The organism is Achromobacter sp. 46006 (assembly GCF_059761975.1).
The window spans coordinates 110,972-165,571 of record NZ_JCBANN010000005.1 but is presented as its reverse complement, the minus strand read 5'-3'; the positions used below and the strand labels follow the sequence as shown (position 1 = coordinate 165,571).

54 protein-coding genes and 2 tRNA genes (2 of these 56 only partly in view) are annotated in these 54,600 nt (G+C 67.5%); 32 read left to right on the top strand and 24 right to left on the bottom strand.

Annotated elements, in window-relative coordinates; genetic code table 11:
* The 4 genes from ccoP to AC6LKG_RS04890 form a co-directional block, all read left to right on the top strand.
* A protein-coding gene (gene ccoP / locus AC6LKG_RS04905) for a cytochrome-c oxidase, cbb3-type subunit III (protein WP_498163150.1) crosses the window boundary here: on the top strand, positions 1 to 24 show its 3' portion. The gene continues 927 nt to the left of window position 1, outside the view; the window shows 24 of its 951 coding nt (coding positions 928–951); its start codon lies beyond the left edge, outside the window; the stop codon is at positions 22 to 24.
* A gap of 73 nt (positions 25 to 97) precedes the next feature.
* The gene (gene ccoG, locus AC6LKG_RS04900) at positions 98 to 1,588 is read left to right on the top strand and encodes a cytochrome c oxidase accessory protein CcoG (RefSeq protein WP_498163148.1); all 1,491 of its coding nucleotides are present in this window, start codon (positions 98 to 100) and stop codon (positions 1,586 to 1,588) included.
* 22 nt (positions 1,589 to 1,610) lie between these two features.
* Entirely contained in the window at positions 1,611 to 1,847 is a 237-nt protein-coding gene (locus tag AC6LKG_RS04895) for a FixH family protein (RefSeq protein WP_498163147.1), read from the top strand.
* Between the two features lie 19 nt (positions 1,848 to 1,866).
* Entirely contained in the window at positions 1,867 to 2,103 is a 237-nt protein-coding gene (locus tag AC6LKG_RS04890; protein WP_498163146.1) for a hypothetical protein, read from the top strand.
* A gap of 257 nt (positions 2,104 to 2,360) precedes the next feature.
* Here the strand turns inward: AC6LKG_RS04890 and AC6LKG_RS04885 are convergent, their stop codons facing one another.
* Complete coding sequence (locus AC6LKG_RS04885; protein WP_498163144.1) at positions 2,361 to 3,287, bottom strand: LysR family transcriptional regulator; 927 nt, start codon at positions 3,285 to 3,287, stop codon at positions 2,361 to 2,363.
* Positions 3,288 to 3,407: 120 nt separating this feature from the next.
* Here AC6LKG_RS04885 and AC6LKG_RS04880 point away from each other — a divergent pair, with 120 nt between their 5' ends.
* From AC6LKG_RS04880 to AC6LKG_RS04865, 4 genes are read left to right on the top strand one after another with little or no spacing between them, the layout of a single operon-like run.
* Positions 3,408 to 4,382: a Bug family tripartite tricarboxylate transporter substrate binding protein gene (locus AC6LKG_RS04880; RefSeq protein WP_498163142.1), complete on the top strand. Its 975-nt coding sequence runs from the start codon at positions 3,408 to 3,410 to the stop codon at positions 4,380 to 4,382.
* Between the two features lie 8 nt (positions 4,383 to 4,390).
* Entirely contained in the window at positions 4,391 to 5,431 is a 1,041-nt protein-coding gene (locus AC6LKG_RS04875; protein ID WP_498163141.1) for a 4-hydroxythreonine-4-phosphate dehydrogenase PdxA, read from the top strand.
* 55 nt (positions 5,432 to 5,486) lie between these two features.
* Positions 5,487 to 6,659 carry an L-rhamnonate dehydratase gene (locus tag AC6LKG_RS04870; protein ID WP_070781012.1) on the top strand — a complete coding sequence of 391 codons (1,173 nt, stop codon included), beginning with the start codon at positions 5,487 to 5,489 and terminating at the stop codon, positions 6,657 to 6,659.
* 5 nt (positions 6,660 to 6,664) lie between these two features.
* Positions 6,665 to 7,600: a dihydrodipicolinate synthase family protein gene (locus tag AC6LKG_RS04865; protein WP_498163139.1), complete on the top strand. Its 936-nt coding sequence runs from the start codon at positions 6,665 to 6,667 to the stop codon at positions 7,598 to 7,600.
* A gap of 27 nt (positions 7,601 to 7,627) precedes the next feature.
* Here the strand turns inward: AC6LKG_RS04865 and AC6LKG_RS04860 are convergent, their stop codons facing one another.
* A complete protein-coding gene (locus tag AC6LKG_RS04860; RefSeq protein ID WP_498163137.1) occupies positions 7,628 to 8,911 on the bottom strand; it encodes a phospholipase A in 1,284 nt (427 codons plus the stop codon).
* Between the two features lie 245 nt (positions 8,912 to 9,156).
* Positions 9,157 to 10,659 carry an L-piperidine-6-carboxylate dehydrogenase gene (gene amaB, locus AC6LKG_RS04855; protein ID WP_498163135.1) on the bottom strand — a complete coding sequence of 501 codons (1,503 nt, stop codon included), beginning with the start codon at positions 10,657 to 10,659 and terminating at the stop codon, positions 9,157 to 9,159.
* Positions 10,660 to 10,784: 125 nt separating this feature from the next.
* On the opposite strand from amaB, the gene AC6LKG_RS04850 reads away from it, so the two are divergent.
* From AC6LKG_RS04850 to AC6LKG_RS04805, 10 genes are all read left to right on the top strand, one after another.
* Entirely contained in the window at positions 10,785 to 11,540 is a 756-nt protein-coding gene (locus AC6LKG_RS04850) for an amino acid ABC transporter ATP-binding protein (protein ID WP_498163134.1), read from the top strand.
* A 163-nt stretch (positions 11,541 to 11,703) separates the two neighbouring features.
* The gene (locus AC6LKG_RS04845) at positions 11,704 to 12,495 is read left to right on the top strand and encodes an ABC transporter substrate-binding protein (RefSeq protein WP_498163132.1); all 792 of its coding nucleotides are present in this window, start codon (positions 11,704 to 11,706) and stop codon (positions 12,493 to 12,495) included.
* 37 nt (positions 12,496 to 12,532) lie between these two features.
* A complete protein-coding gene (locus AC6LKG_RS04840; RefSeq protein WP_498163130.1) occupies positions 12,533 to 13,225 on the top strand; it encodes an amino acid ABC transporter permease in 693 nt (230 codons plus the stop codon).
* Between the two features lie 2 nt (positions 13,226 to 13,227).
* The gene (locus AC6LKG_RS04835) at positions 13,228 to 13,917 is read left to right on the top strand and encodes an amino acid ABC transporter permease (RefSeq protein WP_498163128.1); all 690 of its coding nucleotides are present in this window, start codon (positions 13,228 to 13,230) and stop codon (positions 13,915 to 13,917) included.
* 47 nt (positions 13,918 to 13,964) lie between these two features.
* A complete protein-coding gene (locus tag AC6LKG_RS04830; RefSeq protein WP_498163126.1) occupies positions 13,965 to 15,257 on the top strand; it encodes an NAD(P)/FAD-dependent oxidoreductase in 1,293 nt (430 codons plus the stop codon).
* A gap of 12 nt (positions 15,258 to 15,269) precedes the next feature.
* Entirely contained in the window at positions 15,270 to 15,854 is a 585-nt protein-coding gene (locus AC6LKG_RS04825) for a helix-turn-helix domain-containing protein (RefSeq protein WP_498163125.1), read from the top strand.
* 109 nt (positions 15,855 to 15,963) lie between these two features.
* A tRNA-Arg gene (locus AC6LKG_RS04820) sits at positions 15,964 to 16,040 on the top strand.
* Between the two features lie 115 nt (positions 16,041 to 16,155).
* Positions 16,156 to 16,620, top strand: coding sequence for a hypothetical protein (locus AC6LKG_RS04815; RefSeq protein ID WP_498163123.1), 465 nt, complete (start codon positions 16,156 to 16,158; stop codon positions 16,618 to 16,620).
* Between the two features lie 454 nt (positions 16,621 to 17,074).
* Positions 17,075 to 17,248, top strand: coding sequence for a cytochrome b (locus tag AC6LKG_RS04810; protein WP_498163122.1), 174 nt, complete (start codon positions 17,075 to 17,077; stop codon positions 17,246 to 17,248).
* Positions 17,249 to 17,392: 144 nt separating this feature from the next.
* Complete coding sequence (locus AC6LKG_RS04805; RefSeq protein WP_498163120.1) at positions 17,393 to 17,725, top strand: four-helix bundle copper-binding protein; 333 nt, start codon at positions 17,393 to 17,395, stop codon at positions 17,723 to 17,725.
* Positions 17,726 to 17,927: 202 nt separating this feature from the next.
* Here AC6LKG_RS04805 and AC6LKG_RS04800 read toward each other — a convergent pair whose 3' ends face one another.
* Both AC6LKG_RS04800 and AC6LKG_RS04795 read right to left on the bottom strand, forming a co-directional pair.
* The gene (locus AC6LKG_RS04800) at positions 17,928 to 19,040 is read right to left on the bottom strand and encodes a glycosyltransferase family 4 protein (protein ID WP_498163119.1); all 1,113 of its coding nucleotides are present in this window, start codon (positions 19,038 to 19,040) and stop codon (positions 17,928 to 17,930) included.
* Between the two features lie 21 nt (positions 19,041 to 19,061).
* Positions 19,062 to 20,012: a glycosyltransferase family 9 protein gene (locus AC6LKG_RS04795; RefSeq protein ID WP_498163118.1), complete on the bottom strand. Its 951-nt coding sequence runs from the start codon at positions 20,010 to 20,012 to the stop codon at positions 19,062 to 19,064.
* A gap of 321 nt (positions 20,013 to 20,333) precedes the next feature.
* Here AC6LKG_RS04795 and AC6LKG_RS04790 point away from each other — a divergent pair, with 321 nt between their 5' ends.
* Together AC6LKG_RS04790 and AC6LKG_RS04785 are read left to right on the top strand one after the other, a co-directional pair.
* Positions 20,334 to 21,719 carry an aminotransferase-like domain-containing protein gene (locus AC6LKG_RS04790; protein ID WP_498163116.1) on the top strand — a complete coding sequence of 462 codons (1,386 nt, stop codon included), beginning with the start codon at positions 20,334 to 20,336 and terminating at the stop codon, positions 21,717 to 21,719.
* 47 nt (positions 21,720 to 21,766) lie between these two features.
* On the top strand, positions 21,767 to 22,294 hold the full coding sequence (locus AC6LKG_RS04785) for a DedA family protein (RefSeq protein ID WP_498163114.1): 528 nt from the start codon (positions 21,767 to 21,769) through the stop codon (positions 22,292 to 22,294).
* 48 nt (positions 22,295 to 22,342) lie between these two features.
* On the opposite strand, the gene AC6LKG_RS04780 is transcribed toward AC6LKG_RS04785, so the two are convergent.
* From AC6LKG_RS04780 to AC6LKG_RS04755, 6 genes are all read right to left on the bottom strand, one after another.
* Entirely contained in the window at positions 22,343 to 23,170 is an 828-nt protein-coding gene (locus tag AC6LKG_RS04780; protein WP_498163113.1) for a DUF2145 domain-containing protein, read from the bottom strand.
* The gene (locus AC6LKG_RS04775) at positions 23,167 to 23,607 is read right to left on the bottom strand and encodes a hypothetical protein (RefSeq protein ID WP_498163111.1); all 441 of its coding nucleotides are present in this window, start codon (positions 23,605 to 23,607) and stop codon (positions 23,167 to 23,169) included. The genes AC6LKG_RS04780 and AC6LKG_RS04775 overlap by 4 nt, the downstream gene beginning before the upstream one ends.
* Positions 23,608 to 23,994: 387 nt before the next feature.
* Positions 23,995 to 25,257 carry an arsenic transporter gene (locus AC6LKG_RS04770; protein ID WP_498163109.1) on the bottom strand — a complete coding sequence of 421 codons (1,263 nt, stop codon included), beginning with the start codon at positions 25,255 to 25,257 and terminating at the stop codon, positions 23,995 to 23,997.
* A gap of 133 nt (positions 25,258 to 25,390) precedes the next feature.
* The gene (locus AC6LKG_RS04765; protein ID WP_498163107.1) at positions 25,391 to 26,731 is read right to left on the bottom strand and encodes a trypsin-like peptidase domain-containing protein; all 1,341 of its coding nucleotides are present in this window, start codon (positions 26,729 to 26,731) and stop codon (positions 25,391 to 25,393) included.
* Between the two features lie 106 nt (positions 26,732 to 26,837).
* Positions 26,838 to 28,433 carry a gamma-glutamyltransferase gene (gene ggt / locus AC6LKG_RS04760; protein WP_498163105.1) on the bottom strand — a complete coding sequence of 532 codons (1,596 nt, stop codon included), beginning with the start codon at positions 28,431 to 28,433 and terminating at the stop codon, positions 26,838 to 26,840.
* Between the two features lie 25 nt (positions 28,434 to 28,458).
* Complete coding sequence (locus AC6LKG_RS04755) at positions 28,459 to 29,433, bottom strand: Bug family tripartite tricarboxylate transporter substrate binding protein (protein WP_498163103.1); 975 nt, start codon at positions 29,431 to 29,433, stop codon at positions 28,459 to 28,461.
* A 247-nt stretch (positions 29,434 to 29,680) separates the two neighbouring features.
* On the opposite strand from AC6LKG_RS04755, the gene AC6LKG_RS04750 reads away from it, so the two are divergent.
* Complete coding sequence (locus AC6LKG_RS04750) at positions 29,681 to 30,337, top strand: GntR family transcriptional regulator (protein ID WP_498163101.1); 657 nt, start codon at positions 29,681 to 29,683, stop codon at positions 30,335 to 30,337.
* Between the two features lie 28 nt (positions 30,338 to 30,365).
* Here AC6LKG_RS04750 and AC6LKG_RS04745 read toward each other — a convergent pair whose 3' ends face one another.
* Positions 30,366 to 30,503, bottom strand: coding sequence for a hypothetical protein (locus AC6LKG_RS04745; RefSeq protein ID WP_498163100.1), 138 nt, complete (start codon positions 30,501 to 30,503; stop codon positions 30,366 to 30,368).
* A gap of 147 nt (positions 30,504 to 30,650) precedes the next feature.
* Here AC6LKG_RS04745 and AC6LKG_RS04740 point away from each other — a divergent pair, with 147 nt between their 5' ends.
* Positions 30,651 to 31,922, top strand: coding sequence for an MFS transporter (locus tag AC6LKG_RS04740; protein WP_498163098.1), 1,272 nt, complete (start codon positions 30,651 to 30,653; stop codon positions 31,920 to 31,922).
* A 19-nt stretch (positions 31,923 to 31,941) separates the two neighbouring features.
* On the opposite strand, the gene AC6LKG_RS04735 is transcribed toward AC6LKG_RS04740, so the two are convergent.
* From AC6LKG_RS04735 to AC6LKG_RS04725, 3 genes are all read right to left on the bottom strand, one after another.
* Positions 31,942 to 32,814, bottom strand: coding sequence for an NAD(P)-dependent oxidoreductase (locus AC6LKG_RS04735; RefSeq protein ID WP_498163097.1), 873 nt, complete (start codon positions 32,812 to 32,814; stop codon positions 31,942 to 31,944).
* Positions 32,815 to 32,975: 161 nt separating this feature from the next.
* Positions 32,976 to 33,683 (bottom strand): fumarylacetoacetate hydrolase family protein, encoded by a 708-nt coding sequence (locus tag AC6LKG_RS04730; RefSeq protein ID WP_498163096.1) that lies wholly within the window; start codon positions 33,681 to 33,683, stop codon positions 32,976 to 32,978.
* Positions 33,684 to 33,754: 71 nt separating this feature from the next.
* Positions 33,755 to 34,726, bottom strand: coding sequence for a helix-turn-helix transcriptional regulator (locus AC6LKG_RS04725; protein ID WP_498163094.1), 972 nt, complete (start codon positions 34,724 to 34,726; stop codon positions 33,755 to 33,757).
* Between the two features lie 173 nt (positions 34,727 to 34,899).
* Between AC6LKG_RS04725 and AC6LKG_RS04720 the strand changes: the two genes are divergently transcribed.
* The gene (locus AC6LKG_RS04720; RefSeq protein WP_498163092.1) at positions 34,900 to 35,328 is read left to right on the top strand and encodes a PaaI family thioesterase; all 429 of its coding nucleotides are present in this window, start codon (positions 34,900 to 34,902) and stop codon (positions 35,326 to 35,328) included.
* An 84-nt stretch (positions 35,329 to 35,412) separates the two neighbouring features.
* Here AC6LKG_RS04720 and AC6LKG_RS04715 read toward each other — a convergent pair whose 3' ends face one another.
* A complete protein-coding gene (locus tag AC6LKG_RS04715) occupies positions 35,413 to 36,870 on the bottom strand; it encodes a phospholipase D-like domain-containing protein (protein ID WP_498163090.1) in 1,458 nt (485 codons plus the stop codon).
* Between the two features lie 186 nt (positions 36,871 to 37,056).
* On the opposite strand from AC6LKG_RS04715, the gene AC6LKG_RS04710 reads away from it, so the two are divergent.
* Positions 37,057 to 37,132, top strand: a tRNA-His gene (locus AC6LKG_RS04710).
* 330 nt (positions 37,133 to 37,462) lie between these two features.
* On the opposite strand, the gene AC6LKG_RS04705 is transcribed toward AC6LKG_RS04710, so the two are convergent.
* Complete coding sequence (locus tag AC6LKG_RS04705; RefSeq protein WP_498163088.1) at positions 37,463 to 38,230, bottom strand: aldolase; 768 nt, start codon at positions 38,228 to 38,230, stop codon at positions 37,463 to 37,465.
* A 176-nt stretch (positions 38,231 to 38,406) separates the two neighbouring features.
* Here AC6LKG_RS04705 and AC6LKG_RS04700 point away from each other — a divergent pair, with 176 nt between their 5' ends.
* The gene (locus tag AC6LKG_RS04700) at positions 38,407 to 39,399 is read left to right on the top strand and encodes an AraC family transcriptional regulator (protein ID WP_498163086.1); all 993 of its coding nucleotides are present in this window, start codon (positions 38,407 to 38,409) and stop codon (positions 39,397 to 39,399) included.
* Positions 39,400 to 39,420: 21 nt separating this feature from the next.
* On the opposite strand, the gene AC6LKG_RS04695 is transcribed toward AC6LKG_RS04700, so the two are convergent.
* The 3 genes from AC6LKG_RS04695 to AC6LKG_RS04685 form a co-directional block, all read right to left on the bottom strand.
* Complete coding sequence (locus AC6LKG_RS04695; RefSeq protein WP_498163084.1) at positions 39,421 to 40,734, bottom strand: MFS transporter; 1,314 nt, start codon at positions 40,732 to 40,734, stop codon at positions 39,421 to 39,423.
* 40 nt (positions 40,735 to 40,774) lie between these two features.
* Positions 40,775 to 41,401 carry a glutathione S-transferase family protein gene (locus AC6LKG_RS04690; RefSeq protein WP_498163082.1) on the bottom strand — a complete coding sequence of 209 codons (627 nt, stop codon included), beginning with the start codon at positions 41,399 to 41,401 and terminating at the stop codon, positions 40,775 to 40,777.
* Positions 41,402 to 41,689: 288 nt separating this feature from the next.
* Positions 41,690 to 42,019, bottom strand: coding sequence for an ArsR/SmtB family transcription factor (locus AC6LKG_RS04685; protein ID WP_498163080.1), 330 nt, complete (start codon positions 42,017 to 42,019; stop codon positions 41,690 to 41,692).
* A 48-nt stretch (positions 42,020 to 42,067) separates the two neighbouring features.
* On the opposite strand from AC6LKG_RS04685, the gene AC6LKG_RS04680 reads away from it, so the two are divergent.
* The 3 genes from AC6LKG_RS04680 to AC6LKG_RS04670 all read left to right on the top strand — a co-directional run bounded on the left by AC6LKG_RS04680 (position 42,068) and on the right by AC6LKG_RS04670 (position 44,602).
* The gene (locus AC6LKG_RS04680; protein ID WP_498163079.1) at positions 42,068 to 42,886 is read left to right on the top strand and encodes an alpha/beta fold hydrolase; all 819 of its coding nucleotides are present in this window, start codon (positions 42,068 to 42,070) and stop codon (positions 42,884 to 42,886) included.
* Between the two features lie 99 nt (positions 42,887 to 42,985).
* Positions 42,986 to 44,197 carry a diguanylate phosphodiesterase gene (locus AC6LKG_RS04675; protein ID WP_498163078.1) on the top strand — a complete coding sequence of 404 codons (1,212 nt, stop codon included), beginning with the start codon at positions 42,986 to 42,988 and terminating at the stop codon, positions 44,195 to 44,197.
* A 36-nt stretch (positions 44,198 to 44,233) separates the two neighbouring features.
* The gene (locus AC6LKG_RS04670; RefSeq protein ID WP_498163077.1) at positions 44,234 to 44,602 is read left to right on the top strand and encodes a VOC family protein; all 369 of its coding nucleotides are present in this window, start codon (positions 44,234 to 44,236) and stop codon (positions 44,600 to 44,602) included.
* A gap of 66 nt (positions 44,603 to 44,668) precedes the next feature.
* Here AC6LKG_RS04670 and AC6LKG_RS04665 read toward each other — a convergent pair whose 3' ends face one another.
* Positions 44,669 to 45,076, bottom strand: a complete 408-nt coding sequence (locus AC6LKG_RS04665; protein ID WP_498163076.1) for a DUF6157 family protein — start codon at positions 45,074 to 45,076, stop codon at positions 44,669 to 44,671.
* Positions 45,073 to 46,038: a LysR family transcriptional regulator gene (locus AC6LKG_RS04660; RefSeq protein WP_498163074.1), complete on the bottom strand. Its 966-nt coding sequence runs from the start codon at positions 46,036 to 46,038 to the stop codon at positions 45,073 to 45,075. Before AC6LKG_RS04660 ends, AC6LKG_RS04665 begins: the two co-directional genes overlap by 4 nt.
* Positions 46,039 to 46,137: 99 nt before the next feature.
* Between AC6LKG_RS04660 and AC6LKG_RS04655 the strand changes: the two genes are divergently transcribed.
* The gene (locus AC6LKG_RS04655) at positions 46,138 to 47,469 is read left to right on the top strand and encodes an arylsulfatase (protein ID WP_498163073.1); all 1,332 of its coding nucleotides are present in this window, start codon (positions 46,138 to 46,140) and stop codon (positions 47,467 to 47,469) included.
* Between the two features lie 41 nt (positions 47,470 to 47,510).
* Entirely contained in the window at positions 47,511 to 48,485 is a 975-nt protein-coding gene (locus tag AC6LKG_RS04650) for a tripartite tricarboxylate transporter substrate binding protein (protein WP_498163071.1), read from the top strand.
* 14 nt (positions 48,486 to 48,499) lie between these two features.
* On the opposite strand, the gene AC6LKG_RS04645 is transcribed toward AC6LKG_RS04650, so the two are convergent.
* Positions 48,500 to 49,462 carry an N-carbamoyl-D-amino-acid hydrolase gene (locus tag AC6LKG_RS04645; protein ID WP_498163070.1) on the bottom strand — a complete coding sequence of 321 codons (963 nt, stop codon included), beginning with the start codon at positions 49,460 to 49,462 and terminating at the stop codon, positions 48,500 to 48,502.
* Positions 49,463 to 49,898: 436 nt separating this feature from the next.
* On the opposite strand from AC6LKG_RS04645, the gene AC6LKG_RS04640 reads away from it, so the two are divergent.
* Complete coding sequence (locus AC6LKG_RS04640; protein ID WP_498163068.1) at positions 49,899 to 51,494, top strand: methyl-accepting chemotaxis protein; 1,596 nt, start codon at positions 49,899 to 49,901, stop codon at positions 51,492 to 51,494.
* 133 nt (positions 51,495 to 51,627) lie between these two features.
* Positions 51,628 to 53,826, top strand: coding sequence for an autotransporter domain-containing protein (locus tag AC6LKG_RS04635; RefSeq protein WP_498163067.1), 2,199 nt, complete (start codon positions 51,628 to 51,630; stop codon positions 53,824 to 53,826).
* An 11-nt stretch (positions 53,827 to 53,837) separates the two neighbouring features.
* Here AC6LKG_RS04635 and AC6LKG_RS04630 read toward each other — a convergent pair whose 3' ends face one another.
* On the bottom strand, positions 53,838 to 54,600 hold the final stretch of the coding sequence (locus AC6LKG_RS04630; RefSeq protein ID WP_498163065.1) for a fimbria/pilus outer membrane usher protein. The gene runs 1,667 nt beyond the window's last position; only the last 763 of its 2,430 coding nucleotides appear in the window; its start codon lies beyond the right edge, outside the window; the stop codon is at positions 53,838 to 53,840.

Below are 54,600 nucleotides of genomic sequence, written 5' to 3'. Positions count from 1 at the left end.
CCGGCCACGGCTTCGGCCAAGTAGACGCTGCAACTAGGTGGGGGCGCGCCGTCAAGGCGCCTCCCATATCGCATGGACTTACCGCACGGAGCTGCACATGGATGATGGGTCAACCGCAAGCGTCAGCACGCCGCCTGGCGGCGACCCGCCACCCTGGCGGCCGCACGTGCGGCCGCCACGGCCTGGTCAGGAGACTCTCGAACAGACCCTGGCCGGCGTGCGCAGCAAGATCTATCCGCGCTCGGTCAGCGGCATCTTCGCGCGCTGGCGCATCGCCTTCGTCTTTCTCACGCAACTGATCTTCTACGGCCTGCCATGGCTGCAATGGAACGGCCGCCAGGCGGTGCTGTTCGACCTGGGCGCGCGCAAGTTCTACCTGTTCGGCCTGGTGCTGTGGCCGCAGGACGTGGTGTACCTGGCGGTGCTGCTGGTGATTTCGGCGCTGGCGCTGTTCCTGTTCACCGCCGTGGCCGGAAGGCTGTTCTGTGGCTACGCCTGTCCGCAGACGGTCTACACCGAGATCTTCATGTGGATCGAACGCAAGGTCGAAGGCGACCGCGTCGCCCGCATCCGTCTCGATGAATCGCCCTGGACCTGGCGCAAGGCGCGCCTGAAAATCACCAAGCACTTCCTGTGGATCGCGCTGGCCTGGTGGACCGGCTCCACCTTCATCGGCTACTTCGCGCCGATCCGCGAGCTGGGTCACGAACTGTTCACGCTGCAACTGGGGCCGTGGCAGTGGTTCTGGATGGTGTTCTACGGCTTCGCCACCTGGGGCAACGCCGGCTTCATGCGCGAATCGGTGTGCAAGTACATGTGCCCGTACGCGCGCTTCCAGAGCGTGATGGTCGACCCCGACACTTTCGTGGTGACCTACGACAAGCGCCGCGGCGATCCGCGCGGCGGCCGTTCGCGCAAGGTCGACCACAAGGCCGCCGGACTGGGCGATTGCGTCGATTGCAGCCTGTGCGTGCAGGTCTGTCCGACCGGCATCGACATCCGCGAGGGTCTGCAATACATGTGCATCGGCTGCGGCGCCTGTATCGATGCCTGCGAACAGGTGATGGACAAGATGCAGTATCCGTCCGGGCTGATCCGCTACACCTCCGAGCGGGCGATGCTGGAAGGGCTGTCGACGAAGAGCGCGCGCTCGCACCTGCTGCGCCCGCGGGTGTTGATCTACGGCACGCTGATCCTGGGGTTGGCGGTGGCGTTCGTGGTGTCGCTGGCGCTGCGCAACCCGCTGCGGGTGGACGTGATTCGCGACCGCGGCGTGCTGGGGCGCGAAGTGGCCGGCGGCATGATCGAGAACGTGTACCGGTTGCAGATCATCAACACTTCGGATTCGCCGTTGCGGCTGCGCTTGTCGGCCGACGGCCTGCCGGGGCTGGCGGTGCGCGCCGGGCAGGCCGAGTCGGATGTGGTGGAGGTGGCGGCGGCGGCCAACAAGCTGGTGCCGATGGTGATCCGCATGCCGGCCGGCGCTGCGCCCGGCGCCCACCCGATCACCTTGCGGGCCACTGCCCGGGACCTCGAAAACCGGTCGATCGAGACCGACGAGGCTGCGAGTTTCTATGTGCCCGAATGACTCCCTGAAGAGGATGCCGACGATGAATACTGCCCATGTAGCCGCGCCCATGCCGGCGAAACCCTGGTACCGCGAATTCTGGCCCTGGTTCCTGATGGCGGGGCCATTCCTGGCGATGGTCGGCTGCGCCATCACGATCTACCTGGCCTATACCCAGTTCAGCAACCAGCCGATCCAGGAAGGCGTGGTCAAGCGCGGTTTGGTGATCGAGCCGGCGGACACGGTGCCCGCGCCGCCGGCCGCGATCGGCGTTCGTTGATGATTTCCGGAGGCGCGCCATGGGGCTGAGATCGTTGATGTGGATACTGTGGCCGTCGTTCCTGGCGGCGGCCGTGGGTAGCGCGATCGTGTTTGCGTTGATCGATCCGTTGGACGTGGCGGTGTTCGGGTATGTGCCGACGGGGCGGGTGGGGTTTTATACGGTGTCGTTCTTTCTGCTTTGGGCGATGGCGGGGGCGTCGAGTGCGTTGACGGCTTATTTGATGCCTAAGGTGGAGGAAGATCCGGATCTTTAGGCGGGTCTTTTGGGTGCTTCGTGGGGGCGTTGTTGGGGATTCGCTTCGCAGGTCGCCCCTCGCGGCGGGCGTCTTGGAGCGTTGCGTTGTCGGATCGGCGGGGGCATGGAGAGGTTTGCGGGGCCCGCCCCAGGTCGGCCGCGCGGGCGGCCTTTTGGGGCTTACGCGGTGTCTTGCGTCGGGGCGGTGTTGGGGTGTTGGCGGCTGGTGGGGGCTGCGCCGGGGCTGGTGGTATGTACCCTGGGTGTGGTGCGTCTTTATTCCGTGTCGTGCAGCAGGTCCACGAAGTGCCTGGCCGGCGCGCTCAGCGGGCGGTCCTTGGGGATGATGCTGCCGAAGGCGGTCAGGGTGTGCTGGAGTCGGTAGGGGATGACGGCGAGCAGGCCGTGGCGGGCGTAGCGGCTGGCGACGGAGTCGGGGATGACGCCGAGCATGTCGGACTTCATGGCCAGGTTGGTGGTGGTCAGGATCGAGGCGGACTCGATCAGGCCCTTGGGCAGGGCGGTGTCATGGGCGCGGAATTCCTGTTCCAGGACGTCGCGCATGGGGCTGCCGTGGGGTTGCAGGATCCAGGGGTAGGCCTGCAGGGCCGCGAAGCTGATGCGCTTGCGGCGGGTCAGGGGATGGTCGACGGCGGCGATGACGGACAGGGCCTCGTCGCCGATGGGGCGGAAGACGTAGTGGCGTTCGGACAGGGTCAGCATGCGGCCGATGACGACGTCGAGCCGGCCTTCGTTCAGGCGTTCGATCAGCAGGTCGCTGGTGCCGGTGGAGATTTCCACGGCCAGTAGCGGGTAGGTCCGCTTCAGGCGCAGCAGGGCGTCGGTCAAGGGCCCGGGCGAGGCCGCCATGATGCTGCCGATGAAGAGTTTGCCGGCGCTGCCCAGGCGCACTTCCTCCAGTTCGCGTGCCAGCGACGACACCGTGCCGCGCATGCCGCGGAAATATTCCATCACGCATTGTCCGGCCGCAGTCAGCGCCAGGCCGCGGCCGACGCGTTCGAACAGCGGCTGGCCGATGGCCAGTTCCAGTTCGTGCAGCATCTTGCTGGCGGCGGACTGGGTCATGTTGAGCTGCGTGGCGGCGGCGCGCAGGGTGCCGCGCTCCTCGATGGCCAGCAGCAGCACGATCTGCCGCATGCGCAGGCGCGACAGCAGGGCGGGGGCGTTCGGGACGCGTTCCATGATTGATCGCCTGTAGTGAACGGTTGGTGCAAAAGTTTCATTTTACGGAAACAGCGGTTGTTTCTAAGATGCAGGCATAACAAAGCCCATCTCGGGCCATAAGCCCCCAAGGAGACAACCATGAAGACTCGGCTTTATGCCGCATTGGCGGCGGGCGCGCTGTGCCTGTCCGCCGCCGCATCCGCCCAGGCACAAAGCGCCGACTGGCCGACCCGGCCGCTGCGCCTGCTGGTGGGCTCGGCGCCCGGCGGCGGCACCGACGCCATGGCGCGCGCCGTGGCCGACAAGCTCGGGCCGATGCTCAAGCAGACCGTGGTGGTGGAGAACAAGCCGGGCGCGTCCAACACGCTGGCGGCGGACCTGGCGGCCAAGTCTGGCGACGGCCACACCATGGTGATGGGCGTATCGACGGCCCACGCGATCGCGCCGCACCTGCTCAAGCTGGGCTACGACAACGACCGCGACCTGACGCCGGTGGTGTTCGTGGGCGCGGTGCCGAACATCCTGGTGGTCAACAACCAATTGCCGGTCAAGTCGGTGCAGGAGCTGATCGCACTGCTCAAGCGCAAGCCGGGCGAATACAACTTCGCCAGCAGCGGCTCGGGCAGCACCCAGCACATCGCCGCCGAACTGTTCAAGGACGCCACCGGAGTGCAGATGACGCACATTCCCTATCGCGGCAGCGGCCCGGCCATGGTCGACCTGATGGGCGGCCAGGTGCAGATCGCCTTCGAGACCGCGTCCTCCGTCATCCCGCACATCAAGAGCGGCAAGGTGCGCGCGCTGGCGGTGCTGAGCGCCAGGCGCAATCCGCAGTTGCCCGATGTGCCGACCATGGCCGAAGCCGGCGTCAACGGCATCGAGATGAGCGCCTGGTACGGCATCTACATGCCCAGTAATACTCCGGCGGCAGTGCAGCAGCGCGTGCATGACTCGGTCAATGCGGTGCTGGCCATGCCCGAGACCCGGACGCGCCTGCAGGCCATCGGCGCCGACATCAATCCGATGAGCCAGGCGCAGTTCGCGCAGTTCCACCAGGCCGAAAACCAGCGCTACGCCGGCATCATCAAGAAGAACCATATCTCCGTGGAATGAATCGCAGCATGAGCAACGACCGCAACGCCGCCAAACCCGTCATCGCCCTGACGCTGGGCGACCCCGCCGGCATCGGCCCCGAACTGATCGCGCGCCTGCTGGCGCGGCCTGACGCGGCGAAACTGGCCAACATCGTGCTGGTGGGCGATGAATGGCTGTGGCGCGAAGGCCAGCGCGTGGCTGGCGTGCAAGTGGCCACGCAGCCGGTGGACGGCTTCGACGCCGTGCGCATGCGGCCGGACACCGGCGTGCCGGCGTGGCTGGCGATGGACACCGTGCGGCGCGAGGACGTCAACCTTGGCCTGGCGCAGGCGCCCGGCGGCGCCTCGGTGCTGCGGGTGCTGGACGCCTGCATGGACGCGGCGCTGGCCGGCCATATCGACGCCATCTGCTTCGCGCCGCTGAACAAGCACGCGATGAAGCAGGGCGGCCTGCGCCACGACGACGAACTGCACCACTTCGCGCAGTACCTGGGCGTGACGGGCTACTTCTGCGAGTTCAACACGCTGGGCGAGCTGTGGACCGCGCGCGTGTCCTCGCACATTCCGCTCAAGGACGCCGCCGCCGCGCTCAGCATCGACGGCATCAAGGCCGCCACGCGGCTGATCTACCGATCGCTGCAGGCCAATGGCGTGGCCGCGCCGCGGGTGGCGGTGGCGGCCTTCAACCCGCATGGCGGCGACGGCGGCACCTGCGGGCGCGAAGAGGTCGACATCATCGCCCCGGCCGTGCGCGAGTTGAACCAGGAGGGGCTGCCGGTGCAGGGCCCGTTCCCCGCCGACACCATCTTCCTGAAGGCGCAGGCGGGCGAGTTTCAGGCCATCGTCACCATGTACCACGACCAGGGCCAGATCGCGATCAAGCTGCTGGGCTTCTCGCGCGGCGTGACGGTGCAGGGCGGCCTGCCGATCCCGATCACCACGCCGGCCCACGGCACCGCCTACGACATCGCCGGCCAGGGGCGCGCCAACGTCGACGCCACCTGGCAGGCCTTCCGCATCGCCTGCCGCATGGGCCTGTCGCACCGCGCCGCGCGCGCGGCGGCCTGAGGCGGCCGTTCCTTCCGACTCATCGCATCGTTCGACCTTTTCCGCAGGAATCCCCATGAAGATCAAATCCGTCCGCGCGCGCGTCTTTGAATGGACCGGCAAGACCGTTCCGCCGCAAGGCAACTTCTGCTCCAACGCCATGGACCTGCTGTATTCGCCGCAGGAAACCATGAGCACCTTCCGCTTCCATGGCTGGACCGTGGTCGAGGTCGAGACCGACGACGGCATCGTCGGGCTGGGCAACGTGGCGCTGGCGCCGCGGGTGGCCAAGGCCATCATCGACCAGTACCTGGCGCCGCTGGTGATCGGCCAGGACCCGTGGGACTACGAATACCTGTGGCAGCGCATGTACCGCGCCACCCATGCCTGGGGTCGCAAGGGCGTGACCATGGCGGCGATCTCGGGCGTGGACCTGGCGATCTGGGACATCCTGGGCAAGTCGGTCGGCAAGCCGGTCTTCAAGCTGCTGGGCGGGCGCACCAAGGAGAAGATCCCGGTCTACTACTCCAAGCTCTACCGCACTGATCTCAAGGCCATGCAGGAAGAGGCCCAGACCTACCTGGACCAGGGCTTCACTGCCTTCAAGATGCGTTTCGGCTACGGCCCGGCGCACCTGCAGCGCGGCGTCTCGGAGAACCTGAAGTCGGTCGAGGCGGTGCGCGAGGTGATCGGCTACGACACCGACCTGATGCTCGAATGCTACATGGGCTGGAACCTGGAATACGCCAAGCGCATGCTGCCCAAGCTGGAGAAGTTCGAGCCGCGCTGGCTGGAGGAACCGGTGATCGCCGACGACATCGACGGCTATGCCGAGTTGAACCAGTTGACCTCGATTCCGATTTCGGGCGGCGAGCACGAGTTCTCGCTGTACGGCTTCAAGCAGTTGCTGGACCGCAAGGCGGTGTCGGTGGTGCAGTACGACACCAACCGCGTCGGCGGCATCACCGCCGCGCACAAGATCAACGCCCTGTGCGAGGCCTACAGCGTGCCGGTCATTCCGCACGCCGGCCAGATGCACAACTACCACCTGACCATGAGCACGCTGGCCTCGCCCATGAGCGAGTATTTCCCGATGTTCGACGTGGAAGTGGGCAACGAACTCTTCTACTACATCTTCGACGGCGAGCCGGTGGCCAGGGAAGGCTTCATCGACCTGGACGACAACAAGCCGGGGCTGGGCCTGAGCCTGAAGACCGAATACCTGAAAGACTTCAACATCATCGAGTGAGCGCCATGACCACGACGACTGTGCCGGCGCCGCGCTATCGCGGCATCTTTCCGGTGGTGCCCACCATCTTCACCGAAGCGGGCGAGCTGGACCTGGCGGGCCAGAAGCGCGCCGTCGATTTCATGATCGACAGCGGCGTGGACGGCCTGTGCATCCTGGCCAACTTTTCCGAGCAGTTCTCGCTGTCGGACGACGAGCGCGAGGTGCTCACGCGCACCTTGTTGGAGCACGTGGCCGGCCGGGTGCCGGTGATCGTCACCACCACGCACTACGGCACCCGGGTATGCGCGGCGCGCAGCCGTCGGGCGCAGGCGCAGGGCGCGGCCATGGTGATGATCATGCCGCCGTACCACGGGGCCACCATCCGCGTTGCCGAGGAGCAGGTGGTCGGGTTCTTCCAGAAGGTGTCGGACGCCATCGACATCCCCATCATGATCCAGGACGCGCCGGTCGCCGGCACGCCGCTGCCCGCCGCGCTGCTGGCGCGCATGGCGCGCGAGATCGCGCAGGTGTCGTACTTCAAGATCGAGACCGCCGGCGCGGCCAGCAAGCTGCGCGACCTGATCGCGCTGGGCGGCGCGGCGGTGGAAGGGCCGTGGGACGGCGAAGAGGCCATCACGCTGCTGCCGGACCTGGACGCCGGCGCCACCGGCTCCATGACGGGCGGCGGCTTCGCCGACGGCATCCGGCCGATCATCGAGGCGCATCGCGCAGGCCGCCGCGACGCGGCCTATGACCTGTACGAACGCTGGTTGCCGCTCATCAACTACGAGAATCGCCAGGGCGGCATCCTGACCGCCAAGGCCTTGATGAAGGCCGGCGGCGTGATCGCCAGCGACGCGCCGCGCCATCCGTTCCCGGCCATGCGGCCCGAAGTGCGGCAGGGCCTGCTGGAGGTGGCGCGGCGGCTGGACCCGCTGGTGCTGCGCTGGGCGCGCTAGGACGCCAGGCCGACCCCAGCCTGGGCGTCAGGGCACCAGCGACAGGCCGATGCGGAACTGCGATTCGTTGCGCTGGTTGTAGCCCAGCAGCGTTTCGCCGTAGCCGTTGAAGTACTGCAGGTGCAGGTAGCCGTTCATGTTCAGCCAGGTGCGTTGCAGCGGCCAGGCGAAGTCGAGCTGCGTGGTGCGGCGGCGCTGGTCGCCCTGGCGGTACATGGCCGAGACCACCGCGCCGTTGTCCTGCGCCCAGCGCAGGTTCCAGTCGACGCGGCCGGCGTAGTCGGCGTAGTCGGAATTCTCGCTGGCCACGCCGAAGTAGGCCTTGACCTTGGGCGCGAAGGTCAGCGTGCTGCCGCCGTCGAAGCGATAGTTGAACTGCGGCTGGATGTAGGCGTCGTTGACCGAGCGCGAGTCGTCGCCGGCCTTGCCGTTGGAGTTGTGCTCGACGCCGGTGTTCATGCCCAGTCGCCAGCTCTGGTTTGCCGACTGCCACATGTTGTCCGACAGCCAGAACAGGCTGGGGTTGAAGGTGGTGTCGATGAAGGGCATGGAATCGCCCTGCAGGTCCCACAGCGAGGTCTGGGTGTAGCCCAGGTAGAAGTTCTCGCCCCAGGTCGCCGGGCGGTTGCCGGACGGGCTGAACAGGCGGTACTTGGCGCTGATCTGGAAGCGCGCGGTGGTCTGGCCGCGGGTGCCGATGTCGAAGTACACCGGCTTGTATTCCGAGATCGCGCTGCGGAAATGATCGAAGGCCGATTGCTGGTAGGACGAGACGGCCACGGTGTCCGGCGCCGGTCCGCCCTCGGGCGATGCGCCGGCCGCGGCCACCGCGGCCGGCGGCACGGGCTGGCCGGTGCGCGGATCGACCACGGGGCCTTGCGCCGGCGTGCTGGCCAGCGTGCCGCTGTCGCGGCCGGTGGCGTCCAGCGCCATCATCGCCGGCTGGCCTTCGATGGCGATCGCCTGCAGGCCGCGCGCCGTGGCGGGCACGACGGCGGTCCAGGTCATCCGCGCGAAATTGTTGACCGGCACGCTGTAATTGGCCTTGCCGCCTTGCAGCTTGGCCAGGCTGCGCACGATCTGGCCGTCCTGGCCGCGCCATTGCAGCACCAGTTCGGGCGGGGCCTCCCAGGTGGCGCGGGCATTGCCTTCATTGAAATACACGGCTTCGATGGTGACGGTGTCGCCGGGGGCGGCCGAAGGACGGTCGAGCCGGTAGGACACGCCGGCGGCGGCGGTACCGGCCAGGCCCAGCGCCAGGGCGGCGGTCAGGGTGCGCAGGGGAAGGGCGATGCGTCGGGACGAAGTCATGGGACGAGGGGGAAATCTGTGACGATGCAATGTAGCATCGGCCGTGCCTACATTTTGTAAGCCAGGCTTATCGGATGTAGGGCTTGCAACATAGGCGCGGTAGCATGGGCGCGCCGCCGGCTGCGTCCGGCGGGATTGGCGCGCACGCCGGCGCCGGACTGCAGGCTGATTGCGGCGCCCCGCAAGACAAGAGGCCCCACGCATCGGCGGCGATGCGCGGGGCCTCTTGCCCTATGGCTTTCGGCTTATTCTCCGAACTTGATGCCCTGCGCCAGCGGCAGGTTGCGCGAGTAGTTGATGGTGTTGGTGGCGCGGCGCATGTAGTTGCGCCAGGCGTCCGAGCCCGACTCGCGGCCGCCGCCGGTTTCCTTTTCCCCGCCGAAGGCGCCGCCGATCTCGGCGCCCGACGTGCCGATGTTGACGTTGGCGATGCCGCAGTCGGACCCCGCGGCCGACAGGAAGGTCTCGGCCTCGCGCAGGTCGTTGGTGAAGATGGCCGACGACAGGCCTTGCGGCACGCCATTCTGCATGGCCAGCGCCTGGTCGAAGTCGGTGTAGCGCATCACGTACAGGATCGGCGCGAAGGTTTCATGGCAGACCACGTCGGTCTGGCCCGGCATCTCGGCGATGGCGGGGCGCACGTACCAGGCGTCCGGGTACTGGTCGGCGAGCACGCGTTCACCGCCCGTGACCTTGCCGCCCTGTTCGCCGGCGGCCTTGAGCGCGGCCTGCATGGCGTCGAACGAGGCGCGGTCGATCAGCGGGCCGACCAGGTTGCTGCCGTCCAGCGGGTTGCCGATGGGCGCGCTCGCATAAGCCTTGTGCAGGCGTTGCAGCAGGTCGTCGGCCACGCTTTCGTGCACGATCAGGCGGCGCGTGGTGGTGCAGCGCTGGCCGGCGGTGCCGATGGCGCCGAAGACGATGCCGCGCGCGGCCATGTCCAGGTCGGCGCTGGGGCCGACGATGATGGCGTTGTTGCCGCCCAGTTCCAGCAGCACGCGGCCGAAGCGCTGCGCCACGCGCGGACCGACCTGGCGGCCCATGCGGGTCGAGCCGGTGGCCGACACCAGCGCCACCGTGTGCGAATCCACCAGCGCCTCGCCGATTTCGCGGCCGCCGATCAGCACTTCCGACAGGCCGGCCGGCGCGTCGCCGAAGCGCTGCACCGCCTGCGCGAACAGCGCCTGGCAGGCCAGGGCGGTCAGCGGCGTCTTTTCCGACGGCTTCCAGACCACCGCGTTGCCGCACACCAGCGCCAGCGCGGCATTCCAGGACCACACCGCCACCGGGAAGTTGAAGGCGCTGATGACGCCCACCACGCCCAGCGGATGCCAGGTTTCCATCATGCGGTGGCCAGGGCGCTCGGAAGCGATGGTCAGGCCATACAACTGGCGCGACAGGCCCACCGCGAAGTCGCAGATGTCGATCATTTCCTGAACCTCGCCTTCGCCCTCGGCCAGGATCTTGCCGGCTTCCAGGCTGACCAGGCGGCCCAGTTCGCGCTTGTGCTGGCGCAGCGTTTCGCCGAACAGGCGCAGCAGCTCGCCGCGGCGCGGGGCCGGCACGTCGCGCCAGGCCAGGCTGGCCTGGCGGGCGCGGGTGATGGCGGCGTGCGCTTGCGCCACGGTGTGTTCGTGGACCTGGGCCAGTTCGGCGCCATCGATCGGGCTGCGGGCGACCAGCGTGCCGCCGGTCAGGGTGGCGGGCGTGAGTCCGAGCGCACGCAGGATGTCTTGGGGCGTGTCCATACCGGTTCCTTGGAGAGGCCGGCGAAGGCGGAGCCTTCGCTTAAGGGTTATGCCTAAGTGGCGATTCTGGAAATAAATTTACTATACGAAACTCCAGCGCGAAATGCGAAACCTTTTTGAAGGCGATGCGCGTGTCAGAACCCCTGCTGATAGTCGAGTCGGTCACCAAGACCTACCAGCGCGAAGGCCAGCCCGGCCATCTGGCGTTGGCCGGCATCGACTGCCGCCTGGATCGCGGCGAGGTGCTGGTGGTGGTGGGGCCGTCGGGCTCGGGCAAGAGCACCTTCCTGCGCACTCTCAATGGCCTGGAGCGCATCGACACCGGCACCATCCGCGTCGATGGCGTCTCGCTGACCGATCCGGACACCGACCTGAACCGCTGGCGCACCGACGTCGGCATGGTGTTCCAGCACTTCAACCTGTTCCAGCATCGCACCGCGCTCGACAACGTGGTGTTGCCGCAGCGCGTGGTGCGGGGCCGCGACCGGGCCCGGGCCGAGAGCTATGCGCGCGAACTGCTGGACCGGGTCGGCATGGCCGACTTCGGCCCGCGCTATCCCAGCCAGTTGTCCGGCGGCCAGCAGCAGCGCGTGGCGATTGCCCGCGCCCTGGCGCTGGACCCGAAGCTGATGCTGTTCGACGAAGCCACCTCGGCGCTCGATCCGGAAACCGTCGGCGGCATCCTGGAATTGATGCGCGCACTGGCGCGCGACGGCATGACCATGGCGGTGGTGACGCACGAGATGGGCTTTGCCCGCGACGTGGGCGACCGCGCCCTGTTCATGGACGCCGGCCGTGTCGTCGAGTCCGGCACCCCGGCCGAGGTCTTCGGCCAGCCGAAAGAGGCACGCACACGCGCCTTCCTGGACAAGATCCTGTAGCGCGAAGCACGGCTCGCGGCCGCCGGCTGGCCGCAATCGCAGTACGCAGCACCCGCAGCACCGTAGCAAACAGCAAGCAGGGCCGGCCTGGCCTGACCGGGCGCCGCCGGCGCCAGGTGTACGCCCGGAACGACACACGTCATCCATCCTGAAGGGGAAGCAAATGCGGAAAATCAAACAATGGCTGGCAGCCGCCGGCACCGTCCTGGCCGTGGCCGCGATCGCGCAGCCGGCGCGGGCCGACGAATTGTCGGACATCATCAAGCGGGGCGAACTGCGGGTAGCGGTGCAGACCTCCGGCCCGCTGATGAGCTTCATGGACAAGAGCGGCAAGCGCACCGGCCTGGCGGTCGAAGTGGCCAAGCGCATGGCCGACGACCTGGGCGTCAAGCTGGTGCTGCAGGACTACGAATGGAAGGGCCTGATCCCGGCGCTGCTGTCCGGCAAGGCCGACATGGTGGCCGCCGACATGACGCCGACGCCGCAGCGCGCCGCCCAGGTGCTGTTCTCGGCGCCCATGTTCTACGCCGACACGGTGGCCGTGGTGCCCAAGGACTCGCCCTACAAGTCGTACGCGGAACTGAACAAGGACGGCGTGACGGTGGGCGCGCTGGGCGCCAGCACCTATGCCGAAGTCGGCAAGAAAATGCTGCCCAAGGCCACCCTCAAGGAATTCTCCGGCGGCAGCGCCCCGGTCGGCCAGGCCCTGTCCAGCGGCCGCCTGGACGCCGGCATCATGTCGCTGTCCACCGCCAACCAGTTCCTGGTGGACTTCGGCAACCTGCGGGTGCTGGATGGCGTCATGGTGCGCGAGCCGCTGGCCTTCGCCGTCGGCCCCAATGCCTTCCGCCTGAAGTTCTGGCTCGACAACTGGCAGACGCTCAAGACCGCCGACAACACGCTGCCGGAACAGATCAAGTACTGGTATTCGACCGACTGGAAGAAAGACCACTGATCGCGCGCGTTGCCCACCACTGACCGACAGGACCCGCATGGACTGGCTGATCGACTACTACAACTGGCGCATCGTCAGCCAGTACACCGGCCAGTTCGCCACCGGGCTGGCCAACACCCTGATCGCGGCCGGCGCCAGCCTGGTGCTGTCGGTGCTGGCCGGCGTGCCGCTGGCGCTGGCGCGCATGTCGCCGCGCGCCGCGGTCTGGCGGCCGGTGGCGGGCTACGTGCAGTTCATCCGCTCGACCCCGCTGCTGGTGCAGATCTACCTGGTGTATTACGCGGTGCCGATGCTGGTGCCCGGCGCCAAGGGCTGGAGCGAAATGCTGCTGGGCATCATGGCGATGACGCTGCACCACGCCGCCTACATGAGCGAGATCATCCGCGTCGGCATCGAGTCGGTGCCGCGTGGCCAGATCGAGGGCGCCAAGGCCTGCGGCATGAACTACCGCCAGCGGCTGCGCTACGTGGTGCTGCCGCAGGCCTTCGCCAATACGCTGCCGCCGCTGCTGGGGCAGACCGCCGTGCTGATCAAGGACACCTCGCTGCTGTCGCTGATCACCGTGTTCGAACTGGTGGCGGCAGGCGTGCAGATGAACAGCGACCGCATCGTGCCCACGGAGAGCTTCCTGACCATTGCCGCCGGCTATCTGCTGATCTACGCCGTGATGCTGATGCTGTCGCGCGGCGTGAGCCTGTGGCTGGCCGGCCCGGCCTGGAACGCGAGGTAAGCATGCTGGATTCCTACCTGTCCACCGCCGGCGTGGTGCTGCCGTTCCTGCTCAAGGGCTTCTGGGAGACGCTGAAGATCTCGTTCCTGGCGATCATCGCCGGCTCGCTGCTGGGCTTCGTGATCGGCGTGATCCGCAGCTATCGCATCCGCGGCCTGCACCAGTTGCTGGGGCTGTACATCCACGTGCTGCGCGGCACGCCGTTCCTGGTGCAGCTCTATATCTTCTACTTCGTGCTGCCCAGCACCGGCATCGAGCTGCTGCACTGGGACTCGGGCACGGCGGCGTTCGTGTCGCTGTCGGTCTACACGTCCTGCTACGTGGCCGAGATCGTCAGCGGCGCCATCCGCGCCGTGCCGCGCGGCCAGACCGAGGGCGCCATGACGCTGGGCCTGCGGCCCTTGCAGATCCTGCGGCTGGTGATACTGCCGCAGGCCATGCGCCTGATCGTGCAGCCCATGAGCGGCGTCTACGTCATGCTGATCAAGAGCACCGCCATCCTGTCGGTGGTCGGCATCACCGAGCTGACGCGCCAGGGCGAGGTCTTCATCATCACCTTCCCGGCCAAATCGCTGTTCATCTACAGCATGATCGCCGTCATCTACTTCCTGTACTGCTATCCGCTGCTGCGCCTGGCTTCCTGGCTGGAGAAACGCCTGGCGGGGGGATTGCAGGGCGCCGGGCTGAACTAGGCCCGCCAACACCGACGAAAGTCCCGCACGGGCCCCGAACCACGACCATGGCCACCGAATACATCGATACCTACTACAAGCGCACGCTGGGCGATGCGCGGACCTACTACCCGCCGCTGGCCGGCGCGGCCGAGACCGATGTCTGCGTCGTGGGCGGCGGGCTGGCCGGCCTGTCGACCGCGCTGGAGCTGGCCCGGCGCGGCCGTGCGGTGACGCTGCTGGAAGGGCGCCGCATCGCCTGGGGCGCCTCGGGCCGCAACGGCGGCTCGGTGTCGCCGGCATTCTCCGCGGGCGCCGACGCCATCCGCAGGCACGTCGACGAAGACCACTATCGCCAGCTCTATCGGCTGTCGATGGAAGGGGTGGAGATCATCCGCGACAACATCCGCGATCTGCGCATCGCCGACGCCCACAAGGTCGACGGCCGCCTGCGGGTGGTGCGCTACGAGGCCAGCGAGGCGCTGCGGCGCCATTGCGAGGACCAGCGGCGCGATTTCGGCCGCGATGTGCGCCTGCTGGACCGCGCCGAAGTGCGCGAACGGCTGCTGTCGGACGCCTATTTCCAGGGAATCGAGGACCGCTCTTCATTTCACTTCCATCCGCTCAACTACGCCCGCGCCCTGGCCCGCGAATGCGCGCGGCTGGGGGTACGCATCCACGAGGATTCGCCCGTCAGCGAGGCCCGCTTCGAGGGGCCGTCGCGGCAACTGCGGACCGCCACCGGGCAGGTCGACGCCCGCACCGTGGTGCTGGCCACCGGCGGCTACACCGGCGACGTGGTGCCGGCGCTGCGCCGCGCCATGCTGCCCATCGCCACCTACATCATGCTGACCGAGCCGCTGGGTGAGCGGGTGCGCGATGCCATCCGCACCCCCGCCGCCATCGGCGACGACCGCCGCGCCGGCAACTACTACCGGGTGCTCGATGGCGGGCGCATCGGCTGGGGCAGTAGAATCACCACCCGTGTCGACGACCCGCCCGACCTGGCCGAGTCCCTGCGCCGCGAATTGCTCAGTGTCTACCCCCAGTTGCAGGGCCTGCGCGTCGAGACCGCGTGGTCCGGACGCATGGCCTATGCGCGGCACCTGATGCCGCAGATCGGCAGGCTGGCGCCCGATGTCTGGTATTGCACGGCCTTCGGCGGTCATGGCATGAACACCACCGCCATCGGCGGGCGCGTCGTGGCCGAGGGGATCAGCGGCGACAGCCAGCGCTACCGGCTGTTCGAGCCGTTCGGGCTGGCCTGGAACGGCGGGGCGCTGGGCACGGCGGCGGTTCAACTCACATATTGGTCTTACCAGGCGCGCGATTGGTGGCGGGAGCGGCAGTCGCGGGCATGACAGGGTGTACAGATGCAAGGCAACAAACAGAGCGTGTTGGCACAAAGGCTGCGAGCCCTGCGCCAGGCGCGCGATTGGACGCTCAAGCAGGCGGCGCAGGCCACCGGCGTATCCGCGTCCACGCTCTCGAAAATCGAGAACGGCCTGCTCTCGCCCACCTATGACAACCTGATCAAGATCGCCGCGGGCCTGGACCTGGACGTGGCCGAGCTGTTCACCGCCTCTGACGCCCATATGGGCACCGGCCGCCGCAGCCTCAGCCGCCAGGGCGAGGGACGCCAGTACGAAACCCCGTATTACGACCACCGCCTGCTCTGCACCGCGCTGTCGCACAAGCGCATGATGCCGTTCCACACCCGCATCAAGGCCCGTTCCTTCGACGAGTTCCAGGACTGGAGCCGCCATGGCGGGGAGGAATTCGTCTACGTGCTGGAGGGCGAGGTCGAGCTGTACACCGAGTTCTACGAGCCGGCGCGCCTGAAAGCGGGCGAAAGCTTCTATATCGACAGCCGCATGGGCCACCGGGTGATCAGCCTGAGCAAGCAGGACGCGCTGGTGCTGTGGGTGTCGACCCACGCCGACCTGGGCGAGACGTAGGGCGCGCCTTCGCCCGATAAACCGGGCCGGCCGCGCCGACGGGGCCACGGCCGCGCCGCAACAGGGTAAAATGCGCCGCCCGGCTCCGATCCGGGCAGCCACACACCGCGCGGCAGTAGCTCAGTTGGATAGAGCACGGGCCTTCTAAGCCTGAGGTCGGGGGTTCGATCCCCTCCTGCCGCGCCAGGATAGCTTGTGGAATCAAACGATTGCGCGGATTTGTGGCTGGCGCCCACGGCACCATCCCGGTCCACGGTAGTCGCCACTTCGGGACCATCTGTCAATTCACCCGGTGATTCCAGTGACCACTCCAGACTCATCGCCGCAGGAACTGGCGGAACTCGAGCGCAGACATGCGCGGCTGACGCGCGAATTGAACGACCTGCTTCACGCCAGCCAACGGAGCCGGCGAACCATGCGCTACCTGCTGGCGCTGGCTTTGCTATTGGGCGGCGGCGCTTCGCTCTGGCTGCTCGTTTCGGTGTGCCAAATGGTCGCGCAGGGGGCCGTCGTTGAATGTGCGCGCATGTCCTCGATAGATTGCCGCCGAGTGGGCGCCACCGAGGGCGCTTATTGGCTGGCATTGTTCGTTCGCATTTTTATGCTCGCGCTGGCCGGCAGTGCCTCGGTATTTGCGGCGTTGATGATGCGGACAATGCTCAAGCCTGCGCCCGACGTGGATGCCATGCGAGCCCGCTTACAGCGTCTGGAAGCGTTGATCGCGCAGACCCGGCAGGCACGCGCGGCAAGCTTCCCCATGCCCTGAGCCGTGTTAACGCGGGCCTTCCAGGCCTTGGGGGGGCCAGGACGATCCGCTCCCGCCACGCCGCCATACAGGCAGTAACGACTGCTGGAGCCCGGTTGCATGGATCGGCAATACACTGCGCCCATCTCTGACTTGGTTTATTGAATGATGAAAATTCTCTGTAGCCTTGCCCTGTTGGCTTGCCTGCTGACGGGATGCGCCGTGTACACGCCGGATGGCGCGGTGGTGATCGATCCTCATCGCGGCGGTGGCGGCGGCGGGTTCTGTCCGCCGGGCCAGGCGAAGAAGGGCAATTGCTGACAGTGGATGGAGTGCGCTCCCGGTGAGCGCTCTTTCATGGCGGGTGCGTTTGCCGCGCGGCCGGCCGGTAAGCGTTCATGATCGCGAGGCCGATCCTGGGCTGGGTGGCCCTCGGCGTCGCCGGCAGGTACATCGCGCTGTCCGGCCTGGGCGCGTGCCTTCGTTGGAGCTGGCGGCCGAGGCGCTCGGCCGCCAGGTCGAGGAACTGCACGAAACGCTGGCCACCGCGGGCCATTTCCTGGTGGGCCAGCATGCCGCGGCGGCGCTTTTCCACCATTACATCGGCCGCGACAATACGCCGGCGCGCAGGTTGCCGGGCCGGCGCTGACCGTTCCCCCGGCGTAAATATTGCCGCTGTATGTATATCCTGCCATCGGGTCGCGTGGGCCTTGTGCCCCACAGCCCTGGCGGAAGCGGGAACGGCGGTTGCTGCCTTGCGGGTTCCATACGGACCTATGCAAGGAGCTACCTCATGAATACTGTTTCCAAAGACATGCAGGAATGTATCGATGCCTGCCTGAACTGCTATCGCACCTGCCTGCGGGAAGCAATGGGGCACTGCCTGGAGACGGGCGGCGAGCATGTCGCGCCGGCCCATTTTCGCGGCATGATGGCCTGCGCCGAGATATGTCGTGCCTCGGCGCACACCATGCTGCTGGGCGCGCAGAACCATGCCCAGGTATGCCGGGCTTGCGCCGCGCTGTGCCGGGATTGCGCGGCCAGTTGCGAGCGCATCGATGGCATGCAGGATTGCGCGCAAGTCTGCCAGGCATGCGCGCAGGCGTGCGAACGTATGGCGGGGTGATGTCTGCCTCGCTTGCTGCCGACGCGACCCGCGCGCTGACATGACGGTGGATGCCACAGCGGCGCATTGGCCGGTTGGCCACGCTTGATCGGATGACGGGACGCCGCTGTGGCGAAAGCCAGGCAGCAAATGGCGTGCCCGCCACTAAGAGCAAGAGCGCCATCGCTATCCCGGCGCCAAGTACGCCGCCGCGCGCCAGCGCTCAGGCCGGCGCCAGCGCGCGGCGATAGGCGGCCAGGGTCCGTTCCATCTGGCTCGCCAGGCGGAAGTTGGCTTGTGCATAGCCTCGGGCTCGCGCCACCACCGCTGCGGCAGCCGCCGGATCGGCGCGGATTGCCTGGATGCGCTCGGCGAAGCCGTCGATGTCGCCGGGTTGGGCCAGCCAGCCGGTGGCGCCCGGTGTGACGATCTCGGGCAAACCGCCGACCTGGCTGGCCACCACCGGGCAACCCGACGCGAAAGACTCCGGCACCACGCGCGACCAGGCCTCGGTGGCCGAAGGCACCAGCAATACATCGGCGGCATGGAGCATGTCGGCTACGTCGTCGCGATGGCCCGCGAAGACTACATGTGCGCAGATGCCGAGCTGAACGGCCTGGGCGCGCAGTTCGGCGGCGTAAGCCCGGGTGTCGGCCGTCGCCGTGCCCACCACCAGTGCGCTGGCCGGCACGGCCTGGCGGCGCAGCCGCTGCACCACGCGCAGCAGGTCGGATTGGCGCTTCTCGGGGCGCAGCATGCCGATGGTGGCGACCACATACGCGTCCGGGGCCAGGCCCAGTTCGCGCCGCACGCGCTGGCGCGCGGCGGGTTTGTCGCCGGCGTGGAAGAAGGCGTCGTCCGCCCATTCGCCCACCACGCTGATGCCATCCGCGCGGGCCAGGCGGGCGTGCAGCAGGGCCTTGCGGCCGGCATCGCTGGTGGCGATCACGTGGTCGCAGCCCAGCTTCCACTCCAGGCGGCGGCGCGCGCTGGTGGGCATGGGTTTGGCGAAATGCCGCGTGCGCACCACGGCGCACAGGTCGCGGCACAGGGCGCCGGTCTTGCCGTCGGCGCGGCCGTGGCTGTCGATCACGTCGATGTGCAGGCGGCGCACGGCGCGGCGCAGCCGCCAGAGCGTGGCGGGCGAGTAGGGCGAGTCGAAGTCGATGTCCACGGTGGCGATGCCGCGCTGGCGCGCCGCCAGACTGATCGCGCTGCCGGGCGGCGCGGCGATGGCGGTGTCATGGCCGTGGCGGGTCAGCCAGTGGGCCTGTTCCAGGGTGCGGAATTCGAGTCCGCCCAGGTTTCTTTCGCCAAGGGTGTGCAGGATGCGCATGATGCAGGTGAGGGTGGGAACTTAGGCGGCGGCGCGCGGCGTCCCCGCCAGCGCGCGCACACAGGCTTGCAGGACCTGGTCCGGGGCGATGGCATTGATGCCATCGCGCGGTTGGCGCGGCACTACGGCAACGGCATGGCGCCGGCGCCAGAACCATTCGGGGTTGGGCTGGTTGAAGATGCCGACATACGGCACGCCGGTGGCCTGCGCCACGTGCGACGGGCCGCAATCGTTGGCGACCACCAGGCGCGCGCCCAGCATGATCGCGCTCAGCTCGGCCAGCGGCCGGCAATAGGCAACCTGGATGTCGGCGCGCCGCAGGGCCGTCAGCTCGGCGTGCTCGCGCGCTTCCTGCCGGCCCAGGGCGAAGGTGTAGCGGGTATCGTGGCCCAGCAGCGTCTTGAGGCGGTCGGCCAGGCGCAGGTAGTTCGCCACGCTCCAGCGCTTGAATGGTCCGGCGCCGCCGCCGGGAAGAAACACCACGTCGGCGCGGCCATCGACCCGCCGATGCGCGCGGGCCAGTTCGGCGAAGCAGCGGCGCGCGCTGTCTTCGGCACCCAGGGGCCGGTAGGCGGCCAGCAGACGCAAGTTGGCCAGGCCGATGTATTCGGCTTCGTCCTTGCGGTGGCAGTGGGTCCAGACCACGTCGCTCAAGCGCGCGTTGCGAAAACCCAGGCGAACGGCCGGCAGGCGCAGCAGATTGATCAGGCCGAAGCGCTCGCTGCTGTGATGCAGGTTCACCGACATCTGCGTCCTGGCGCTCAGGCTGCGCGTGTAGTCGAGCAGCGTACGCACGCGCTGGAATTCGTCGACCCAGGGCAGGGCGTGGTAGATCGGGCCGACGTCGTCGCGCGCGACAACCTTGATCCGCTTCGTGGGCCACCAGGCCTTGAGCTGGTACAAGGTGGCGAAGGCGACGATCTGGTCGCCCAACTGGGGCTGGCTTCTGACGTAGACGACAATGTCCGACACGCGACCTCTCCTGTGCGGGCCTGGGGAATGGCCACGCAATCTACGGGAGAGCGCGGAAAATTCTTTTTCGATAGATTGAAAGAATGTGAAGATTGGGCCGGTGCGGCTTAAAGGATTTACACACTCGGCCCTGCCATCTAGGGCAGGCGGGCGCTGGCGATGCGGGAAGGGCCGCCCCGACGCCCCGTGCGGCGGCCTCGGCACGGCCTGGAACAGGGCCGTACAAGATTCTCGATGTATGGACTCAGGCGGCGTTTGTTGCCATACTCATCGATTGAATTCTTGTCCACGCATTGCGGCGTTCCCGGCGCAATAGAATCCATGCATAACGACGACGTATATGCGTCCTGGCCCTTGACTTTCGTGCGTGGCGCGGGTCCCCGCTACCGCCAGATCGCCGATTTCATCGCGAGCGCCGTGGCCGCCAACCGCATGCAGCCGGGCGACCGCCTGCCGCCGCAGCGGCGCCTGGCGCAGCACCTGGGGGTGGACCTGACCACCGTGACGCGCGCCTACGCCGAGGCCGGCCAGCGCGGCCTGATCGAGGCGCGTGGGCCGCAGGGCACCTTCATCGCGCGTCCGGCCGAGCAGCCACTGCAGCAGATGCTGGACCTGGGTATGAACATGCCGCCGCTGCCATTGGGTTGCGATCTGCAGGACCTGCTGCGGCGCGGCCTGGCCAAGGTCATGGAAAGGCATGAAGTCGGCGTGATGATGACCTATCACCAGGCTGGCGGTGGCTTGGCCGAACGCGAGGCCGGCGCGCAGTGGCTGGCGCAGTCGGTCGGTCGGGTCGACCCCGAGCGCGTGCTGGTCTGTCCCGGCGCGCAGGCCGCGCTGGCCGCGGTGATGCTGGCCTATAGCCGGCCAGGCGACGGCATCATCGCCGAACCCCTGGTGTATCCGGGCCTGCTGACCGCCGCCCGGCAACTGGGCCGCCGCCTGCTGGTGGCCGAGGCCGACGCCGATGGCATGACGCCCGCGGGGCTGGAACGCGCCTGCCGCGACGGCGGCCGGCTGGTCTACCTGAACCCCACGCTGCAGAATCCCACCGCCCACACCATGAGCGCGGCGCGCCGCCATGATCTGGTGCGCTCGGCTGCGGCCTGCGGCGTGCGCATCATCGAAGACGATCCCTATTCGCTGTTCCTTGACGACGCGCCGCCGGCGCTGGCCAGCCTGGCGCCGGCCTCGGTGTTCCATATCGCCACGCTGGCCAAGACGCTGACCCCCGGGCTGCGCACCGCGTTCGTGCTGGGCCCCGACCAGGACAGTCGGCGCAACGTGCTGGCGGCGATGCGTTCGTTCGCCGTGATGGCCGCGCCGCTGATGGGCATGCTGACCACGCACTGGATCGCCAGCGGCGCGGCGCGCCAGATCCTGGACGGCGTACGCGCCGAAGCCCTGGCGCGCCAGCAGTTGGCGCGCCAGTTGCTGCCCGGACCGTTCCCGGCCGCGGCGGCGGGCATTCATCTGTGGCAGCCGCTGTCCGATGGCTGGACCGCGGCCGACCTGGAACGGGTGGCGCGCGACGAGGGGCTGAGCGTCACCTCGTCGGAGGTTTTCCACCAGGGCCTGGGCGCGCCCAACGCCATCCGCATCTCGCTCGGCAGCATTCCCGAACGCCAGGCCCTGGCGCAGGCGCTGGAGCGCTTGGCCGGCCTGGTGCGGCGGCGTCCGCACGGCTTGCGCGACGTGATCGTCTGAGCCCAGGCCGTAATATGGCGGCTGTGCCCGCCCCACCGTGACGCTTCATGCTGTTCGAGACTTTCCACTCCCTGCAGGACACCCTGGTGGGATTCGCCCGCGCCCACGCCGCCTGGCTGGCGCCGCTGGGCTTCGCATTTGCCTTCCTGAAGTCGCTGCCCTTGGTGGCGCTGGTGATCCCCGGCACGGCGTTGCTGCTGTCGATCGGCGCCATCCTGGGGTTGGGAGACAGCGCGTTCGTGCCGGTGTGGCTGGCCATTGCCATCGGCGCGGCGCTGGGCGACTGGGTGCAATTCGCCTGCGGCGTGCGCTTCGGGCCCGGCCTGATGCGATCGAAGCCGCTGCGCACGCGCCCGCGGCTCCTGCATCGCAGCACCCTGTTCATCCAGAAATGGGGCGCTCTCAGTATCGTGCTGTGCCGCTTTTTCGGTCCGCTGCGCGCCACCGTGCCGATGATCGCCGGCATCTGCGGCATGCGTGTCGCGGCATTCCAGATCGCCAACTGGGCCTCGGCCTTCCTGTGGGCGGCGGCGCTGCTGCTGCCTGGGTGGTGGGGCACGCGCGCATTGCTGTGAACACGGCCCGCCGGCGGCGGGGGCCGAGACGTCGCCCGCGAGCCCGCTTCAATGCGGGGCGGGCACTTCCCGCACTTCCCAGCCTTCCTCGCGTGCCAGGAAATCCTGCAGCGAATCGACCGTCACGGCCTTGATACGGCCCGCGTACCGCAGGTCGTCAGGATGATCGTCAAAGGCGACGTTTGCCTTGAACATGCGCCCGCCCAGGCGTGTCAAAGCACCGATCTGCAGTTCCGAAGGTTGATAACCCTTCAGTTTCAGCCATGCCTGAGCCTGCTCTCGAGTACGGATGGCGGCGTCCTTGGCGTGTACGCCGGCGAGGGTTTCCAGCACCCAGGCATTGGAGTTCTGATAACGCGTGGAAAATGGAAACGCAATCATGTTGTAGCGCGGATCGAACAGGGATCGCAGGGCCTGCGGTTGGTGGATTCGCATGAGCAAGGCATCGGCGATCGGCTTCGGAGGAATGAGCAATAGCGTGTCAAACTTGAACAGATCGTCCAGGAAGAAGTTTGCCAATCCCTCATACCAGAGGTCGGATTGCGCTGTGCCGCATTCATTGAGCAGGTGGGCGATGCGCCATGGTGCGCCGGCTTGGTCGCGGTAGGCGAAGCCGGCATGGCTATAGCGTAGGTGATACTCGGACAGATCCTGGCCCATCCGTCCCAACACCACGACGTTTACCGGAAGCTTGTCCAGAATGGCGGATATACGTTGCGCGGTATCCATGGCGGTGATCAGGGTGCTGGCGTTGAGGGCGGTGTCGGCGCAACCCTGACCGGCCAAGGCCGGCGTGGTCGGCATGCCGCAGAGCGCGCCGCAGGCGGCAACGGCGCACAACACCCGGCGGATACGGGAGGCGGGGATATTGTTCATCCGGGCACCCGTTCATGATGCAGCAAGGCCTGGCCCAGTGTATTGGGGATGAATGCCAGGACTTTGCCCGAAGCCAGCAGCACGGCGCCGGTCGAGGCCGCTACTGCCTGCACGGCGGTGCCCGTCGAGATGGCCAGGCCGCGCATCGCGGAGGTGGCGACATGTACCGATAGCTTGGCGGCGCCGTTGGCGGCATCAAGGATGATCTCCGTGGTGTCGGCCGAAAGCTGCGCGATGCCGGTCACGACAAATGAGGTGCCCGTGGCGGCAAGCGCGGCTCCCAGGCTTGCGTCGCCGTCGGCGCTGCCGACGACACTTGCCGCGGGCGAAGCCAGGATGGATACCGTGCCCAGAGACAAGTTCTGCGAAGCGTTTTGGGAGCCGACGGATTGCGAGTGCGCCACGGTGGCGCCCATCAGCAGGGCGAGTCCCAACATGGGGGCGCCGAGGCGGGATAACGGAATGGAATGCATGGAGCCTCTTGGAACTTGCCTGGGAGTGGGCGCATTTATGGAAAACTCCGACAAGCATATTTTGGGAGGCGGGCACGGTAAATTAGATAAGTCCGATATTCAGAGCGCGGCGTTCAATCTGAATTTATGAAAGCCGAAGCGAGGCGTCGGCGTTGACGGCCTAAGGCGCCGGGCCGCAGCGGTACTTGCACCTCTCCCGCCTCGCCACCCGCGCGATCGCCAGTCCCAGGCCGGTGCCGCCGCGGTTGCGCGAGCCAGAACGGCCGCAGCACCGCCTGCAGTTCCTGCTTCGCACGTCGCTGGGGCCAATTGAATCCGCTGTGTCGGATCGGCGCCTTTGCCCCGATCCGCCTACGTGCCGGCCAGCGCCAGCATCAACAACGCGCCCAGCAGCGCCGGCGGCATCACCCAGGCGCCCAGCTTGAGAAAGCGCAACGCGCCGACGTGCTGGCCCTCGCGCCGCACGGCGATCAGCCACAGCAGCGTGGCCAGCGAACCGGTGATCGACAGATTGGGGCCCAGATCCACGCCGATCAGCAGCGCACCGGCGGTCTGCGCCGGCAGGTCGGCGATCTGGCCGACCGAGCCGGCGATCAGTCCGGCCGGCAGGTTGTTGATGAGATTGCTGGCCAGCGCCGCCACGATGCCGGCGCCCCACAGCGCGCCGCCTGCCGAGTCGCTCGCCAGTCGTAGCAACGCCCGCGCCAGGGCGTCGATGGCGCCGCTCAGCGCCAGGCCCTCGACCAGCACGAACAGGCCCGCCACCATCGGCAGCACGCCCCAGGCCACGTGGCGCAGCACCGGCAGCGGGCTGAGCCGCTGCTTCAGGTGGATCAGCCCGGCGGTGGCCAGGCCGGCGATGAAGGTCGGCAGGCCCAGGTCGGCGTGCAGGGCCGAGGCCAGCATCAGCACCAGCGCGGTCAGCAGGATGCCGATGCCGGTCAGGCGCGCGCCCGCGGCCAGCGGTTGCGGCACGATGTCGGTGCGCAACGGCTGGCGCAGCGCCTCGCGCTGGCTGAAGCGCAGGGCCAGGTAGGTCAGGCCGATGGCCGCCAGCGACGGCAGCGTGAAGCGTTGCAGCCAGTCCAGCAGCGGCGGCATCTGGCTGCCGTACACCACCAGGTTGGCGGGATTGGAGATCGGCAGCACGAAGCTGGCGGCGTTGGCGATGAAGGCGCAGATGAACAGATAGGGCAGCGGCCGCGCGCCGGCGGCGCGTGCCGCGGCGTACACCGCCGGCGTCAGCACCACGGCGGTGGCGTCATTCGACAGGAACACGGTGACCAGGATTCCCACCAGGAACACCAGGTCGAACAGCCGCCCCGCCGACCCGCGCGCATGGCGCGCCGCCACCATCGCCAGCCAGTCGAACAGCCCCTGCTGGCGCGCCAGCTCGGCCAGCACCATCATGCCGATCAGGAACAGGTAGACATCCAACCCCTTGCCGACCGCGCCCAGCGCTGCCTGCCAGGGGATCAGCCCGGCAGCCGTCAGCAGCAGGGCGGCGCCGCCGGCCCACGCGTACTCGGGCACGCGCCAGGGGCGCAGCAGGATGCCGACGATCGCCACGGCGGAAATAGTCCAGAGGGCGAGGGAAGAGGCGGGAACGGGCATGAGCGGCGGCGACGAGAATCCAGGGCGGAAAGCATTATCGCCGGTTCGGCGCTCCGGCTGCCCGGCTGGGTGAGCCGTCCGGTCGGCCGCGCGGCCCGCGTTCCCGCAGGCAGGGAGGCGCCAGCCGGCGCCCCTACTGGATCTGCAAGGTGTACATCGCCTGGCCGCGCACCAGCGTCAGCAGCAGCGGCTGGCCCGGCGCCGCGCCGCCCAGCAGGCCGCGCAAGTCGGCCAGCCGGCTGACCGGGCGCCGGTTGACGCCGATGACGATGTCGCCGCGCCGCATCCGCGCCGCCACCAGCCCGCGCTCGGGGTAGGTGGCGCTGACCGCCACGCCATCGTTGCCCTTCAGTCGCTGCTCGCGGCCGATCTCGGTGAATTCCACACCGTTCAGGCGCGCGTCCAGCGAGCCGCCATGCAGCCGTTCGTTCTTCTCGGGTTCGATGCGTAGCGTCACCTCCGAGCGCTGGCCGCCGCGGGCCAGCGTCAGCCGCACCTGCTTGCCCACCGGCAACAAGCCCTCGGCGTTGCGCAATTGGGCGCTGGTGGCGATGGGCTTGCCGTCCAGCGCCAGCACCCGGTCGCGCGCCTGCACCCCGGCCTGTTGCGCCGGCGAGCCATCCGCCACCCGCGCCACCACCACGCCGCTGGCGTCCGGCGCCACGCCCAGTTGGCGCGCATTGCGCGGCGTGATGTCGATGGTGTCCAGCCCCAGGCCGCCGCGCTGCACCTGGCCGTGTTGCAGCAACTGGCGCATGACTTCGCCCGCCAGGTTCGACGGGATCGCGAAACCGATGCCCACGTTGCCGCCTGACGGCGTATAGATCATGGTGTTGATGCCGACCAGTTCGCCGTTCAGGTTGACCAGCGCGCCGCCGGAATTGCCCGGGTTGATGGAAGCGTCGGTCTGGATGAAGTTCTGGTAGCCGGCGGCTCGCAGGCTGGACCGCTCCAGTGCCGACACGATGCCAGACGAGGCCGATTGGCCCAGGCCGTAGGGGTCGCCGATGGCGACCACGAAATCGCCCACCCGCAGGTCGCTGGAATCGGACAGGGTCAGGGCCTGCAACCTGTCGGCCGGAATGCGCAGCACCGCCAGGTCGGTGTCCGGATCGCTGCCGACCACGGTGGCGGTGAAGCTGCGGCCGTCCTGCAGCGACACGCGGATGGAGGTGGCGCCGCGCACGACATGGTGATTGGTCAGGATGTTGCCCTGGGCCGCGTCGACGATCACGCCCGAGCCGATGCTCTGGCGGCCGGCGCCGCGCGCCTGGCCGAAGCCGCCCGCCTGGCCGCCGTCGCCCTGGGCGGAAATGTTCACCACTGCCGGCGTCACGCGTTCGAGCATCGGCGCCAGCGACGGCAGGGCCTGGCCGTCCACCGCCATGGGCAGGGCGGCGCGCGCGCCGGCGCACGGGAAGAGTGGGGTCGCCAGGGTGGCGGCGAGCGCAACGGCGGACAAGAATCGGTTCATAGGGGCCTTCGGGGTTCTGCGCCGCAGTATCGCCGCGCCCGGCGTCGCCCATATGACCGATCAAGCCCCTTTCCGGCGGCGTGTTCCGCCGCCGGGCGAACAGGCCCTAGAAGCCGACCGCCTGCCCGTCGCGGCGCGAATCGGACGCAGCGACATAGCCGCCCTGCGGCAGGCGGCAGATCAACTGCGCCGAACCGAATTCCAGGCTGTCGGCCGCCGCCACCGCCACGTTGTGGCCGCGCTGGCGCAGCGTGTCGACCACGTCGGCGGGCAGGTGCGATTCGACATTGACCACCGGCCCCTTTTCCACGCGGAAGCGCGGCGCGTCGCTCATGGCCTGCGGGTTCTGGCCGAAGGCCGCCAGGCGCGTCACCATTTGCAAATGGCCCTGCGCCTGCATCGAGCCGCCCATCACGCCGAACGCCATGACGGGCTCGCCGCCGCGCGTGACAAACGCCGGGATGATGGTGTGCATCGGCTTCTTGCGCGGCGCTACCTGATTGGCGTGGCCCGGCGTCAGCACGAAGTTCAGGCCGCGGTTGTGCAGGCTGATGCCGGTGTCCGGTACCACCACGCCTGAACCGAAGCCATGGTAGTTGGATTGGATGAACGACACCATGGTGCCGCCCGCGTCGGCCGTGGTCAGGTAGACCGTGCCGCCGCTGGCGGGCGTGCCGGCCACTGGCACGGCGGCGCGGTCCATCGAGATCAGCTTGGCGCGCTCGGCCAGGTAGGCTGGATCGAGCAGTGCGCGGGCATCGGTGCGCATGTGGCGCGGATCGGCCACATGGTGGTGCAGGTCGGCGAAGGCCAGCTTCATGGCCTCGATGCTGACGTGGTAGTAGTCGGCGCTGTCGCGGCCCATCGACTCTAGGTCGAAGCGTTCCAGCATGCCCAGCGCCATCAGCGCCGAAATGCCCTGGCCGTTGGGCGGGATCTCGTGCAGTTCATAATCGCGGAACGATTGCGAGATCGGCGCCACCCATTCGGGCCGGTGCTCGGCCAGGTCGGCCGCGCTCAGGGCGCCGCCGGTGCGCGCCGCGAAGTCGGCGATCCTGCCGGCCAGCGCGCCGTGATAGAAGCTGTCGCCGCCGCTTTCGGCGATCTCGCGCAAAGTGCGCGCCTGCGCCGGAAAGCGCCACCATTCGCCTGCCTGCGGCGCCCGGCCTTGTGGCAGGAAGGCCTCGGCGAAGCCCGGTTCCTGCGCCAGCTTGGGCGCCTGCGTGGCCCATTGGCGGGCGATGGTGGGGCTGACCGCGAAGCCTTCCTCGGCATAGGCGATGGCCGGTTCGAACAGTTTGGCGAACGGCAGCTTGCCGAAACGTTCTGACAGCGCCTTCCAGCCCGCCACCTGGCCGGGCACGGTGACCGTGCCCCAGCCGGTGCCCGGCATTGCGTCGCGGCCGGCAAAGTATTCCGGCGTCCATGCCGCTGGCGCGCAGCCGCTGGAGTTCAGGCCATGCAGCCGCCCTTCGTGCCACACCAGCGCGAACATATCGCCGCCGATGCCGTTCATCACGGGCTCGACCACGGTCAGTGCGATAGCGGTGGCGATGGCGCTGTCCACGGCATTGCCGCCGGCCAGCAGCATGCGCAGCCCGGCCTGGGCCGCCAGCGGCTGGCTGGTGGCGACCGCGTTGGCGGCCAGCACCGGCATTTTTCGGGAAGCGTACGGAAAAGACCAATCGAAGGGGGAGGACATGGTGGCGTGCAGACTCGTTGGAAAATTACTGCGGCGAGATGCCGGCCTGGTCGATCAGGCGCTTGGTGCGCGGAATCTCGGTTTTGATGAAGGCGGCGAATTCCTCGCGGCTGCCGCCGCGCGGTTCGGCGCCGGCTTCGGCCAGCTTACCGCGCAACGCGGGATCCGCAAGCACCTTGTTGACGGCGCGGTTGAGCTTGTCCAGGATCGGCGCGGGCGTGCCTTGCGGCGCCACCAGCCCGTACCAGGGCGCGATGTCGTAGCCGGCGTAGCCCTGCTCGGCGATGGTGGGAATGTCCGGCGCCAGCGCCGAGCGCTGCGAGTTCGACATGCCCAGCGCCAGCAGCGTGCCGCTCTTGACCTGCGGCAGGCCGGTCATGATGGTGTCGAAGTACATCGACACCTGGCCGCTCAGCAGCGCCGGAATGGCTTCGCCGGCGCCCTTGTAGGGCACGTGCAGGATGTCGATGCCGGCCACCGACTTGAGCATCTCGCCCGCCATGTGGGAGGTGGTGCCGGTGCCGAACGAGGCATAGGTCAGTTTGCCCGGATTGGCGCGGGCGTAGGCGATCATCTCGGGCAAGGTCTTGAACGGCTGCTGCGGGTTGGCCAGCAGGATGTTGGGCGTGTACGCCACCAGCGACACCAGTTCGAAGGCGTCCGGGTCATAGGCCAGGCGCTTTTGCAGGAAGCGGTTGGTGACGATGGCGGCGGGGCCGCCCATCAGCAGCGTATAGCCGTCGGCCGCCGAACGCGCCACCGAGGCGCTGCCGATCGCGGCGGCTGCGCCGGGACGGGCTTCGATCACGAACGGTTGGCCCAACTCGGTCGACAGGGCCGCGCCCAGTTGGCGCGAGATCAGGTCGGTGGCCGAGCCGGCCTGGAACGGCACGACGATGCGCACCGGATGTTGCGGCCAATCGGTGGCCTGGGCGCCGGCTTGCGCGGCGAAGGTCAGGGCGGCGGCGCCGGCCAGGGCGCGGATGAAGCGGAAAGGCATGGATTCCCCTTGAATGCGTTGTATCGACGCGGTGCGTCGAGGCGTTGTGCCGTGAAGGCGGTGGCGCCGGGCGGGTCTATTGCCCGTTGCGGCGCCGGCCGACGCGCACGGCCGGCGCGTCAGTCTTGAATTTGACGCGAGCATGGCCGGCACGGCCATTGGTGTTTGCATCCATGGATCATTGGATCCAATTTGTGTTATTTTTGCGTTTATCTATCATGGCGGCTTTGAAACCCCGGGGACGAGAATGCTGCAGTATCAGAAGACAGCCGTCAGCGCCGAAGAAGAGGCTTACCTGCATTTGCAGCGCGAGATCCGGCTGGGCAACTACCCGCCCGGCCACCGCCTGGTGCCCGAACTCATCGCCAGCGACATCGGCACCAGCCGCATGCCGGTGCGCGGCGCGCTGCGCCGCCTGGCTTCCGAAGGCCTGGTCGAAATCCGCGCCAATCGCGGCGCCGTGGTGCGCGGCCTGAACCAGCAGGAAATGCGCGAAGTCTTCGAAATGCGTTCCGTGCTCGAAGGGCTGGCCGTGCGCAATGCCGTGCGCCACATGGGCGCCGAGCACATCCGCCGCCTGGCCGGCATGCTGGATCAACTGGAGCAGGGCCTGGGCGACTACCTCGACTGGACCAGCGCCCATCGCGATTTCCACGAATACCTGTGCAGCTTCTGCCAGCAGCCACGGCTGCTGCGGCAGATTTCCGAATTGCATTCGGTGGTCGAGCCCTACATGCGCCTGTGGGCGGCCCAACCCGGCCGCGTGCTGCGGGTGCGCGAATCGCACCAGGAACTGATCGACGCGCTGCTCACCGGCGACCCGGACCGAAGCGAAGCCGCCATGCGCCAGCACGTGCTCAACACCGTGCCAGCCTTGCAGGCATTCCTGGAACAGGCGCGCTGAGGCGGGCGCGGGCCGCTTGCCGGACGGCTCAAGTCTCGCCCTGCGCCGTCCGGCGCCTGAACTTGATCTCGCTGGCCAGCACCCCGGTCAGCGGCATCAACGCGAACGACGCCGGCGCCAGGGCGGCTTCCCGGCGCGACATGGCAAACATCGATTCGGATTTCATGGCGGACTTCGGGTGTGACGGCTGCGAGCAATATACGCGCCCGGAGTAATATGGCGCGTCCGGCGGCCGGCTTCCGTCTCCTCGCATCCCCGATGCCCGTGTGCCGAAGCGCCCCGGCGCGACAAGAAAACACAAGGAGACAGGCAAGTGGACAAGCAAGCATCGGGCGGCTGGTATTTCGGCTGGAACATCGTCGGCGCCGCCACCGTGCTGACCCTGCTCACGGTAGGGTTGCGCATGGGCATCGGGCCGTTCTTCCTGCCCATGGCGGACGGGCTGGGCTTCTCGCGCAGCCTGCTGTCGGGCATCGTCGCGGTCGGCATGCTGTGCTACGGCCTGGGCATGCCGCTGGCCGGCTACCTGGTCAGCACGCGCGGCACCCGTTTCGTGCTGCTCACCGGCACCGCCATCGTGGTGGCCGCGTCCATCTGGACCGTGTACGCGCGCGGCCCCGTCGAATTCCTGCTGGCTTTCGGCGTGGCGTTGTCGATCGGCCTGGCCTTCACCAGCCCGGTGGCGCTGACGCCCGTCATCAGCCGCTGGTTCACGCGCCAGCGCGGCATGGCGCTGTTCTTCCTGTCCACCGGTTCCATGGCCGGCATCGCCCTGATGACGCCCACGCTCACGTTCGCCATCAGCGCGGTCGGCTGGCGCGAAACCCTGTTGGCCTTCGCCGCCCTGTTCGCCCTGTTGACCGTGCCGGTGGCGCTGTTCGTGATGCGCGACCAGGCGCCCGAGCACACCGACCTGTTGCCGCACCAGATCGTCGAAAAAAAATCCGGCGCGCGGCCCGCCGCCAAAAGTCCGGCGCCGCGCATCCAGGACGCCGTTCGCACGCTGCCGTTCTGGCAGGTGGCGCTGGGCCTGTTCGCCTGCGGCTTCAGCATGAACCTGCTCGGCACGCATGGCATGCCCATGCTGATGGACCACGGCTTCGATGCCACCACCAGCTCGCTGGGCATCGGCCTGATCGGCCTGGTCGCCATTTTCAGCACCCTGGTGCTGGGCCGCCTGTCCGACCAGGTCGAGCGCCGCAACATCCTGGCCGCCATCTATCTTGTGCGCGGGCTTGGTTTTTTCGCGCTGGTCATGGTGGGCGCGCATTGGGAACTGTATGCCGCGGCCACCATCGGCGGCGTGGTCTGGGCCGGCAGCATCGCGCTGTCGTCCGCCATCCTGGCGGATGTCTATGGCGTGCGATTGGTGGGGGTGCTGTACGGGCTGACCTACCTGGGCCACCAGGTTGGCGGCATGATCAGCTCCTGGCTGGGCGGCTGGGCCTTCGAAACCTTCCATACCCACTGGGTGGCGTTCGGCGCGGCCGGCGCCCTGCTGTTGCTGGCCGCCGCCATATCCCTGCAACTGCCGCGGCGCGGCGCCTTGCGCGCCATGCCGGCGATGGCGGCGGGCGGACGTTGAGGCCGCACCGCCGCGCGCCTCAGCGGTCCTTCAGCAGCGACACCAGTTCCGGCACGTAGCGTTCGCCGCCGCCCTGGTTGACGGCCTGGTCGTAGGTATGCAGCACCGCGGCGCCGATCTCGCGCACCGCGCCGGTCTCGGCCGCCATGGTGTTGTAGTAGGACAGGTCCTTCTGCGCGTTCGACATGAAAAAGCGCAGCGACGATGGGTCCTGCTCCAGCAGGTATGGCTTGAGGCGCTCCAGCGCCACGCCGCCGCCGCCGCCTTTGGTCAGCACCTCGGCGAACACCGCCGGGTCGATGTCGGCGCGCAGTGCGCAGGCGGCGGCCTCGGCCAGCAGCGCGATCGCGCCCAGCGACACATAGTTGTGCAGCAGCTTCATGCGGTGGCCCGCGCCCACCGGGCCGGCATGCGCGATGTTCTCGGCAAAGCACGCCAGGATCGGCCGGCATTCCTCGAACAGCGCGGCATCGCCGCCCACCAGCAGATTGAGCCGGCCTTCGGCGGCTTCCTTGGGGGTGCGGGTCATGGGGGCATCCAGGAAGCGGCCGCCCTTCTCGATGACCGCCTCGGCCACCTTGGCGGTGGAGGAGGGGATGGCGGTCGAGCAATCGATGATCACCGTGCCGGGGCGCAGTCCTTCCAGCACGCCGCCGGGCGACAACAGCACCGCCTCGACCTGCGGACTGCCGGTGACGCACAGGATGATCAGGTCCGACTGCGCCGCCAGCGTCGCGCCATCCGCACAACTGGTGGCGCCTGCCGCCTTGAGCGCGTCCAGCGGCTGGTTGCCCGGATGTTCCAGCACGGTCAGCGTATGACCGTGCTTGACCAGATTGCTGGCGATGCCGTGGCCCATCAGGCCGATACCCACCATACCGATTTTTGCCATCTTGCACTGCTCCTGCCACATGGGGCTGTTTGTTATGGCATAAATCTTACTCTCAGATCCGCGCCGATCCCGTGGCCGCACCGCCATGGCGCACGGGCGGCGCGACAGGGCCGGCGTCATGGACGGTGCCGCTGACCCGCCCGGGCGCCGGCCCGCGCCCGTCAGACGATGCGGATGCTCAGTTCGGGCAAGCCGTCCACGTGCGCCACAATCACATCGTCGCGCACCACCGGCCCCACGTTCTCCGGCGTGCCCGAGTAAATCAGGTCGCCCGGAAACAGCTCAAAGGCCTGCGACAGCCGCGCGATCTGCTCGGCCACGGACCAGATCATGTGCGACAGCGTCGCCTGCTGCTTGCGTTCGCCGTTGACGGCCAGCCAGATCTCGCCTTCGTGGTAGTGGCCGGTCTGTCCGACCGGATGGATCGGACCGATCGGCGCCGCATGATCGAAGCTCTTGCCGATCTCCCACGGCTTCTTCTGGTCGCCCATGCCGCGCTGCAGGTCGCGCCGCGTCATGTCCAGCCCCAGCGCGTAGCCATAGACGCAGTCGAGCGCCTTTTCGACCGGAATGTCGCGCCCGCCCCGCGACAAGGCCGCCACTAGTTCCACCTCGTAGTGGTAGTTCTGCGTCAACGGCGGATAGGGATGATCGGCCACCGTATCCGGCAATACCACCTGAATCGCATCCGTCGGCTTCTGGAAGAAGAACGGCGGTTCGCGGCTGGGGTCCGAACCCATCTCGATGGCGTGCGCGGCGTAGTTGCGGCCGATGCAGTAGATGCGGCGCACCGGAAAGCGCAGGTCGCTGCCGGCGATCGGCACGGTGGTCTGCGCAACGGCAAATGGGGTCTGGACGGCTTGGGTCATCGCGGGGCTCCTGAAGGTTGCGAGGTTCACGGCCAGCTTAGGCCCGCGCCGCCCGTCCCGCCTGGAGACGATTACGCAATCCGTGGACGATTCCGCGCATTTGGCGCCGGGTCCTTCCCCGCCCCCAGCCGCGCATCCGGCGGCGCGTCGGCATGGCCACCGCGTTGGCGCTCGCGATAAGCGGTCGGGCTGACGCCTTCCAGTTGGCGGAACCGGCGCGAAAAATACGCCTCGTCGGCAAAGCCGGCGGCATGCGCCACCTGCGCCACCGTGCGCGCCGTATGCGCCAGCAGATCGCGCGCCAGCGCCATGCGGCGCTCGGCCACCAGTTCGGTGAAGGTCTTGCCGGTTTCCTTCTTGAGCAGGTGCGCCAGGTAATTGGGCGACAGGAAGGCCGCCGCCGCCGCGTCGTTCAGCGTCAGGTTGCCGGCCAGGTGCGCGCCGATGTGCGCCAGCACCCGCCGCACGCTCTCGCGCCGGCTGCTGCCGGCGTGATGGCGCGCCAGGTGCAGCAGATCGGCCTCGTAGCGTCCGCAGACCAGCGCGATCAATTGCAGCAGCAGTCCGCGGATCGCCGTCGATGAACCGAAACCGCGTCGCCGGTTCTCCGCCATCAGGCGCGCGATCAGCGTTTCGGCCTCGCCCAGGCCTTCTGCTTCCAACTCGAAATCCAGGTACTCCTGGAACAGGAACGGCGCCAGCGCCGGCGCCTGCGATACTGGCACGTCCTCCAGGTCCAGCGCATCCACCGCCAGTTCGGGCCACAGGAAACGCTGCGCGAAATTGATGATGACGTAGCGCGCGCCCGGCGGGTGCGGCACCAGGTGCACCCGGTAGGGCAGCACGAAACTCACGCCGCCCCGAGGAAACGGCCGCGTGGTGCCGCTGATGGTCTGGCGCGTGTCGCCCTCCAGATTCACCTGGATCTGGAAATACTCGTGGCGGTGCGGCTGCTCCAGCGGCTCGCGCACCTGCTGCGCGCGGATATCGAAATCGAAGTGGTCCGCGCGCTCGGCCATGCCGTAGGTTTTGATGCGGTTCATGCGGGGGACGGCCAGACGGTGAAAGACATGGGAAGAATGTAGCGCCGGCGCGACGGCGGCGCCAGTTGCGCGGGATAATGTCCGTTCACCGGCCGTGCCGCCCCCGCGCTGGCACGCGCGGCCCGCTTTGCGCTACCGTTGGAGGCATTGCGCAGCGCTTCTTCACTTGCTCCATGACAGACACCATCCCCGCCGGCTTCGCCCCCTGGCAACCCAGCAGCCAGTTCATGCGCCACCTGGCCGATCTGGGCGGCTTCTACCGGCGCGAGGCCGACGACGTGCTGGCCATGCGCATCGGCCCGGCTCACGGCAACATGCACGGCATGGCCCATGGCGGCCTGCTCGCCACCCTGGCCGACAGTGCCCTGGGCTTCGTCATCGCCCACCAGTGCCAGGCCTCGGTCGTCACCGCGCAGATGTCGGTCGAATACCTCAACGCAGTCATGCCCGGCGACTGGCTCGAAGCCCACGTCACCATCGACAAGCGCGGCAAGCGCCTGATCTACGCCACCTGCCACTTGAAGGTGGACGAGCGCCTGGTGCTCAAGGCCAGCGCCGTCTTCGCCGTGCGCCAGGCGGCGGTGCCGGCCTCGGACGGCTGAACGGACGGGCGCGCGGTCCCCGATGTGCGATCGGCGGCTCTCGGGCCGCCGATCATCCCCTCCAATGGCCGCGCCGCAGCGGCGTCACAGGTACGGCGTCGCCAGCCAGATCACCTTGTTGCGCAGCCGTTTCGCGAACGGCGCCTGTTGCAGGTCCTCCAGCGTCTGGCGGCGCGCGTCGGCCACCCGCGCATCGATGCGCGCGCCGATCCAGCGCGCCACCTGCGGATCGTAGATCTCGGTATCCAGTTCGAAATTCAGGCGCAGGCTGCGCGGGTCCAGGTTCGACGACCCGACGTAGGCCCAGCCGTCGTCCACCGTCATCAGCTTGGAATGGTCGAACGCCCCGCGCGAGCGCCATACCCGGCAGCCGGTGCGCACCACCTGGTCCAACTGCGCCGTCATGGCGTAGTCGACCAGCCGCAGATTGTTCTTGCCGGGAATCACGATATCCACGATCACCCCGCGCCGCGCCGCCGTCGCCAGCGCGCCAATCAGCGGTTGGTCCGGCAGGAAGTAGGGCGACTGGATGCGCACATGGCGCTGCGCCACCGCCAGCGCGCCCAGGATGATGCTGTGCGCGCTGCCCAGGGCCCGGTCCGGCCCGGACGGCACGCAGCGCATCGGCACCACCCCGTCAGCCGGCAGCGCCTGCGGGTCGAACCAGGGTTGCGCCGGCAGCGACTCGTGCGTGGTGAAATTCCAGTCGTGCGCGAACACCGACATCAACTGCGTCACGATCGGGCCTTCCACCCGGAAATGCGTATCGACGTTGGTGGCCGCGCCCGACAGCGCCGTCACGAAGGCCGCCCGGACATTCATGCCGCCGGTGAATCCGATGCGCCCGTCCACCACCAGCACCTTGCGGTGGCTGCGCAGGTTGGCATACGGCATGCGCAACACGCCCAGCGGATTGGTCATGAAGCGCGCCACCGGCACCCCGCCGCGCGCCAGCATCCGCACGATCGGCGGCCGCGAATACTTGGCGCCGATCGCATCGATCAGTACCCGCACCTGCACGCCGCGCCCGTGCGCCTCGATCAGCGCCTGCGCCATCTCGCGGCCGATCGCGTCGTTGTCGAAGATGTAGCTCTGCATCGCCACCGCGTGGCGCGCCTCGCGGATCGCCTGCAGCATCGCCGGATAGGCCTCGTCGCCGCCGGCCAGCGGCCGCACCGCGTTGCCGCCCAACAGCCGGAACCGGCTGACCCGGTCGCCCAGCACCTTCAGCGACGCGAACTGCGGCCCAGAGATCGGCGCCACGTCCACATTGGGCGTCTCCACCAGCGCCGCGTCCACCAGCATGGCCTCGTCGCGCTGCTGCGACAGGCGCGTCTTGCGGATCCGGTTGATCCCCGCGACGAAATACGCCGCCGCCCCGAACAACGGCGAAAACAGCGCCAGCCCCACCCAGCCGATGGCCGAGCGCACGTCCTGCTTGGTCATGGCCGCGTGCACCGCCGCGCCAGCGCCCGCCACCACGCTGATGCCGAACACCATGTGCGGCCAGTACTTGATCAATAGTTCGTGTATTTGATCCATGGCTACGGTGCGACCCTGGCCTCCAGAGGATGATTCGAGCGCCAAGGATATCAAGGCCGGCGCGCGTGGCAAGGGGCAAGGCGCGGCACGGCGCGGTGTTTTACACGGTTGAAAAAAACATGCTAGAATTCGGCCTCTTTGCAGTTGAGCACGAAATTTTTCGTGTCGGCGGCAAAGCAGTCAGTGGTGGCTGTAGCTCAGTTGGTAGAGTCCCGGATTGTGATTCCGGTTGTCGTGGGTTCGAGTCCCATCAGCCACCCCAAAGAATTTAGTGAAATCAGGCACTTACGCGCAAGCGGAGTGCCTTTTTTCTTTTCCGGATGGTGGCAAGATCCGACAAGCCAGTGGCAGCCAAGGCCGTGACGGGAGCCAGCCCGTGACGATGCGCTCCGCGCCGCCGCATCCCGGCGAGATTCTCCGGCAGGGTGTCATTGCCACTTCGACGCTGTCCACGACTGAAACTGCTGACCGGCTGGGGCTGTCCAGAGACACGCTGGGGTGTAGGGATTTCAGTTCAATCTGTCGATATGCCCGGCCGCCCCTGGGGGACGCCCGGGGCGGGCCCGCCGCCGCTTGAAGGCAACGCCTGGCTTCACAACCTGGCGTCAGCGCGTTCGATCCGCCGGGCGAACATGGCGAAGCTGGCGCGGACAATGGCGGGTTTGAGCAGGAAGTCGTGCGATTCGGCGGCAAGCGCGTCGTTGACCGGGTTTACCTCGCCATACGCCGCGGCCGCGCGCAACTGGTTGCGGGCCGCGCGTTCGATCAGCACAGACAAATAGAGGGTTTCTTCCACCGAACCGGTGGCGGCCAGAAAGCCGTGGTTGGCCAGCAGGATGCTGCGCTTGTCGCCCAACGCCGTGGAAATGATCTCGCCCTCCTGGTCGGCAATCGGCAGGCCCGGCCACTCCTTCAGGTGCGCGCAGTCGTTGTGAAATGGCGTGGCGTCCATGTGCGACACCACCAGGGGGCGGCCGGTCATCGACAGCGTCGAGACAAAGGGCGGATGGGTGTGGATGATGCAGCGCACGTCCGGCCGATGGCGGTAGACCCAGAAATGGAAGCGCACGGCGGGGTTGGGCGTGCCCGAACCTTCCAGCACGTCCATGTTTTCATTGATGCGTATCAGCGCATCTGGGCGGACTTCATCAAAAGCCTGCGCCAGCGCAGTGGTGTAGTAGCTGCCGTCGTCATTGCGCACCGTGATCTGGCCGGCCAGCGTTTCCGAGTGACCTTCGCTGGCCAGGATGCGGCAGCTTAGGGCGATCTTCTCTTGCTCGCTCCAGTTGCCGAAATCCAGTTTGTTGGCCGAGCGCTTGAAAAACGCATCGGATTGCAGTTGCTTGTCGTCCACACGCACCTCCTGAGATAAGCCTATGCGGACAATTACAGCGCGCTTGAGCGCGCCCGGCATTGCCCGCAGGCGCACTGGGCTTGTCCAGGTGTGACAGCACCTAGGGAAAACGGTAAGTGTGCCCGGCAAGCGGGCCGATACAATGACTTGGCCCCGCCGTCATACCTGCCTTTCCGTACGCAATGCTCGTCTCCCCGCCGTTTTCCGCCTCCGAACCGGACCTGAATTTCGCGCCGCGCTTCAGGCCGTTCTACGAGGCCGAGCTGGCGGGTTACAAGGCGCGGTTGGACAAGCTGGTCTTGCCAGGCGATTTCAGCGCCTTGACGATGCAGCCGCGACTGCATTTGCAGGCCTGTCGGCTGCGCGCAGGCGGTCTGGCCGTCAATCTGGAATCCACGCCGATTGCCGTGCGGCATCGTGCCGAGCATGCGGCCGACGCCATGCGCGCCGAGTTCCTGGCCAGTTTCATCATTGAGGGGCATGGCGTCATCTCCCAGAACGGCGCGAGCCTGCCGGTGCAGGCCGGCGACATCATGTTCCGCACCACGGCCCAGCCTTCCGAAGTGCGCATGCTCAGCGATTCGCGGCTGGTGGTCATCAAGGGGTCTTTGCTGCGCCTGTTGGGCGCGCAGGATGGCTCACGGTTCACCGCGCAGCGCGCGGCGGCGGGCCTGCCCATGGTGCGGACCGCCTACAGTTGCCTGGCCAATGTGTTTTTCGATGATGTGCCCACCAGCCCGGCCTCCAGCCTGTTTGCCGAACAGGCGCTGATGTCCATGCTGGCCGCCATCTACACCAGCCAGGCGCTGGAGCAACTGCCCGATGCCGAGCGCGCGCCGCTGGAAAGCTGGCTTGCCCTGACCAGCTACCTGGATGCGCATATCGCCGATCCGGACCTGTCGGTCAGCCGCGTGGCGGATGCCTTGCGTGCCTCCCGCCGCTGGGTGCACCGGCTGTTTCAGCTACAGGGCACGCAATACAACCAGTATGTGCGTGAACGCCGTTTGCAGCGGGCGCGTCTGGCGCTCGAAGATCCGGGCCAGAAGCATGTGCCGGTCAAGGACATTGCCCTGTCCTGTGGCTTTCAGGATGCCAGCCATTTCAGCCGGCGCTTTCAAGAGCGTTTCGGCTGTCCGCCCAACCAATACCGCGAAGCGGCGCGGCTCGCTTCGTAGCAAGCCGGGCCGCGGGTGGAATCAGGCGCGGCGGCCCTCCCGGCCTGCGGGCTTCATCAAGAAGGCCGAGGTGCCTGCCACCAGGCCGAGCGCGGCCATGTAGACGCCGACCGGAACGATGCTGTCGAAGCGCGCCACCAGCAGCGCCGACACCATCGGCGCCAGGCCGCCGCCGATGGCGGCCGAGAACTGCACGCCGATGGACAGGCCCGAGTAGCGCAGCTCGGGCGGAAACTGCGCGGCATAGAGGCTGGATTGCGGCGCAATCATCATGGCGTAATTGATCGCCATGGCAATGAAGACCGCGATGCTGTAGGCCATCAGCGAACCGCTACCCACGGCCATGAAAATCGGAATCGCCATCAGCGCCAGCAAGATGCCGCCCCAGCCGCAGACGCGGCGCGCGCCATAACGGTCACCCAACAGCCCGAACAGCGGAATGGTGCAGGTCAATACGGCCGCGCCATAGAGCAGGGCGTGCAAGGCGTCGCTGCGCGCAAAGCCCAGGTTGGACACGGCATACGACACCGAGAACACCAGAAAGGTATAGATCAACGTCACTTCGGCCAGTTTGCAGCCTATGCACAAGAGCAACGCCTTGCCATGCTTGCGCAGCAACTCGGCCACCGGCAGCTTGACCTGGGCACGTTCGGATTTGACGCGGGCGAAGTCGGGCGATTCATCGATGCCGCGGCGGATCAGCAGGCCGACGACGATGAGAACGGCACTGGCCAGAAAAGGCAGGCGCCAGCCCCAGGAAAGAAAGTCGGCCTCCGGCAGGCGCGTTACCAGCGCGAAAGAGCCCACCGACAACAGAATGCCCAGCGGCGCGCCCACCAGCGGCAGGCTGCCAAACAGGGCTTTCCAGCGTGGCGGGGCGTGTTCCACGGCCATCAGCATGGCGCCGCCCATTTCGCCGCCAAACGACAGACCCTGGCCCACGCGCAGCAGCACCAGCAGAATCGGCGCCCAGACGCCGATCTGGCCATAGGTCGGCAGCAGGCCGATCAGCACCGTGCAGATGCCCATCATCAGCAGGCTCAGGGTCAACATGGACTTGCGGCCGATACGGTCGCCAAAGTGGCCGAACAGAATCCCGCCTATGGGACGCGCCAGCATGCCGCTGGCAAAGGCGGCGAAGGCGGCCAGCGTGCCGGTCAGAGGATCGAACTGCGGAAAGAACAGCTTGTTGAAGACCAGTGCGGCGGCGGTGCCGTAGGCTAGGAAATCAAAGGCCTCGACCGCCGTGCCGACCACGGTTGCCACGGCGACCCGAAACAGATTCGGCTTGCCGGATGGGGGCGCGACGGCTCCCGGGTTGCTGACCGCATCCATGTTTTCTCCTTGCGATGTTGTTTGCTTTTTTTGATGTCGCCTAGCCGGTGTGGCCGGGGGCGATATAGCCAGGTAGTTGTTCGATGCGCCGGCGCCAGGCCGACAGGGCGGGCCAGTCGTTCATGTCGATGGCGGCTTCTTCGGCCAGCGACAGATAGCCATAACAGGCGATATCGGCGACGCTGGGTGCGCCGGCCAGCCAGTGCTGGCTGTTCAGGTGGCGCTCCATGGTGCGCAACAGGCGCTGCGTGCGTTGTTCCATGCCCGGCAGGTCCAGCAGGGCCTCGGCCACGCCCAGGTGATGGGCCGCTTCGGCTTTGCTCACGACCCGGGTCAGGCGCAGCGGTTGCAGGCTGTTGGCGATCTCATTGGCAGAGACCGAGATCCAGGCATACATCTGGCCGCATTGCGGCAGCGGCGCAAGCCATTGCGGCGCGTGCTTCTGCGCCAGATACAGCAGGATGGCGTGGCTGTCCCACAGCGTCAGGCCGCCGTCGTCGATGGCCGGCACCTGGCGCCAGGCGCTGATGCGCTCGAAAGCCTCGGTCTGGTTCTTGCGCGCCAGCACATCGATGAATTCGCGGCGGCTGGGCAGGCCGATCAGCGACAGAAACAGGCGAACCTTGTAGCAGTTGCCGGAACGGGGATGGTCATAGAGCGTGATCATGGGCGGCCGTGGGGGCAGTTGGGGCTGCGCCTATTGTTGGCGGCCCGCCGCTGCGCAGCCTTGCCAGCGTGCGCACTGCGCTTGACCGTAAGCGACAGCGGCGCCCGGAATCGGCAATCAGGGGTGGTTCATGCCGGCAAGGTGGGCCTGCGGCATCGCCTTGCCGATCGAAATGCAGGCGCGGCACCCTGCGGGCGGGATGGCGCGTGGGAACCGCGCCGCCCCGGGGGCACCTCGGGCGGATGGCATGCGCCGCGAGCCCTTTCGAGATTTACACCAGCCGGCGCCTCAGGCAGGCGGGGGCGCGTCGGCCGGCGCCAACTGCTGCCGCAGCCACGCCAGATAGTCCTGGATGCCGGCCTCGTTGCGCTGGCAATATGACCATTTCTGGTGCCGGCGCACCGTGATGAATCCGGCCTGGCGCAGGATGTCCAGGTGGCGGCTGGCGGTGGGCTGGGACACCGCCAGCACTTCGGCGATCAGCGTCATGCAGACCCCGAAGGTTGCGGGGTCGGCCGACCATTGCTGGCCGAAATGCTGCGTCGGGTGCGCCAGGTAACGCAGGATGGACAGGCGCACTTCGCTGGCCATGGCCTTGATTTGCAGGGGACGTGTCATTTGCCTATTATATTATCACTTAGCTAAATGACTATATGAGGGCCACTCGTGCTCGATTTGCCGCACACCACGCTGATCCTGGGCAATGCCGTCCGCTGGGGCCGATTCGGCAATGGCCCCCCCTTGGTGGCGATTCACGGCACGCCGTTTTCTTCGCAAGTCTGGCGCCGCATCGTCCCGGCGCTGACCGATCGCCGCACCGTCTATTGCTTCGACCTGGTGGGCTATGGGCAATCCGAGATGCGCGCCGGCCAGGACGTGTCGCTGGGCGTGCAGAACCGGGTGCTGGCGGCGCTGTTCAAGGAATGGGGCCTGCAACGTCCCGATGTCCTGGCGCATGATTTCGGCGGCGCCACGGCGCTGCGCGCGTATTTCCTGGACGGGCTGCGCTACGCTTCGCTGACGATTTTCGACGCGGTGGCCCTGGCGCCCTGGGGGTCGCCCTTCGTCCAGCACGTGCGCCAGCACGAACAGGCGTTCGCGGCCATGCCCGACTACATGCACCGCGCGCTGCTGCGGGCCTATCTGCGGACGTCGGCGCATCAGCCGCTGTCCGAGCAAGCGCTGGCGGTCTATAGCGCGCCGTGGCTCGGCGCGACCGGCCAACCGGCGTTCTATCGGCAGATCGCGCAGATGGACCAGCGCTATACCGACGAAGTCCAGGGCGGCTATCGCCTGCTGGACTGCCCGGTGCAAGTGCTGTGGGGAGAGCAGGACCAGTGGATTGCGCCGGCCCAGGGCGAGGCGCTGGCGGCGTTGATTTCCGACCGGCCCTGCCTGCCGGTGCCGGGGGCCGGCCATCTGGTGCAGGAAGACCGGCCCGAGGCCATCGTCGCGGCCGTGCTCAAGCAGATCGCCGCCGCCTGAGGGCGCGGCGGGCCTGGCTGGTTCTGCGGGGTGTACTAGGCGCTTTGTTGAATTAGAATCCCGGCGATATCAGCCTGCGTTGTTTCAGGAGTGCACGCCATGCTATCGACACTGATCTATCGTAGCCGTGCCCGTGACTTGCCCGGTCTCAACGCGCTGGACGGCCTGTTGGCGCTGGCCCGGCAGCGCAATACCGCCATGGACGTGACGGGGATATTGCTGTTCGATGGCGTCCATTTCGTGCAGCTTCTCGAAGGCCCCGATGCGGCGGTGGATGCCTTGTTCGAGTCGATCAGGCAGGATTCGCGCCATGGCAATGTCGTTCGCCTCATGCGCGACCAAGGCGCGGTTCGTCGATTCGAAGGCGAGGCGATGGGCCTGATTGACATGCGCGAGCTCGACCGCGGGCAAGTGTCGTCGCGGCTGCTTGCCAAAATGAAGGTAAAGGGTGCGCTGTCCGGCAGCGACGATCGGGTGATCAACATCCTGACCTGGTATGCCCTGGCCCGCGGAACCAGCCATATCGTCGACGGCGACGACGCCAGTAACTGGCGGTTCGTGCGTGAGGCGCCGCCCGCGGATCAGGCCGTGCCAGTGGCCCAGGGGCAGCGCTACCAGTTCGCGCTGCAACCGATCGTCAATCCGATGCACAGGGAAGTCAGTTCATTCGAGTTCCTGATTCGGGGGCCCGGCGGCGGTTCGCCCGATGAGCTGTTTTCGTCCGTGCCGCCCGGCCAATTGCATCGGATCGACCTGGAGTCCAAGGCGCTCGCCTTTCTCCTGGCCGGTCGGCTGCCCTTGAAAGACACCAAGATCTCCGTCAATCTCCTGCCAATGTCCCTGATGGCGGAGCCTCTGGCGGTGGAATTCCTGGCCGATCAGATCCTGGCGTCGGGGTTGTCGTGCCATCAAGTCATCGTCGAGGTGACCGAGCAGGAGGCCGTGTCCAGCCCGAGCACCTTCGGCGGCGTGATCGAACGCCTGCGCAGGGCAGGCATTGGCGTGGCAATCGACGACTTCGGCGCGGGCTTCGCGGGGTTGTCAATGCTCGCGGAATTCCAGCCGGACAAACTCAAGATCGATCGCAAGATCATTCAGGACATCCATTTGGATGGCCCGCGCCAGGCCATCGTGCTTGCGATTGTCGAGGCCTGTTCCGCGATGGGCATCACGCCCGTCGCGGAAGGCGTTGAGCGGGTGGAGGAATGGTGCTGGCTGCAAGCCGCCGGCATCCAGCGGTTCCAGGGTTACCTGTTCGCAAGGCCCGCACTGAATCGCATGCCTGAAATCAGTTGGCCAGAACGCCTGTAGCGATGCGTGCCGGTGGCGACGGCGATGGAGAGACACATGTTTGATCATATCGGTTTTGGTGTCAGCGATATGGATGCCAGCCGCGAGTTCTTCCTCAAGGCGCTTGCGCCGCTGGACGTGGGCCTTGCCATGCAGGGGCCGGGAAGCATCGGCCTGGGCAGGCAGGGAAAGCCGTCGCTGTGGCTGTACGCGCAAGCCCGCGTCAGCGCGCCTTTGCATATCGCCGTTGCCGCCGCTTCCCGGGAACAGGTCGACCAGTTCCATGCCGCGGCGCTGGCGGCAGGCGGAAAAGACAACGGTGCGCCCGGCCTGCGGCCTCACTATCACCCCAACTACTATGCGGCCTTCGTGATCGGGCCGGATGGGCACAACATCGAAGCCGTCTGTCATCGGCCGTTGGATTGAATCCGTCGTCGGGCCGCGATTCGGTGGCCTTTACCGGCTGGCGCTGCGAGCACAGGCATCTCTGCGTCAGGACCCGGCGGCCCGCTTGCTGCGCATGCCGGGCACGATCTTGAGATCGGCGCGCGCGCTGAGGTCATGGTAGGCCTGGGTGTCGACGCCATAGGCCGCGACCTTCGACTCGGCGTCGTGGTGCAGGCCCCAGCCGAACTGCTTGACCAGCGGCGAGGCGCGCAGGCACGCCTGCGATTTGGCGAAGAACTCCTCGCGCGCCCGCTTCCTGTCCTTGGTCGCGATACCGTGGCGGATGGCGTGCACCTCGAACAGCAGGTCGTCACTGGTGTAGTGATATGGCCGCCGCGTCAGCAGATCGTGCTGGATCTGCGCGATCGAACCCGCCTTGGTCGGCGTGGTCCCCACCGCGGCGGTGCTGTCGGGAGAGACCGTGATGAAGGCTTCCGTGTAGTTGGTCGTCATGGTGAGGGCGCCGGTGCGGGGGGAGGGTGGGGGCCGCCTGTCCTACCCGCGCGCGGACGGCGCCGTTGGCCGCCGCCGCACGCCAGCACCGCGTCACGAAACTCGTTCATCAGCGGCGACCAGGTGGTGCCGCGGCGCGATATCAGGGCAATGCTGCGGCGCAAGGGCTGGCCCAGCGCCACCGGCAGCGGCGCGACCGCCGTCGTCCCGGCCAGCGCGCTCTGCGGCAGCACGGCCAGCATGTCGCCCTCGGCCAGCAGTTGCAGCGATCCCGGCGAAAAGTGTTCCACCTCGAGCGCCGCGGCCGGCGGCGCCAGGCCGGCCTCGGCGAACCGCGCATCCAGCATGTGGCGCGCCACCGAGGTCGGCCATGGCAGGATCCAGCGTTGCCCGTCAAGATCGCGCCAGCTCAGGCGCGCCCTGGCGGCCAGGGGGTGGCGCCGGCTGGCGGCCACGCACAGCGCGTCTTCGAACATGATCTCGTGATGCAGGGTGGCGGGGCCGTCGGCGTAGACCGGCGTGACCGCCAGGTCGAGCCCGCCGCGCTCGACCTGTTGATTCAGGTCGTCGGACAGGCCTTGCGTGAGCTGTAGCCGCAGCGCCGGACGACGCGGCAGCAGGCGCCGCAGGGCGGGCATCACCACGCTTTCCACCGTGGCGCCGGTGGCGCCCACGCGCAACAGGCCGGCCTCGCCCACGCGCAGCTCCATTGCGTGGCGCACCGCGTCGCGGTATTCGGCCCAGAGCTTGTTGGCATGCTGCAGGAACACCAGGCCCTCGGAAGACAGCCGCAGGCCGCGTCCGTGGCGCTGCATCAGCGCCAGGCCGGTATCGGCTTCCAGCCGCCGCAGCGACTTGGACAGCGCCGGCTGGCTCACCCCGCAGGCCGCGGCGGCGCGCTCCAGGTGGCCGTGTTCGACCGCGGCCAGGAAGTACTCGATATCGCGCAGCGACAGATTCATGAACGTTGGTTATTCTGGATCACACTTTCGGGAATATTAAGGCCGGACGGCGCTTTTAGAATTCCGGACATACCCCAAGACCGTCCAGGAAGCGCCGCCATGCCCCATCGCCCCAATATCGTGCTGATCGTCGCCGACAACCTCGGGTGGGGCGAGCTGGGCTGTTATGGCGGCGGCGCGCTGCGCGGGGCGCCCACGCCGCACATCGACCGCCTCGCCAGCGAAGGGCTGCTGCTGCAGAACTTCAACGTCGAAAGCGATTGCGTGCCGACCCGTTCGGCCCTGATGAGCGGCCGCCACCCGATCCGCACCGGCTGCCTGCAATCGGTGCCGCCGGGCCTGCCGCAGGGCCTGACGCGCGACGAGATCACGCTGGCGCAGCAATTGTCAGGCCAGGGCTACGCCACCGCGCATTACGGCAAATGGCACCTGGGCGACATCCCCGGCCGCTTTCCGTCGGATCGCGGCTTCGACCATTGGTACGGCATTCCGCGCACCACCGACGAAAGCCAGTTCACCGCATCCATCGGCTTCGACCCCAGCGTGGCCGAACTGCCCTACATCATGGAAGGCCGCGCCGGCCAGGCTTCGACCCAGGTCAAGCTGTACGACCTGGACAGCCGCCGTGGCATCGATGCCGACCTGGTTCGGCACGCCCAGGCCTTCATGCGCGAGCAGGCAGGCGCCGCGCGCCCGTTCTTCCTGTATCTGCCGCTGGTGCACCTGCACTTTCCCACGCTGCCGCATCCGGATTTCGCCGGCCGCACTGGCGCGGGCGACTTTGCCGATTCGATGGTGGAAATGGATCACCGCGTGGGCCAGATCGTGGCCGAGGTGGACCAACTGGGGCTGCGCGACGACACCGTTTTCATCTTCTGCAGCGACAACGGCCCGGAGTTCCGCAAGCCCTACCGGGGCACGGCCGGCCCCTGGACCGGCACCTATCACACCGCCATGGAAGGCAGCCTGCGTGTGCCGTTCATCATCCGCTGGCCCGGCAAGGTGGCGCCCGGCCGCGTGTCCAACGAAATGGTGCACGTGACCGACCTTTTCACCACGCTGTCGCGCATCGGCGGCGCCGATATCCCGGGCGACCGGCCGATCGATGGCATCGATCAGACCGATTTCTTCACCGGCGCGCGCACCGATTCCGCGCGCGAGGGCTTCCTGTTCTACATCAAGAACGAGTTGCGTGCGCTCAAGTGGCGCGACTGGAAGCTGCACTTTTATTGGGAACCCGAGGTCAACGAAGGCAAGGGCAAGCTCGAATCGCCTTACCTGTTCAACTTGAAACAGGACCCCAAGGAAGAGAGCGACATCCTGATCTTCAACACCTGGGTGCTCGGGCCGATGCTGAAAATGGTGCAGGCATTCAACCAATCCTGCGCCGAGCATCCCAACACCACGCCCGGCCGGCCCGACCGGGACTGAGCCGCCCGCGCAGACAGGTGGCGCTTATACAAGGGGAAATCATGAAGTCCGTCATCCGACGCTGTGCCCTCTGGCTGGGGTGCGCCGCCGCCCTGGCACCGGCCTTGCCCGCGCAGGCCGAACCGGCCCTGGCCTGGCCCGCAAGGCAGATCACCTGGGTCGTGGGCTTCGTGCCCGGCGGCACCGCCGACGTGCTGACCCGCATCGCCGCGCAGGAACTGTCCCGCCGCAGCGGCCTGGCCGTGGTGGTGGAGAACAAGGCCGGCGCTTCCGGCGCGATTGCGCTGCAGCAGGTGGCGCGCAGCCAGGCCGGCGATGGCTACCTGATCACCGTGCCGGGGCCGCTCATCTATCCCACGCCGCAGCCGGCGATCGGCAAGGAACTCGCGCCGGTCATGCTGCTGGCGCAAGGGCCGATGGTGATCGTGGGGCCGGCGTCGCGCAGCCTGCCGGCCCTGGCCGACGTGCTGGCCGATGCGCGCAAGCATCCCGAGGCCTGGAGCTTCGGCAGCTCGGGCAACGGCACCTCGCAACACCTGGCCGGCGAGCTGTTGAACCAGTATGCCGGCACGCGCATCATGCACGTGCCCTACAAGGGCGGCGGCCAGGCCGTCTCGGATGTCGCGGGCGGCCAGATTCCGCTGGCCATCCTGGGCTCGGCGCCGGTGCTGCCGCAGATCCACGCCGGCGTGCTCAAGGCCTACGCGGTCACCACGCGCACCCGCCTGGCCTCGCTACCGGACGTGCCCACCGTGGCCGAATCGGGCTTTCCGGACTACGACGCGAGCCAGTGGTTTTCAGTGGCGGCCTCGCCCGCCATCGATGCGGCAGTGCTCGACCAATTGAACGCGCTGCTGCGGCAGGCGGTGCAATCGCGCGCCTTCCAGGACGCGGTCGCCACCGCCGGCATGACCGCCGGGGGAGGCTCGCGCGCCGATCTGCAGCGCTTCATCGCCGATGACTCGGCCAAGTGGCGCAAGCTGCTCGACAGCGGCGCGATCAAGCTGGGCAACTGACGCGCCGGCCGCGTTCACGCCGGATTATCCGGCGTCGGCAGCGGTGCGCCGGCGCCGGTGCGCTCCACGATCAGCCGGTAGTGGTGCGGGCTGCGGTGCCTGGCGAAATTGAAAACGTGTTCGCGGAAGGTCTGGCCCATGGCCAGATCGATATGCGCCGTGATGACCTCGTCTTCCTCGTAGGTCGAACGCGCCACGATCTCCCCGGACGGCGCCACGATCATCGAGCTGCCGATCATGTGGTGCCCGTCTTCCGAGCCGCATTTGCCGGCCGCGCCGATCCACACCGCGTTCTGGTAGGCGCTGGCCTGCAGCACGATCTCGTGCGTGCTGGTGCGCCAGTGCGCCGGCTCGTTCCAGTGGATATTGAGCGAGGGCGTGTTGTAGCCCAGCACGATCAGTTCGGCGCTTTGCAGCGACATCACGCGGTAGGTCTCGGGCCAGCGGCGGTCGTTGCACAGGCACATGCCGACGTTGGTGCCTTCCATGTCCCACACGCCGAAGCCCAGGTCGCCCACTTCGAAGAATTTTTTCTCCAGGTGCTGGAAGGGCGCGTCGACCTTGTGGTCGTCGTGGCCGGGCAGGTGGATCTTGCGGTACTTGCCGATGACGCGCGCGCTCCGGTCCACCAGGACGGCCGAGTTGAAGCGGCGGCCATCGAGGGTGATCTCGGCATAGCCGAGGTAAAAGCCGATGCCGAGTTCGCGCGCGCTATCGAACAGCGGCTGCACGTCGGCGTTGGGCATGCTGCGCTCGAAAAAGCGCTCGACCGCCTCGGCTTCGGTCATCCAGTAGCGTGGAAAGAACGTCGTCAACGCCAGTTCCGGAAACACCACGAATTCGCTGCCGCGCGAGGCCGCTTCGCGCAGCATCGCGACCAGGCGCTTGACCACGGCGGCGCGGTCGTCGGCCAGGTGCACGGGCCCCATCTGCGCGACCGCCAGGCCAAGCTTGCGGCGGGGGGAAGTTTTGCTCACAGGAAAGCTCCTCGTAGGGGAATCGAGGCCTCGCGTGCGGGCCTCTTCGAATCAAACCGCCTAGATTGCCCGCTGGCGAGCGATAGGGAAACCCGGGGATGCCGTCCGTGGCGGGGCGCGCGCCGGATTTCGATGATTTCCCTAAGGGTCTGTTTTGAATGGGTTTTTTGCTGCCGCGGGGGATTGCTGCGAGCGGCCGGGCATAACCAGGGCGCATGAGTGACGCGCAAAGATTGATAGGCGGCTTATTACTGGAATTTATGAGGGGCTTAAGCCACTGCTTGAACCAGCATGGGGAACAGTCGCAAAAATCGTTCATTCCTAGGGTTATCCCTAATTTCCATGCCGTCCTACCATGCCCGTCCGGATCAATCAGGCCCCGGGACAACAACAGGCGCCATCGCGCCATCCGGCCGGGGCCATACAGGAAGCAAGCATGTCTCGGTTATTTTCTGGTCTGCGTATCCGCGCCCGCCTGTCGGGCGCGTTCTTGATGGTGGCGTTGCTGGGCGGGGCGGTCGGCGCCTTTGGCGTCTGGGGCCTGTCCCACATCAACGACATGAACACCGAGCTCTACGAGGTCGAGCTGCGCGGGCTGTCTGAAATGAAGGACGCCAACCTGCAACTGGTGTACGCCGGCCGCGCCCGCAATAGCTACCTGGCGGCGTCCACCGAGCGCGAGCGTGAAGCCATCCGCCAGCAGTTCGACGCGGCGGTGCGGGCCATGGATATCCTGCGCGAGCGCGCCAACAGCTACTACCGTACGCCCGAGGGCCGGCGGCTGCTGACGTTGTTCAAGCAGATGGAAGACACCTGGAAGCGCGATGCCGAGGCCTTCTTCGCCGCCGCCAGTACGTTGCCCCTGATGCAGAAAGACCCCCGCGCCGCCGAGATCGAGAAGAGCGTGATCGCGTCCTCCGAGCTGCTGGATGGCCTCATGGCCAAGCTGGCCCGCAACAAGGAGACCGCCACGGCGCAATCGGTGCGGGAAGGCACGGAACTGTATGCGCGCATGCGCGGCATCATGATCGCGCTGTCGATTGCCGGCGTGGTGGCGGGGGTGCTGTTGGGGTGGTTGATGACGCGCGCCATCGTGGGGCCGCTGGGGCAGGCGGTGCGCGCCGCGCGGCAGGTGGCCGCCGGCGATCTCACGAACGACATCCGCATCACCACCCGCGATGAAACCGGCGAGCTGATGGGCGCCCTCAAGGGCATGAACGACGGCCTGGCGCGCATCGTGCGCGACGTGCGCGATGGTTGCGAGGGCATCGCCGCGGCCTCCTCGGAGATCGCACAGGGCAACGCCGACCTGTCGCAACGCACCGAGGCGCAAGCCGCCTCGCTGGAGCAGACCGCCGCGTCGATGGAGCAGCTCACCAGCACCGTGCAGCAAAATGCCAACCACGCGCGCGAAGCCGAACAGGTCGTCACTCGCGCCTCCAGCGTGGCCACGCGCGGCGGCGAGGAAGTCGAAGGCGTGGTGCGCACCATGGATGCCATCGCCGATAGTTCGCGCCGCATCGCGGACATCACCAACGTGATAGACAGTATCGCGTTCCAGACCAACATCCTGGCCCTGAACGCCGCCGTCGAAGCCGCGCGCGCTGGCGAGCAGGGCCGTGGCTTTGCCGTGGTGGCCGGCGAGGTCCGCACCCTGGCGCAACGCTCCGCGGTCGCGGCCAAGGAAATCAACGCGTTGATCAATGAATCCGTCACCCGTGTCGAAGACGGCGCCCGCCAGGCTGGCGCGGCCGGACGCACCATGCGCGAAGTGGTGGACTCCGTGCATCGGGCAGTCACGCTGGTGCGCGAGATCGCCGGCGCCTCGGCCGAGCAATCGACGGGGATCGGCCAGGTCAACCAGGCCGTGGCGCAGATGGACGATGCCACCCAGCAGAACGCCGCGCTGGTGGAGCAGGCCGCGGCAGCGGCCACCAGCATGCGCGAGCAGGCCGGGCGGCTGGCGCAACAGGTGCGGCGTTTCAGGATTGGCGGCGACCTGGCGCTGGTGAATCCGTCGTTGCGCGAGTAAGCGGTGTCCCGAGTAAGAGGAGTCCGTTTTTCAGGCGCACGGAATTAATGAGCGTCTCCGCTGGTAGATTGCATCCCGCGGTGTTTTGGTTTCGTCCTGAACACGGTTTGGAGAAACCAGCGGAGACATAGGGATGGCTGACTCGAAAAAAAGGCCGACCTGGCGCAGGAATGGGATGACGATTGCGGCGGCATTGTGTTGGGGGGCCCTGTCCGCGAAAGCCTGCGCCGCGCCTTACGATGAACTCATCTTCCTGGGCGACTCATTGACGGATGGCGGCGCGATCACCGCGAGCCATTTTTCCGCAAGCCAGTTGCTCGGACCGGATGGAATCCCGCTAACGGATCGTCTTCTCCAAATCCCCGGTCCGGTCCAGGCCCAACTGCTCGCCGATATCATGGCGAAGTTGGCCGAAGGACGCGAAGGTCTTTCCCTGAACCCGCGGGATGGCGATACGAATGCCGCCTTGGATGATGGCCTGGACCGGATGACCCTGTCGCGGGCGGTGGCCACCCTATCGGTAGCCCAGGCCGCCCATCTATTCCTGGGCATGTCGCTGTTGCCCGCGCACACCACGAACCCTGATCCCACATGGGCCTTTCACTTGGCCAGATCGCTGGGCATCGACAATGCCGACGCCTGGAAGCCCGCGGCCGACGGGGGCAATAACTACGCCTGGGGCGGCGCGCGGGTCGCGCAGGCCGTTCCGTACACGTTGCCTGCGTTCAACGTCGGCCCCGAGAGCATCGCCTTCCACTACCTCATCCCTTCGGTGCAAGACCAGGTTACGCTGCTGCTGCGCAACCATCCGGCCGGCCTGAGCCGCCAGGGCCTGTATTCGGTGTGGGCGGGGGCGAACGATCTGATGGAGACGCTGGCATCGCACGGGGCCGAGTTGGCGGTTCCCGGCACGCAGGCGCAGGCGGTGCAGCAGGCGCTCGCTGTTTCCGGCCTGACCGCCCAGGCGGTCGCTGAACAGATCGCACGCTTGGGCGAGGCAGGTGCGGGCACCGTGCTGGCGCTCAATTTGCCGGATATCGGCAGCACGCCGGGAGCGCAGGCCCTGCCCGGGCAGGCTCGTGCGCTGTTGAGCGCCATGGCCTCGACGTTCAACCGGTCGCTCAACGGCCAACTGGCGGGCTATGGAGGAGATCTGGTGGTCGTCGATATCCACGATCTGCTCGATGAGGTGATCGACCGGCCTGATCGCTATGGCCTGCGCAATGTCACTCAGCCCGCCTGCGGCGCGGCGCCGGCGATTTCCTGCGACCGTGGTTCGCTGGTGGAGCCCGACGCCAATCGAAGCTACCTCTTTGCCGACGGGATACATCCAAGCGGCACTGCGCACGCGTTCATTGCCGACTATGTCCTGTCAGTGCTGCAGGCGCCCGCGCGCATCGGCCTCCTGGCCGAGGCGCCGCTGGCGGGGACGCGTGGCGGCCTGCAAGCGATCCAGGACCGCTTGCGCAGCCGCGATGACTTCGCCGGCCTGCGAACCTACGTGTCATACCAGCATGCCGACGATGCGCAGCGCGGTAACGAGGGCGCATGGATGCCCGCGCTCGGCAATCGGATGAATCTATGGGAGGTGGGCCTGGACGGCCGGGTGGCGCCGCATTGGCTGGCCGGCGTCAGTGCGTCCCAGGTACAGCACAGCGCCACGCTGGGGCGGGGCGCGGGCGGGTTCCGCCTCGGGCAGACGCAGTTGTCGGCGTATGGTCGCTATCGCCAGGGCGACTGGTCCGCGGCATGGATCGGCAGCGTCGGCGCACTGAACTATCGCGATGTGACCCGAGACTTCTCGATCGGGCCGGCCCGCCTGCGCGAGCAGGGCGTCACCACGGGCAAGACCTCGGCCTGGTCGATTCTGACGAGTTATGACTGGCAAGCGGGCGCCTTCACTGTCACGCCGTCCGCGGCGCTGGATTCACATAACGTGAAAGTCAGGGGTTACGACGAATCGCGCGATGGCGGCCGGACTGCAACCAGCATGCATTACAGTGCGCAGACGCGACGCTCGCTGGCCGCCACCCTGGGGCTGCGCGTGCAGGTCGATCTGCGCCACGGCGACGACCTCTGGCAGCCCTATGCCGCGTTGGGCTGGGAGCACGAATTCAATCGACGCACGCGTGAAGTGCGCGGCCACTTGCGCGGGATGGCTGGCAGCTTTGCTCAGGTTGTGCCGCAGGCGCCAGCGGACAGCATGCTGCTCTCGGCTGGCCTGCATGTCACCCACGCGGGCGCCTGGAGCGTACTGCTCGGCTACCAGGGCCGGCATGGCGGGCGTTCGCAATCGCGGGCCGTGCAGGGTTCGGTGCGATACCGGTTCTAGTCCGGTGGCATTCATGGCGCCAGCGCGGCGGCCGCTTGCTTGCGGCACACCGCTGGCGCCTCTTCGTACGGACGGTCGGGGTCCGGGCTGGCCACCGGCTGGAACTCCAGATAACACTTGCCGCCATCCTTCAGGGCCACCTGCAACGGCGCCGGGTAGGCATCGTCCAGGAAGATCTGGCCATGCCTGCCCACCAGGGTCACCAGCGCGCCGCGCCCGTCCATCACCGCCAGGCGTTCGGCCAGCGGTTGCCGATCAGCTTCGGATACCGCCGACAACAGATAGCGCTGCACCTGGCGCAGATTGAAGTCCATCACCTGCACCGCGCCGCGCGCCGGCTTCACCGACTGGATGCCGTTGGGCAGGTTGGCGTTGCGCGGCAGGGTGGCGGTGTCGATCTCGACCGAGCTCTCGCTATAGGCCGGCAATCCAGGGATCACGGCGTGGCCCCATGCATCCGTCCAGGCGGGCCCGGCGGGGGTCTGTATCTGTACCCCGCCCAGGTCGCCGACCTTGGCGATGCCGAATGTGTCGCCGACTTCGTATGGCGAGAATGCGACCGCGCCGCCGGCTGCCACCACCGATCCCTGCACGCCCCAGTTGGTCGACAGGCTGCCCTGTGCATCGCGGTTGGCCGACAGGTTGACGTGCGTATACCTCGGCAGCGCGTCGACGGCCACGGACGAGTTCAGGGCGCGGCCCGGATTGGCCATGCTAGAACTCAGGTTGTAGCTGAACTGCGGGTTGACGGTTTCCGAATAGCTGGCGCCGACC

Excerpts from the sequence above, each read along its gene's own strand:
- ccoG (WP_498163148.1), top strand. The coding sequence starts at position 98 with ATGGATGATGGGTCAACCGCAAGCGTCAGCACGCCGCCTGGCGGCGAC.
- AC6LKG_RS04895 (WP_498163147.1), top strand. The coding sequence starts at position 1,611 with ATGAATACTGCCCATGTAGCCGCGCCCATGCCGGCGAAACCCTGGTAC.
- AC6LKG_RS04890 (WP_498163146.1), top strand. The coding sequence starts at position 1,867 with ATGGGGCTGAGATCGTTGATGTGGATACTGTGGCCGTCGTTCCTGGCG.
- AC6LKG_RS04885 (WP_498163144.1), bottom strand. The coding sequence starts at position 3,287 with ATGGAACGCGTCCCGAACGCCCCCGCCCTGCTGTCGCGCCTGCGCATG.
- AC6LKG_RS04880 (WP_498163142.1), top strand. The coding sequence starts at position 3,408 with ATGAAGACTCGGCTTTATGCCGCATTGGCGGCGGGCGCGCTGTGCCTG.
- AC6LKG_RS04875 (WP_498163141.1), top strand. The coding sequence starts at position 4,391 with ATGAGCAACGACCGCAACGCCGCCAAACCCGTCATCGCCCTGACGCTG.
- AC6LKG_RS04870 (WP_070781012.1), top strand. The coding sequence starts at position 5,487 with ATGAAGATCAAATCCGTCCGCGCGCGCGTCTTTGAATGGACCGGCAAG.
- AC6LKG_RS04865 (WP_498163139.1), top strand. The coding sequence starts at position 6,665 with ATGACCACGACGACTGTGCCGGCGCCGCGCTATCGCGGCATCTTTCCG.
- AC6LKG_RS04860 (WP_498163137.1), bottom strand. The coding sequence starts at position 8,911 with ATGACTTCGTCCCGACGCATCGCCCTTCCCCTGCGCACCCTGACCGCC.
- amaB (WP_498163135.1), bottom strand. The coding sequence starts at position 10,659 with ATGGACACGCCCCAAGACATCCTGCGTGCGCTCGGACTCACGCCCGCC.
- AC6LKG_RS04850 (WP_498163134.1), top strand. The coding sequence starts at position 10,785 with ATGCGCGTGTCAGAACCCCTGCTGATAGTCGAGTCGGTCACCAAGACC.
- AC6LKG_RS04845 (WP_498163132.1), top strand. The coding sequence starts at position 11,704 with ATGCGGAAAATCAAACAATGGCTGGCAGCCGCCGGCACCGTCCTGGCC.
- AC6LKG_RS04840 (WP_498163130.1), top strand. The coding sequence starts at position 12,533 with ATGGACTGGCTGATCGACTACTACAACTGGCGCATCGTCAGCCAGTAC.
- AC6LKG_RS04835 (WP_498163128.1), top strand. The coding sequence starts at position 13,228 with ATGCTGGATTCCTACCTGTCCACCGCCGGCGTGGTGCTGCCGTTCCTG.
- AC6LKG_RS04830 (WP_498163126.1), top strand. The coding sequence starts at position 13,965 with ATGGCCACCGAATACATCGATACCTACTACAAGCGCACGCTGGGCGAT.
- AC6LKG_RS04825 (WP_498163125.1), top strand. The coding sequence starts at position 15,270 with ATGCAAGGCAACAAACAGAGCGTGTTGGCACAAAGGCTGCGAGCCCTG.
- AC6LKG_RS04805 (WP_498163120.1), top strand. The coding sequence starts at position 17,393 with ATGAATACTGTTTCCAAAGACATGCAGGAATGTATCGATGCCTGCCTG.
- AC6LKG_RS04800 (WP_498163119.1), bottom strand. The coding sequence starts at position 19,040 with ATGCGCATCCTGCACACCCTTGGCGAAAGAAACCTGGGCGGACTCGAA.
- AC6LKG_RS04790 (WP_498163116.1), top strand. The coding sequence starts at position 20,334 with ATGCATAACGACGACGTATATGCGTCCTGGCCCTTGACTTTCGTGCGT.
- AC6LKG_RS04785 (WP_498163114.1), top strand. The coding sequence starts at position 21,767 with ATGCTGTTCGAGACTTTCCACTCCCTGCAGGACACCCTGGTGGGATTC.
- AC6LKG_RS04780 (WP_498163113.1), bottom strand. The coding sequence starts at position 23,170 with ATGAACAATATCCCCGCCTCCCGTATCCGCCGGGTGTTGTGCGCCGTT.
- AC6LKG_RS04775 (WP_498163111.1), bottom strand. The coding sequence starts at position 23,607 with ATGTTGGGACTCGCCCTGCTGATGGGCGCCACCGTGGCGCACTCGCAA.
- AC6LKG_RS04770 (WP_498163109.1), bottom strand. The coding sequence starts at position 25,257 with ATGCCCGTTCCCGCCTCTTCCCTCGCCCTCTGGACTATTTCCGCCGTG.
- AC6LKG_RS04765 (WP_498163107.1), bottom strand. The coding sequence starts at position 26,731 with ATGAACCGATTCTTGTCCGCCGTTGCGCTCGCCGCCACCCTGGCGACC.
- ggt (WP_498163105.1), bottom strand. The coding sequence starts at position 28,433 with ATGTCCTCCCCCTTCGATTGGTCTTTTCCGTACGCTTCCCGAAAAATG.
- AC6LKG_RS04755 (WP_498163103.1), bottom strand. The coding sequence starts at position 29,433 with ATGCCTTTCCGCTTCATCCGCGCCCTGGCCGGCGCCGCCGCCCTGACC.
- AC6LKG_RS04750 (WP_498163101.1), top strand. The coding sequence starts at position 29,681 with ATGCTGCAGTATCAGAAGACAGCCGTCAGCGCCGAAGAAGAGGCTTAC.
- AC6LKG_RS04745 (WP_498163100.1), bottom strand. The coding sequence starts at position 30,503 with ATGAAATCCGAATCGATGTTTGCCATGTCGCGCCGGGAAGCCGCCCTG.
- AC6LKG_RS04735 (WP_498163097.1), bottom strand. The coding sequence starts at position 32,814 with ATGGCAAAAATCGGTATGGTGGGTATCGGCCTGATGGGCCACGGCATC.
- AC6LKG_RS04730 (WP_498163096.1), bottom strand. The coding sequence starts at position 33,683 with ATGACCCAAGCCGTCCAGACCCCATTTGCCGTTGCGCAGACCACCGTG.
- AC6LKG_RS04725 (WP_498163094.1), bottom strand. The coding sequence starts at position 34,726 with ATGAACCGCATCAAAACCTACGGCATGGCCGAGCGCGCGGACCACTTC.
- AC6LKG_RS04720 (WP_498163092.1), top strand. The coding sequence starts at position 34,900 with ATGACAGACACCATCCCCGCCGGCTTCGCCCCCTGGCAACCCAGCAGC.
- AC6LKG_RS04715 (WP_498163090.1), bottom strand. The coding sequence starts at position 36,870 with ATGGATCAAATACACGAACTATTGATCAAGTACTGGCCGCACATGGTG.
- AC6LKG_RS04700 (WP_498163086.1), top strand. The coding sequence starts at position 38,407 with ATGCTCGTCTCCCCGCCGTTTTCCGCCTCCGAACCGGACCTGAATTTC.
- AC6LKG_RS04695 (WP_498163084.1), bottom strand. The coding sequence starts at position 40,734 with ATGGATGCGGTCAGCAACCCGGGAGCCGTCGCGCCCCCATCCGGCAAG.
- AC6LKG_RS04690 (WP_498163082.1), bottom strand. The coding sequence starts at position 41,401 with ATGATCACGCTCTATGACCATCCCCGTTCCGGCAACTGCTACAAGGTT.
- AC6LKG_RS04685 (WP_498163080.1), bottom strand. The coding sequence starts at position 42,019 with ATGACACGTCCCCTGCAAATCAAGGCCATGGCCAGCGAAGTGCGCCTG.
- AC6LKG_RS04675 (WP_498163078.1), top strand. The coding sequence starts at position 42,986 with ATGCTATCGACACTGATCTATCGTAGCCGTGCCCGTGACTTGCCCGGT.
- AC6LKG_RS04670 (WP_498163077.1), top strand. The coding sequence starts at position 44,234 with ATGTTTGATCATATCGGTTTTGGTGTCAGCGATATGGATGCCAGCCGC.
- AC6LKG_RS04665 (WP_498163076.1), bottom strand. The coding sequence starts at position 45,076 with ATGACGACCAACTACACGGAAGCCTTCATCACGGTCTCTCCCGACAGC.
- AC6LKG_RS04660 (WP_498163074.1), bottom strand. The coding sequence starts at position 46,038 with ATGAATCTGTCGCTGCGCGATATCGAGTACTTCCTGGCCGCGGTCGAA.
- AC6LKG_RS04655 (WP_498163073.1), top strand. The coding sequence starts at position 46,138 with ATGCCCCATCGCCCCAATATCGTGCTGATCGTCGCCGACAACCTCGGG.
- AC6LKG_RS04650 (WP_498163071.1), top strand. The coding sequence starts at position 47,511 with ATGAAGTCCGTCATCCGACGCTGTGCCCTCTGGCTGGGGTGCGCCGCC.
- AC6LKG_RS04640 (WP_498163068.1), top strand. The coding sequence starts at position 49,899 with ATGTCTCGGTTATTTTCTGGTCTGCGTATCCGCGCCCGCCTGTCGGGC.
- AC6LKG_RS04635 (WP_498163067.1), top strand. The coding sequence starts at position 51,628 with ATGGCTGACTCGAAAAAAAGGCCGACCTGGCGCAGGAATGGGATGACG.